At 54.6% G+C, this 57,671-nt stretch carries 50 protein-coding genes and 1 riboswitch (2 of these 51 cut by a window edge); of the genes, 19 read left to right on the top strand and 31 right to left on the bottom strand.

Going from position 1 to position 57,671, the window contains the following annotated elements; translation table 11 throughout:
- From lpdA to pdhR, 4 genes are all read right to left on the bottom strand, one after another.
- Window positions 1–485 carry the 5' portion of a dihydrolipoyl dehydrogenase gene (gene lpdA, locus AC6I8L_RS03575; protein ID WP_034829692.1) on the bottom strand. It extends 940 nt beyond the left edge of the window, so only the first 485 of its 1,425 coding nucleotides appear in the window; the start codon lies at window positions 483–485; the stop codon falls past the left edge of the window.
- Window positions 486–660: 175 nt separating this feature from the next.
- Window positions 661–2,550, bottom strand: coding sequence for a pyruvate dehydrogenase complex dihydrolipoyllysine-residue acetyltransferase (aceF, locus tag AC6I8L_RS03570; protein ID WP_058960884.1), 1,890 nt, complete (start codon window positions 2,548–2,550; stop codon window positions 661–663).
- Window positions 2,551–2,564: 14 nt separating this feature from the next.
- Entirely contained in the window at window positions 2,565–5,231 is a 2,667-nt protein-coding gene (gene aceE / locus AC6I8L_RS03565; protein ID WP_034829620.1) for a pyruvate dehydrogenase (acetyl-transferring), homodimeric type, read from the bottom strand.
- Between the two features lie 128 nt (window positions 5,232–5,359).
- Entirely contained in the window at window positions 5,360–6,124 is a 765-nt protein-coding gene (gene pdhR / locus AC6I8L_RS03560; RefSeq protein WP_058960885.1) for a pyruvate dehydrogenase complex transcriptional repressor PdhR, read from the bottom strand.
- Between the two features lie 513 nt (window positions 6,125–6,637).
- On the opposite strand from pdhR, the gene aroP reads away from it, so the two are divergent.
- From aroP to AC6I8L_RS03545, 3 genes are all read left to right on the top strand, one after another.
- The gene (gene aroP / locus AC6I8L_RS03555; RefSeq protein WP_034829625.1) at window positions 6,638–7,993 is read left to right on the top strand and encodes an aromatic amino acid transporter AroP; all 1,356 of its coding nucleotides are present in this window, start codon (window positions 6,638–6,640) and stop codon (window positions 7,991–7,993) included.
- A 162-nt stretch (window positions 7,994–8,155) separates the two neighbouring features.
- Window positions 8,156–9,562 (top strand): glycoside-pentoside-hexuronide (GPH):cation symporter, encoded by a 1,407-nt coding sequence (locus AC6I8L_RS03550; protein ID WP_058960886.1) that lies wholly within the window; start codon window positions 8,156–8,158, stop codon window positions 9,560–9,562.
- Window positions 9,559–10,512 carry a glycoside hydrolase family 43 protein gene (locus tag AC6I8L_RS03545; RefSeq protein ID WP_058960887.1) on the top strand — a complete coding sequence of 318 codons (954 nt, stop codon included), beginning with the start codon at window positions 9,559–9,561 and terminating at the stop codon, window positions 10,510–10,512. The genes AC6I8L_RS03550 and AC6I8L_RS03545 overlap by 4 nt, the downstream gene beginning before the upstream one ends.
- Here the strand turns inward: AC6I8L_RS03545 and ampE are convergent.
- Window positions 10,494–11,348, bottom strand: a complete 855-nt coding sequence (gene ampE, locus AC6I8L_RS03540; protein ID WP_058960888.1) for a beta-lactamase regulator AmpE — start codon at window positions 11,346–11,348, stop codon at window positions 10,494–10,496. The two genes, AC6I8L_RS03545 and ampE, sit on opposite strands and share 19 nt — an antisense overlap.
- Before the next feature lie 16 nt (window positions 11,349–11,364).
- The gene (ampD, locus tag AC6I8L_RS03535; RefSeq protein ID WP_058960889.1) at window positions 11,365–11,916 is read right to left on the bottom strand and encodes a 1,6-anhydro-N-acetylmuramyl-L-alanine amidase AmpD; all 552 of its coding nucleotides are present in this window, start codon (window positions 11,914–11,916) and stop codon (window positions 11,365–11,367) included.
- Between the two features lie 181 nt (window positions 11,917–12,097).
- Between ampD and nadC the strand changes: the two genes are divergently transcribed.
- The 4 genes from nadC (at window position 12,098) to hofC (ending at window position 16,196) form a co-directional block, all read left to right on the top strand.
- The gene (nadC, locus tag AC6I8L_RS03530) at window positions 12,098–12,994 is read left to right on the top strand and encodes a carboxylating nicotinate-nucleotide diphosphorylase (protein WP_058960890.1); all 897 of its coding nucleotides are present in this window, start codon (window positions 12,098–12,100) and stop codon (window positions 12,992–12,994) included.
- A 178-nt stretch (window positions 12,995–13,172) separates the two neighbouring features.
- Window positions 13,173–13,616: a prepilin peptidase-dependent pilin gene (gene ppdD, locus AC6I8L_RS03525; RefSeq protein ID WP_058960891.1), complete on the top strand. Its 444-nt coding sequence runs from the start codon at window positions 13,173–13,175 to the stop codon at window positions 13,614–13,616.
- Window positions 13,616–15,004: a type II secretion system protein GspE gene (gene gspE, locus AC6I8L_RS03520; protein WP_058960892.1), complete on the top strand. Its 1,389-nt coding sequence runs from the start codon at window positions 13,616–13,618 to the stop codon at window positions 15,002–15,004. Before ppdD ends, gspE begins: the two co-directional genes overlap by 1 nt.
- Complete coding sequence (gene hofC / locus AC6I8L_RS03515; protein WP_058960893.1) at window positions 14,997–16,196, top strand: protein transport protein HofC; 1,200 nt, start codon at window positions 14,997–14,999, stop codon at window positions 16,194–16,196. The genes gspE and hofC overlap by 8 nt, the downstream gene beginning before the upstream one ends.
- A gap of 131 nt (window positions 16,197–16,327) precedes the next feature.
- Here hofC and AC6I8L_RS03510 read toward each other — a convergent pair whose 3' ends face one another.
- Window positions 16,328–17,368, bottom strand: coding sequence for a GMP reductase (locus AC6I8L_RS03510; RefSeq protein WP_058960894.1), 1,041 nt, complete (start codon window positions 17,366–17,368; stop codon window positions 16,328–16,330).
- Between the two features lie 219 nt (window positions 17,369–17,587).
- Between AC6I8L_RS03510 and coaE the strand changes: the two genes are divergently transcribed.
- The 3 genes from coaE to yacG are packed head-to-tail and all read left to right on the top strand — an operon-like array spanning window position 17,588 to window position 19,149.
- Complete coding sequence (coaE, locus tag AC6I8L_RS03505; RefSeq protein WP_058960895.1) at window positions 17,588–18,196, top strand: dephospho-CoA kinase; 609 nt, start codon at window positions 17,588–17,590, stop codon at window positions 18,194–18,196.
- A 4-nt stretch (window positions 18,197–18,200) separates the two neighbouring features.
- The gene (gene zapD, locus AC6I8L_RS03500; RefSeq protein WP_034829657.1) at window positions 18,201–18,944 is read left to right on the top strand and encodes a cell division protein ZapD; all 744 of its coding nucleotides are present in this window, start codon (window positions 18,201–18,203) and stop codon (window positions 18,942–18,944) included.
- A gap of 7 nt (window positions 18,945–18,951) precedes the next feature.
- A complete protein-coding gene (gene yacG / locus AC6I8L_RS03495) occupies window positions 18,952–19,149 on the top strand; it encodes a DNA gyrase inhibitor YacG (RefSeq protein ID WP_034829659.1) in 198 nt (65 codons plus the stop codon).
- Between the two features lie 29 nt (window positions 19,150–19,178).
- Here the strand turns inward: yacG and mutT are convergent, their stop codons facing one another.
- The 22 genes from mutT to ilvI all read right to left on the bottom strand — a co-directional run bounded on the left by mutT (window position 19,179) and on the right by ilvI (window position 44,954).
- Window positions 19,179–19,574 (bottom strand): 8-oxo-dGTP diphosphatase MutT, encoded by a 396-nt coding sequence (gene mutT, locus AC6I8L_RS03490; protein ID WP_058960896.1) that lies wholly within the window; start codon window positions 19,572–19,574, stop codon window positions 19,179–19,181.
- Between the two features lie 111 nt (window positions 19,575–19,685).
- The gene (gene secA / locus AC6I8L_RS03485; protein ID WP_058960897.1) at window positions 19,686–22,391 is read right to left on the bottom strand and encodes a preprotein translocase subunit SecA; all 2,706 of its coding nucleotides are present in this window, start codon (window positions 22,389–22,391) and stop codon (window positions 19,686–19,688) included.
- A gap of 74 nt (window positions 22,392–22,465) precedes the next feature.
- Entirely contained in the window at window positions 22,466–22,966 is a 501-nt protein-coding gene (gene secM / locus AC6I8L_RS03480) for a secA translation cis-regulator SecM (protein ID WP_058960898.1), read from the bottom strand.
- Window positions 22,967–23,233: 267 nt separating this feature from the next.
- A complete protein-coding gene (lpxC, locus tag AC6I8L_RS03475; RefSeq protein WP_058960899.1) occupies window positions 23,234–24,151 on the bottom strand; it encodes a UDP-3-O-acyl-N-acetylglucosamine deacetylase in 918 nt (305 codons plus the stop codon).
- 101 nt (window positions 24,152–24,252) lie between these two features.
- The gene (ftsZ, locus tag AC6I8L_RS03470; protein ID WP_034829667.1) at window positions 24,253–25,407 is read right to left on the bottom strand and encodes a cell division protein FtsZ; all 1,155 of its coding nucleotides are present in this window, start codon (window positions 25,405–25,407) and stop codon (window positions 24,253–24,255) included.
- 71 nt (window positions 25,408–25,478) lie between these two features.
- Window positions 25,479–26,735: a cell division protein FtsA gene (gene ftsA, locus AC6I8L_RS03465; protein ID WP_013507861.1), complete on the bottom strand. Its 1,257-nt coding sequence runs from the start codon at window positions 26,733–26,735 to the stop codon at window positions 25,479–25,481.
- Window positions 26,732–27,571 (bottom strand): cell division protein FtsQ, encoded by an 840-nt coding sequence (gene ftsQ / locus AC6I8L_RS03460; protein ID WP_045816937.1) that lies wholly within the window; start codon window positions 27,569–27,571, stop codon window positions 26,732–26,734. Before ftsQ ends, ftsA begins: the two co-directional genes overlap by 4 nt.
- 1 nt (window position 27,572) lies before the next feature.
- Window positions 27,573–28,493: a D-alanine--D-alanine ligase gene (locus tag AC6I8L_RS03455; RefSeq protein WP_058960900.1), complete on the bottom strand. Its 921-nt coding sequence runs from the start codon at window positions 28,491–28,493 to the stop codon at window positions 27,573–27,575.
- A complete protein-coding gene (gene murC, locus AC6I8L_RS03450) occupies window positions 28,486–29,961 on the bottom strand; it encodes a UDP-N-acetylmuramate--L-alanine ligase (protein ID WP_058960901.1) in 1,476 nt (491 codons plus the stop codon). The genes AC6I8L_RS03455 and murC overlap by 8 nt, the downstream gene beginning before the upstream one ends.
- 69 nt (window positions 29,962–30,030) lie before the next feature.
- Complete coding sequence (gene murG, locus AC6I8L_RS03445) at window positions 30,031–31,089, bottom strand: undecaprenyldiphospho-muramoylpentapeptide beta-N-acetylglucosaminyltransferase (protein WP_058960902.1); 1,059 nt, start codon at window positions 31,087–31,089, stop codon at window positions 30,031–30,033.
- Window positions 31,086–32,300 (bottom strand): cell division protein FtsW, encoded by a 1,215-nt coding sequence (gene ftsW / locus AC6I8L_RS03440; protein WP_034829677.1) that lies wholly within the window; start codon window positions 32,298–32,300, stop codon window positions 31,086–31,088. The genes murG and ftsW overlap by 4 nt, the downstream gene beginning before the upstream one ends.
- Complete coding sequence (gene murD / locus AC6I8L_RS03435) at window positions 32,300–33,616, bottom strand: UDP-N-acetylmuramoyl-L-alanine--D-glutamate ligase (protein WP_058960903.1); 1,317 nt, start codon at window positions 33,614–33,616, stop codon at window positions 32,300–32,302. The genes ftsW and murD overlap by 1 nt, the downstream gene beginning before the upstream one ends.
- A 2-nt stretch (window positions 33,617–33,618) precedes the next feature.
- Complete coding sequence (gene mraY / locus AC6I8L_RS03430; protein ID WP_034829683.1) at window positions 33,619–34,701, bottom strand: phospho-N-acetylmuramoyl-pentapeptide-transferase; 1,083 nt, start codon at window positions 34,699–34,701, stop codon at window positions 33,619–33,621.
- Window positions 34,695–36,056: a UDP-N-acetylmuramoyl-tripeptide--D-alanyl-D-alanine ligase gene (murF, locus tag AC6I8L_RS03425; RefSeq protein WP_058960904.1), complete on the bottom strand. Its 1,362-nt coding sequence runs from the start codon at window positions 36,054–36,056 to the stop codon at window positions 34,695–34,697. The genes mraY and murF overlap by 7 nt, the downstream gene beginning before the upstream one ends.
- On the bottom strand, window positions 36,053–37,540 hold the full coding sequence (gene murE, locus AC6I8L_RS03420; RefSeq protein WP_058960905.1) for a UDP-N-acetylmuramoyl-L-alanyl-D-glutamate--2,6-diaminopimelate ligase: 1,488 nt from the start codon (window positions 37,538–37,540) through the stop codon (window positions 36,053–36,055). The genes murF and murE overlap by 4 nt, the downstream gene beginning before the upstream one ends.
- Complete coding sequence (locus AC6I8L_RS03415) at window positions 37,527–39,293, bottom strand: peptidoglycan glycosyltransferase FtsI (protein ID WP_058960906.1); 1,767 nt, start codon at window positions 39,291–39,293, stop codon at window positions 37,527–37,529. Before AC6I8L_RS03415 ends, murE begins: the two co-directional genes overlap by 14 nt.
- A 20-nt stretch (window positions 39,294–39,313) precedes the next feature.
- Entirely contained in the window at window positions 39,314–39,634 is a 321-nt protein-coding gene (gene ftsL / locus AC6I8L_RS03410) for a cell division protein FtsL (protein WP_034825986.1), read from the bottom strand.
- Window positions 39,631–40,572 carry a 16S rRNA (cytosine(1402)-N(4))-methyltransferase RsmH gene (rsmH, locus tag AC6I8L_RS03405; protein WP_034825988.1) on the bottom strand — a complete coding sequence of 314 codons (942 nt, stop codon included), beginning with the start codon at window positions 40,570–40,572 and terminating at the stop codon, window positions 39,631–39,633. The genes ftsL and rsmH overlap by 4 nt, the downstream gene beginning before the upstream one ends.
- A 2-nt stretch (window positions 40,573–40,574) precedes the next feature.
- Window positions 40,575–41,033 (bottom strand): division/cell wall cluster transcriptional repressor MraZ, encoded by a 459-nt coding sequence (mraZ, locus tag AC6I8L_RS03400; RefSeq protein ID WP_038649082.1) that lies wholly within the window; start codon window positions 41,031–41,033, stop codon window positions 40,575–40,577.
- Between the two features lie 493 nt (window positions 41,034–41,526).
- A complete protein-coding gene (cra, locus tag AC6I8L_RS03395) occupies window positions 41,527–42,537 on the bottom strand; it encodes a catabolite repressor/activator (RefSeq protein WP_058960907.1) in 1,011 nt (336 codons plus the stop codon).
- A 198-nt stretch (window positions 42,538–42,735) separates the two neighbouring features.
- Window positions 42,736–43,227 carry an acetolactate synthase small subunit gene (gene ilvN / locus AC6I8L_RS03390; protein ID WP_034825997.1) on the bottom strand — a complete coding sequence of 164 codons (492 nt, stop codon included), beginning with the start codon at window positions 43,225–43,227 and terminating at the stop codon, window positions 42,736–42,738.
- A 2-nt stretch (window positions 43,228–43,229) separates the two neighbouring features.
- On the bottom strand, window positions 43,230–44,954 hold the full coding sequence (gene ilvI / locus AC6I8L_RS03385; protein WP_034825999.1) for an acetolactate synthase 3 large subunit: 1,725 nt from the start codon (window positions 44,952–44,954) through the stop codon (window positions 43,230–43,232).
- A gap of 733 nt (window positions 44,955–45,687) precedes the next feature.
- Between ilvI and leuL the strand changes: the two genes are divergently transcribed.
- From leuL to leuD, 5 genes are all read left to right on the top strand, one after another.
- Window positions 45,688–45,771 carry a leu operon leader peptide gene (gene leuL, locus AC6I8L_RS03380; protein ID WP_101749442.1) on the top strand — a complete coding sequence of 28 codons (84 nt, stop codon included), beginning with the start codon at window positions 45,688–45,690 and terminating at the stop codon, window positions 45,769–45,771.
- A gap of 98 nt (window positions 45,772–45,869) precedes the next feature.
- Complete coding sequence (gene leuA, locus AC6I8L_RS03375; protein ID WP_034826001.1) at window positions 45,870–47,432, top strand: 2-isopropylmalate synthase; 1,563 nt, start codon at window positions 45,870–45,872, stop codon at window positions 47,430–47,432.
- Between the two features lie 2 nt (window positions 47,433–47,434).
- Window positions 47,435–48,526: a 3-isopropylmalate dehydrogenase gene (gene leuB / locus AC6I8L_RS03370; RefSeq protein WP_058960908.1), complete on the top strand. Its 1,092-nt coding sequence runs from the start codon at window positions 47,435–47,437 to the stop codon at window positions 48,524–48,526.
- Window positions 48,527–48,530: 4 nt separating this feature from the next.
- The gene (gene leuC / locus AC6I8L_RS03365) at window positions 48,531–49,937 is read left to right on the top strand and encodes a 3-isopropylmalate dehydratase large subunit (RefSeq protein ID WP_058960909.1); all 1,407 of its coding nucleotides are present in this window, start codon (window positions 48,531–48,533) and stop codon (window positions 49,935–49,937) included.
- A 3-nt stretch (window positions 49,938–49,940) separates the two neighbouring features.
- The gene (gene leuD, locus AC6I8L_RS03360; protein WP_058960910.1) at window positions 49,941–50,546 is read left to right on the top strand and encodes a 3-isopropylmalate dehydratase small subunit; all 606 of its coding nucleotides are present in this window, start codon (window positions 49,941–49,943) and stop codon (window positions 50,544–50,546) included.
- Window positions 50,547–50,629: 83 nt separating this feature from the next.
- Here the strand turns inward: leuD and AC6I8L_RS03355 are convergent, their stop codons facing one another.
- Window positions 50,630–51,811, bottom strand: coding sequence for an MFS transporter (locus AC6I8L_RS03355; RefSeq protein ID WP_058960911.1), 1,182 nt, complete (start codon window positions 51,809–51,811; stop codon window positions 50,630–50,632).
- Window positions 51,812–52,064: 253 nt separating this feature from the next.
- On the opposite strand from AC6I8L_RS03355, the gene sgrR reads away from it, so the two are divergent.
- The 4 genes from sgrR to thiQ all read left to right on the top strand — a co-directional run bounded on the left by sgrR (window position 52,065) and on the right by thiQ (window position 57,161).
- The gene (sgrR, locus tag AC6I8L_RS03350) at window positions 52,065–53,726 is read left to right on the top strand and encodes an HTH-type transcriptional regulator SgrR (RefSeq protein WP_058960912.1); all 1,662 of its coding nucleotides are present in this window, start codon (window positions 52,065–52,067) and stop codon (window positions 53,724–53,726) included.
- Between the two features lie 35 nt (window positions 53,727–53,761).
- Window positions 53,762–53,856: riboswitch (TPP riboswitch) on the top strand.
- A gap of 47 nt (window positions 53,857–53,903) precedes the next feature.
- Window positions 53,904–54,890: a thiamine ABC transporter substrate binding subunit gene (gene thiB / locus AC6I8L_RS03345; RefSeq protein WP_058960913.1), complete on the top strand. Its 987-nt coding sequence runs from the start codon at window positions 53,904–53,906 to the stop codon at window positions 54,888–54,890.
- Window positions 54,890–56,476: a thiamine/thiamine pyrophosphate ABC transporter permease ThiP gene (gene thiP / locus AC6I8L_RS03340; RefSeq protein WP_479398014.1), complete on the top strand. Its 1,587-nt coding sequence runs from the start codon at window positions 54,890–54,892 to the stop codon at window positions 56,474–56,476. Before thiB ends, thiP begins: the two co-directional genes overlap by 1 nt.
- Complete coding sequence (thiQ, locus tag AC6I8L_RS03335; protein ID WP_058959348.1) at window positions 56,460–57,161, top strand: thiamine ABC transporter ATP-binding protein ThiQ; 702 nt, start codon at window positions 56,460–56,462, stop codon at window positions 57,159–57,161. Before thiP ends, thiQ begins: the two co-directional genes overlap by 17 nt.
- On the opposite strand, the gene AC6I8L_RS03330 is transcribed toward thiQ, so the two are convergent.
- A protein-coding gene (locus tag AC6I8L_RS03330; protein ID WP_058959349.1) for a DedA family protein crosses the window boundary here: on the bottom strand, window positions 57,158–57,671 show its 3' portion. 251 nt of this gene lie beyond the right edge of the window; the window shows 514 of its 765 coding nt (coding positions 252–765); its start codon lies beyond the right edge, outside the window; the stop codon is at window positions 57,158–57,160. The two genes, thiQ and AC6I8L_RS03330, sit on opposite strands and share 4 nt — an antisense overlap.

The raw sequence follows: 57,671 nt of genomic DNA, 5'->3' as shown, positions 1-57,671 counted from the left end.
ACGCGTGGATCGTTGTGTGGGATGAATGGCAGCTCAATCGGGCGCGAGCCTGCAGCGATAATCGCGTTGTCGAAGTTGATGGTGGTTGCGCCGCCCTCACCTTCCACCACCAGGGTGTTAGCACCGGTGAATTTACCCAGACCGGTTACCACTTTCACTTTACGGCCTTTCGCCATGCCGGCCAGACCGCCAGTCAGTTGGGTGATAACTTTTTCTTTCCAGGTACGGATCTTGTTGATGTCAGTTTGCGGCTGGCCAAACACGATACCGTGCTCTTCCAGTGCTTTGGCTTCTTCGATCACTTTCGCAACATGAAGCAGCGCTTTTGACGGGATACAGCCTACGTTCAGACAAACACCACCGAGGGTGCTGTAACGCTCAACGATTACGGTTTCCAGACCTAAATCAGCGCAACGGAAGGCTGCAGAGTAACCTGCAGGACCTGCCCCAAGTACCACGACTTGAGTTTTAATCTCTGTACTCATCATGACCTCTTATTAGATTGCCGGCGGCCAGACGTAGAGCCTATCCCAGGCTCTGCATGCCCTAAATCCACCGGGACATTTCACCGCAAGAGTTTACAGAATTGTTAATAAACTGCCAACCGCGGCAACTCCGAATGCTTACAACAAGGCCGGCATTTGCCGGCCTTGATTAACTTCACATCACCAGACGGCGAATGTCGGACAGTGTGTTGTTGATGATGGTGATAAAGCGCGCACCATCAGCACCGTCGATCACGCGGTGGTCGAAGGAGAGAGAGATTGGCATCATCAGACGCGGTTCAAACTCTTTACCGTTCCACACCGGTTCCATCGCAGACTTAGACACACCGAGGATCGCCACTTCTGGCGCATTCACGATAGGTGCGAAGTGCGTGGTGCCCAGGCCACCAAGGCTGGAGATGGTGAAACAACCGCCCTGCATATCGCCAGCGGTCAGCTTGCCATCACGCGCTTTCTTAGAAATTGCCATCAGCTCACGCGACAGTTCAGTGATGCCTTTCTTGTTCACATCTTTGAACACCGGAACCACCAGACCGTTTGGCGTATCAACCGCCACACCGATGTTGATGTATTTCTTCAGCGTCAGGCGTTGTGCATCTTCAGACAGTGAACTGTTGAAACGCGGCATCTGCTCCAGCGCAGCGGCAACGGCTTTCATGATGAACACCACAGGGGTGAACTTCACATCCAGCTTACGTTTTTCCGCTTCGGCGTTCTGCTGTTTACGGAACGCTTCCAGATCGGTGATATCAGTCTTGTCAAAGTGCGTAACGTGCGGGATAACCACCCAGTTACGGCTCAGGTTCGCACCCGAGATCTTCTGGATACGACCCAGTTCCACTTCTTCCACTTCACCGAACTTGCTGAAGTCCACTTTCGGCCAAGGCAGCAGACCCGGCAGGCTTCCGCCACTTGCCGCGGCAGCCGGAGCCGCTTCTGCGCGTTTCACTGCATCTTTCACGTAAGACTGTACGTCTTCTTTCAGGATGCGACCTTTACGGCCGGTGCCTTTGACTTTCGCCAGATTGACACCGAACTCGCGCGCCAGGCGACGAATCACCGGGGTAGCGTGGACGTAAGCGTCGTTTTCAGCAAACTCACCTTTCGCGTCAGCTTTCGCCGCAGGTGCTGCAGCAGGTTTCGCTGCCGCTGGAGCCGGAGCCGCTTCCTGTTTCGCCGCAGGTGCCGCAGCAGCAGGCGCAGCGCCTTCTACTTCGAACACCATGATCAGTGAACCGGTGCTGACTTTATCGCCAGTAGAGACTTTCAGCTCTTTGACGATACCTGCGAATGGCGCAGGCACTTCCATCGAAGCTTTATCGCCTTCAACCACGATCAGTGACTGCTCAGCGGTGACTTTGTCGCCCACTTTCACCAGCACTTCAGTGACTTCAACTTCATCGCCGCCGATGTCAGGCACGTTGACGTCTTTCGCGCCACCCGCAGCAGCAGGGGCTGCAGCCGGAGCCGCTTCCTGCTTCGCCGCTGGGGCCTCAGCCGGTGCAGCACCTTCTGCTTCGAAGATCATGATCAGCGAGCCGGTATTCACTTTATCGCCGGTGGCGATTTTGATCTCTTTCACCACGCCCGCGAACGGTGCTGGCACTTCCATTGAAGCCTTGTCGCCTTCAACGGTAAGCAGAGATTGTTCAGCTTCAACTTTGTCGCCGACTTTCACCAGAATCTCAGTAACTTCAACTTCATCACCGCCGATATCTGGAACGTTGACCTCTTTGCTGACGGCCGCAGCCGCCGGAGCAGGAGCCGCTTCCGCTTTTTTCTCTTCTGCCGCTGGTGCAGCAGCCGCTGCGCCTTCGGCTTCAAAGATCATGATCAGCGAACCGGTATTCACTTTGTCACCGGTAGAGATTTTAATCTCTTTCACTACGCCAGCCTGTGGCGAAGGTACTTCCATTGAGGCTTTATCGCCTTCCACGGTGATCAGCGACTGTTCAACTTCAACTTTGTCGCCCACCTTCACCAGGATTTCGGTGACTTCAACTTCGTCTGACCCGATATCCGGTACGTTAATTTCGATAGCCATTACTCTCTTACCTCTTAAGCCAGACGCGGGTTAACTTTATCGGCATCGATGCTGAATTTGGTGATTGCTTCTGCCACCACTTTCTTATCGATTTCGCCGCGTTTAGCCAGCTCACCCAGCGCAGCAACCACAACATACGATGCATCCACTTCGAAGTGGTGACGCAGGTTTTCACGGCTGTCTGAACGACCGAAGCCATCGGTACCCAGTACGCGATAATCGCTTGAAGGAACGTAGCTGCGAACCTGTTCTGCGAACAGCTTCATGTAGTCGGTTGAGGCAACAGCTGGCGCTTCATTCATCACCTGAGCGATGTACGGGACGCGTGGGGCTTCGGTTGGATGCAGCATGTTCCAGCGCTCACAATCCTGGCCATCACGAGCCAGTTCGGTGAACGAGGTGACGCTGTAAACATCAGAACCGATGCCATAGTCTTTCGCCAGGATCTGTGCCGCTTCACGCACGTGACGCAGGATAGAACCTGAACCCAGCAACTGCACTTTGCCTTTGCTACCGTCTACGGTTTCCAGCTTGTAGATACCCTTACGGATACCCTCTTCCGCACCCTGCGGCATCGCAGGCATGTGGTAGTTTTCGTTCAGCGTGGTGATGTAGTAGTAGATGTTTTCCTGCGCTTCGCCGTACATACGTACCAGACCATCTTGCATGATGACCGCCACTTCGTACGCGTAAGACGGATCGTAAGAGATACAGTTCGGGATAGTCAGCGACTGAATGTGGCTATGACCATCTTCGTGCTGCAGGCCTTCGCCGTTCAGCGTCGTACGACCTGAGGTGCCGCCGACCAGGAAGCCTCGCGCCTGTTGGTCGCCCGCCAGCCACATCAGATCGCCGATACGCTGGAAACCGAACATCGAGTAATAGATGTAGAACGGAATCATCGGCAGGTTGTTGGTGCTGTAAGAGGTCGCCGCCGCCAGCCAGGATGAACCTGCGCCCAGCTCGTTGATCCCTTCCTGCAGAATCTGGCCTTTCTCGTCTTCTTTATAGTAAGCAACCTGCTCACGGTCCTGCGGGGTGTACTGCTGGCCGTTCGGGCTGTAAATACCGATCTGACGGAACAGACCTTCCATACCGAAGGTACGCGCTTCATCCGCAAGGATTGGCACCAGACGATCTTTGATCGACTTGTTCTTCAGCATCACGTTAAGGGCACGTACAAACGCGATGGTGGTCGAGATCTCTTTGTTCTGCTCTTCCAGCAACGGTTTGAACTCTTCCAGCGTTGGCATCTCCAGCTTCTCGCTGAACTCTGCCTGACGGGTTGGCAGGTAGCCACCCAGCTTCTCACGCTGACCGTGCAGGTAGTTATACTCGTCAGAACCTTTCTCGAAGGTCACGTACGGCAGGCTTTCGATCTGATCGTCAGCCACTGGCACGTTGAAGCGATCACGGATGTAGCGAACGCCATCCATGTTCATCTTCTTCACCTGGTGCGCGATGTTTTTACCTTCCGCTGTGTCACCCATACCATAACCTTTGATGGTATGTGCCAGGATCAGGGTCGGCTGACCTTTGGTGTCCTGCGCTTTTTTCAGTGCCGCGTAGATTTTCTTCGGATCGTGGCCACCACGGTTCAGGGCGAAGATCTCTTCGTCTGACCAGTCTTTCACCAGTGCAGCGGTCTCCGGGTATTTACCGAAGAAGTGCTCACGCACGTAGGCGCCATCACGGGATTTGAAGGTCTGGTAGTCACCATCAACGGTTTCGTTCATCAGCTGGATCAGTTTGCCGCTGGTGTCCTGCTTCAGCAGTTCATCCCAACGTGCGCCCCAGATCACTTTAATCACGTTCCAGCCAGCACCGGCAAAGATGCCTTCCAGCTCGTTGATGATTTTGCCATTACCGGTAACCGGGCCATCGAGGCGCTGCAGGTTACAGTTAATGATGAACACCAGGTTGTCCAGCTTCTCACGGGTGGCGATGGTGATCGCACCTTTAGATTCTGGCTCATCCATCTCGCCATCGCCGAGGAAGGCGTAAACGGTCTGGTTAGACGTGTCTTTCAGGCCACGGTGTTCCAGATATTTCAGGAACTTCGCCTGATAGATCGCGTTCAATGGACCGAGGCCCATAGAAACGGTTGGGAACTGCCAGAAATCAGGCATCAGTTTCGGGTGCGGGTAAGAAGACAGACCTTTACCGTGCACTTCCTGACGGAAGTTGTTCATCTGCTCTTCAGTCAGACGGCCTTCAAGGAAAGCACGTGAGTAGATGCCTGGAGAAATATGACCCTGGAAGTAAACCAGATCGCCGCCGTCTTTATCACTGCGCGCACGGAAGAAGTGGTTGAAGCACACTTCATAAATGGTGGCAGAAGACTGGAAAGATGAGAGGTGACCACCCAGCTCCAGATCTTTCTTCGATGCACGCAGGACCGACATAATGGCGTTCCAGCGAATTGCGGAACGGATACGACGTTCAAGAGAGGTGTTGCCCGGATAATCCGGTTCATCTTCAACAGCAATAGAGTTGATGTAGTTACTGATAGCCGATGCACCGCCAGCCACTTTCACGCCACCTTTGCGTGCTGCGTTCAATACCTGATCAAGCAGATACTGCGCGCGCTCAACACCTTCTTCACGGATGACCGATTCGATCGCCTGTAGCCAGTCACGAGTTTCGATCGGATCCACGTCATTCTGTAAACGTTCTGACATGGGGTGTGTTCCTTATCTGTGTCTAATACGTTGAATTATCAGGAGCCTGTCTGCTTGTGCTTTGCTTCTGGTTCACAGCACAAGTAAGACAGGCCCGTCGTTTATGTCCGCACGTTCGTTGCCGTGCGTTATTCCTTACGTTGCTGTAAACGACGCAGGGAGCGTTCACGACGGCTCTGCGCCCGACTTCTATCCAGCAAGATTTCCTCAATAAACGCCAGGTGACGATGGGATGCCTCGCGTGCTTGTTCTGGCTCACGAGCCACAATCGCCTCAAAAATACTGGCGCGGTGACCGCTCACTTTCGCCAGCATTTCCCGGCGAGCGTAAAGCAATTCGAAATTCTGACGGACGTTTTGTTCCAGCATAGGGCCCATGGAACGCAGCAAATGTAAAAGCACCACATTATGGGCGGCTTCTGTGACAGCGATCTGATACTTCATCACTGCATCTGCTTCAGCATCCAGATCGCCGCTGTCCTGCGCCTGTTGGATGTGAACATGGCAGTCGCGAATACGCTGCAAGTCTTCATCCGTGCCACGTAGCGCCGCATAATAGGCAGCAACACCTTCCAGCGCGTGACGGGTTTCCAGCAGGTCAAACTGGGATTCTGGATGTTCGGCAAGCAGGCTGACTAAGGGATCGCTCATGCTTTGCCAGAGATTTGTTTGCACGAAGGTACCACCGCCCTGACGGCGTAGCAGCAGGCCTTTGGCTTCCAGGCTCTGAATCGCTTCGCGCAGGGATGGACGTGAGACATCAAACTGTTTCGCCAGTTCGCGCTCGGGGAGAAGCTTTTCACCTGGCTGGAGCGTCCCTTCCATAATGAGAGACTCCAACTGTTGCTCGATCGCATCGGAGAGCTTGGGTTGGCGAATTTTACTGTAAGCCATCTTCCCTTCTTATTGTGAAAACGTCCGGAGTAAATTGGTAATACCAATTGAAAAATGGTGCCCGTAAAGTAACAAAGTATTCACCTTGTGTCTATATGGCAGGCATCACACTTCCGGGGTATATCGCTGTTACAGCGCGCTAACTTACCGTGATAAAGGCATATATTTGCTCCGTAAGTGAATTGTTAACAGATTTCACTTTTACCAAACCTTACACTGAGTTAGCCCTAAGCCTTACAGGCAACCATAAGGGAAAGCTATTCGTGTTTATTGATTTTTCATGTCAGAAATAGCGCGAGCGACACCCAGTGGATAGTGCTGCTTTTTCAGCCATCTCTCAGCACAAAAAGCAAAAGCAGGTGCAAAGCGGCGCGCTTATCACTATTCTGGTCGCCATGGTAGTTTCAGCATGCACACAGCACGCCAAATACCGTAAAGAAAAGAATACATTGCGTAAAACAGCCTTACAGTGCGCGCACTGCAGGTGCACAATAACAACATCACGAGGTTTGTATGGAACAACAGCATGGCGAATCGCTGCACCGCGGCCTGAAAAATCGCCATATTCAGCTGATTGCGCTGGGCGGTGCCGTGGGTACTGGCCTGTTTCTGGGTAGCGCATCAGTGATTAAATCGGCCGGTCCGGCCGTGATTCTCGGTTATGCGATTGCAGGATTTATTGCCTTTCTGATTATGCGCCAGTTAGGTGAAATGGTCGTGGAAGAGCCGGTTGCCGGCAGCTTCAGCCACTTCGCCTATAAGTACTGGGGCAACTTTGCCGGTTTCGCCTCTGGCTGGAACTACTGGGTGCTGTATGTCCTGGTTGCGATGGCTGAACTGAGTGCCGTCGGTAAATACATCCAATTCTGGTATCCCGAATTCCCGACCTGGGCCAGTGCGGCGATCTTCTTCGTCGTCATCAACGCCATTAACCTGACCAACGTAAAAGTGTTTGGGGAAATGGAATTCTGGTTCGCGATCATCAAAGTGGTCGCGGTTATCGGCATGATCCTGTTCGGCGGCTGGCTGCTGTTCAGCGGCAACGCCGGTCCGCAGGCCAGCGTCACTAACCTGTGGAGCCAGGGTGGATTCCTGCCACACGGTATGACCGGTCTGGTGATGATGATGGCGATCATTATGTTCTCGTTTGGTGGTCTTGAGCTGGTGGGTATCACGGCGGCTGAGGCTGACAATCCGCAAGAGAGCATCCCGAAAGCCACTAACCAGGTACTGTGGCGTATCCTGATTTTCTATATTGGTTCACTGGCAGTGTTACTGTCATTGCTGCCATGGACGCGCGTCACCGAAGAGACCAGCCCGTTTGTGTTGATCTTCCACGAATTGGGTGATGCCTTCGTCGCCAACGCGTTGAATGTGGTGATCCTGACGGCGGCGCTGTCGGTCTACAACAGCTGCGTGTATTGCAACAGCCGTATGCTGTTCGGCTTAGCGCAGCAGGGCAATGCACCTAAAGCGCTGCTCAATGTTGATAAACGCGGCGTGCCAGTGGCAACCATTTTGGTCTCTGCTGTAGCCACAGCGCTGTGCGTCCTGATCAACTACCTGATGCCGGGCGAAGCCTTTGGCCTGCTGATGTCACTGGTGGTCTCTGCGCTGGTGATCAACTGGGCGATGATCAGCCTCGCGCACATGAAATTCCGTAAGAAGAAAGACCAGCAGGGTGTGACCACGCGCTTTAAAGCCGTGCTCTATCCGTTTGGTAACTGGCTCTGCCTCGCGTTCATGGCGGCCGTACTGGTCATCATGGCGATGACGCCGGGTATGGCGATTTCTGTGTGGCTGATTCCTGTCTGGATCATTATCCTGGCAGTGGGTTACACCATCAAAAATAAAGTGCAAAAAGCCTAATGTATGCCCTTGCCCGGCGCGTCAGCGTCGGGCAACATTCCTGATCTGCCTCACACTTTTCTGCGCCCACCTGTTTTGTCCATCTACGTGACCAATTGTTCCCCAGCAGGTTACTGATTTAACGCTGATAATTTCGTCTCACCTTTTCGCGGGAGACGAACAATGAAAGGCGCAGCGCTCTCATTCAGAGAGAAACTGGGATATGGCATGGGCGATGCCGGATGTAATATGATCGGCGGTGCGATCATGCTTTTCCTTAACTATTTCTACACCGATGTGTTTGGTCTCGCACCCGCGCTGGTCGGTACACTGCTACTTTCTGTTCGCGTGCTGGATGCCGTCACCGATCCCATTATGGGCGCCATCGCCGATCGTACCCAAAGCCGCTGGGGACGTTTTCGCCCGTGGCTACTGTGGGTTTCCGTCCCCTATGTGCTGTTCAGCGTGCTGATGTTCACCACGCCAGACTGGAGCTATGACAACAAAGTTATCTGGGCCTTTGTCACCTACTTCCTGATGTCGCTCACCTACACCGCCATCAATATTCCTTACTGCTCGTTGGGCGGTGTGATCACCAACGATCCCGGTGAACGCGTCTCCTGCCAATCTTACCGCTTTGTGATGGTGGGCGTGGCGACACTGATCCTGTCGCTCTCTCTGCTGCCGATGGCCGAGTGGTTTGGCGGTGACAACAAAGCACGCGGATACCAAATGGCGATGAGCGTGCTGGCACTGATTGGCCTGGCGATGTTCCTGTTCTGTTTTGCCACGGTTCGCGAACGTATCCGTCCAGCCGCGCCCAGTAATGATGATTTGAAGAAAGACCTGCGCGACGTCTGGAAAAACGATCAATGGGTGCGCATTCTCCTGCTCACCTTCTGCAATGTTTGTCCTGGCTTTATCCGCATGGCCGCCACCATGTATTACGTTACCTGGGTAATGGGACAATCCACGCATTTTGCCACGCTGTTTATTAGCCTGGGTGTGATTGGCATGATGTTCGGCAGTACGCTGGCAAAAATCCTCACCGACCGCTGGTGCAAGCTGAAGGTGTTTTTCTGGACCAATATCGCGCTGGCACTCTTCTCGTGCGGTTTCTATTGGATTGATCCTCATGCGACTGTGGCGGTTGTCGTCGCCTACTTCCTGCTGAATATCCTGCATCAAATCCCGTCACCGCTGCATTGGTCGCTGATGGCGGATGTCGATGATTATGGTGAATGGAAAACGGGGAAACGCATCACCGGCATGAGCTTCTCCGGTAACCTGTTCTTCCTCAAAGTGGGTCTGGCGGTGGCCGGTGCGATGGTTGGTTTCCTGCTGTCTATTTATGGCTATGACGCGGGTGCAAGGCAGCAGGCTCCCAACGCCATCAACGGCATCATGCTGCTGTTTACCGTGATTCCCGGGGTCGGCTATCTGATCACCGCCGGTGTAGTGCGCTTGCTGAAGGTGGATCGCAAACTCATGCGCATCATTCAGGATGATCTTGCGCTACGCCGTGCCAACGCACGTGAATTATCCCCTGCCTCCCTGACTGTCACCCCGCAACCTGGAGAGATCAAATGAGCTGGCCAAATCCCTTTATTACCCAACGCGCCGATCCATTTATCCTGCGTCATGGCGAAGGCTACTACTTCGTGGCATCGGTGCCGGAATATGATCGACTCGAAATCCGCTACGCTGACACACTGAATGGACTGATTGAGACGGAGGCGATTACGGTGTGGCGCAAGCCTGATACCGGGCCGTATAGTGCGTTAATTTGGGCGCCGGAACTGCATCACATCAATGGACAATGGGTGATTTACTTTGCTGCTGCCCCAACGCGCGACATCAAAGATGGCCTGTTTCAGCATCGCATGTATGCGCTGGTGTGTGATGACAGCGATCCGCTTTCCGGCCACTGGCAACCTGTTCGCCGAGTGTTTACCCCAATCGACTCTTTCTCGCTTGATGCGACGCATTTCGTGCATCAGGGCAAAAACTGGTATCTGTGGGCACAGAAGGATCCCGCTATTCCGGGTAATTCCAATCTCTATCTCGCGGAATTGCTTAATCCCTGGACGCTGAAAAGCGCACCGGTGATGCTCAGCCGGCCGGAGTATGAGTGGGAGTGTGCAGGCTTTAGCGTTAATGAGGGCCCAGCAGTTATTCATCACGGCGATCGGCTGTTTGTCACCTATTCCGCCAGCGCAACTGATGAGAATTACTGCCTGGGAATGCTCAGCATCGACATGATGGCCGATCCGCTCGACAGCACTGCCTGGCAGAAATCTGCGCGTCCAGTCTTCACCACCAGCTGGGAAAATCAGCAGTATGGGCCGGGGCATAACAGCTTTATGCGGGACGAAAACGGCAGGGACGTGCTGGTGTATCACGCGCGGAATTACACGGAAATTGAAGGCGACCCGTTATGGGATCCTAACCGCCATACACGACTGAAGTACATTGAATGGCGCGAAGACGGCACACCAGATTTCGGTGTACCGCCAGCCGATCACACCAGCGTGCCGTAAATGGTCAGCAACGCGACCACAACCACCAGCACTAACGATATCCGCTTCGCCAGCGCCACGGCCACCCGTGGCGTTTCCACTTTATCCATGTGTGGATCACGTGCTAACGAGAACTGTGCCAGGCTGGTCAGCACCTGATATTGCGAACGATGGCGATCGCTCAATGAGGCAAACCACGCAGGCAATGCCCGCTCTCCGTGGCCTAACAGCGCATAAGCCACACCTGCCAGTCGCACCGGGATCCAGTCCAGCACGTGCAGTATGCTGTCTACACCTGACTGCGCGCGCTCCAGTGGAGAATGGTATTTTGCCAGCCAACTTTGCCAGGCACGCAGGAAGGCATAACCCACCAGCAGCACCGGTCCGTAAGGGCCACCGACCACAAACCAGAACAGTGGCGCGAGGTAAAAGCGGAAGTTAATCCAAATCAGCGCATTTTGTAGCTCACGTAAAAACTCACGCTCACTGCACTCAACGGGTACACCATGAATCAGTGTCAGTTCCGCTGCCATGGCCTGATGCGCCGCTTCATCATCGTGGCTGGCGGCTTTCAGGTAGCGATGATAGTGCAGACGCACAGAACCTGCGCCGATACACAGCAAGCCCACCACAATCCAGAATGCCAGTTGTGCCACGCCAAACAGAATGCCTTTCAGACTCCACACCAACAGCCAGACGATCAGCATCGCGATGAGGGTCATCACCAACGTGCGCAGCAGTGAAAATCGCTGGCGTCCGCGAAACAGCGGCTCCAGACGATGATCCAGTTGCCAATGCTCACCCAATTTAAACAGGCGTTCCCAACCTAACACTAATAACAAGCTAAACAACGTCATACCTGCTCCTGCTGTTTCAGGGATTCTCCTGCCTGATAGACTCTTTATAGCGTATCCAGTCAAATGCGGGGCCTGGATCGGTTTTGCGCTGTGGCGCGATATCGCTGTGTCCGGTGATGCGTTCCAGCGTCAGCGGATAGTGCTTAAGCAACAAGGCCGTGACCTTTTTTAAGGTCTTATACTGCGCGTCGGTATACGGCAACGTATCCGTGCCTTCCAGCTCAATGCCCATCGAGAAATCATTACAGTTTTCTCGCCCGGCAAATTGCGACACACCGGCATGCCATGCACGCTGATCAAACGAAACATACTGCACCAACTCACCATCACGACGAATCAGGCAGTGCGCCGCCACGCGCAGCTGCGCGATATCGGCAAAATAGGGGTGAGCATCCGGCGGCAAGGTCCCGGTAAACAGTTGATCAATCCACGGGCCACCAAATTCACCCGGCGGCAAACTGATATTATGGATAATCAGCAACGAGGGAATTTCATTTTCCGGTCGTTGGTTAAAGTGCGGCGAGGGCACTTTGCGCGCGCTGGAAATCCAGCCATCTTCCAGTTTCATGTTCTAAATCCCAGGCTAAATCAGGCTGAGAATAACATGTTTCCCCTTTTCGGCTTGTGACTTAATGCGAATGGCGAACAGTGTTAAGGATACTAAACATTTCGGCTATCACGACTGGCAACAGGCTATAAATCAGGCTAAGGTGAGCGCAGTTAAATCCGATTAATGGAGTGGCATAAGCATGGCATCGCGTCGTTACGATCCCGATCATCGTCGTCAGGAACTGATTAAGCGTATTGAGCAGGACATCCCCGAAGCCGTTGCGCGCGCACTTCGGGAGGATTTGGGTGGTGAGGTGGATGCTGACCGTGACATCACCGCCCTGCTCTTACCGGAAGATAAACAGGCCGAAGCACAGATCATCACGCGTGAAGCCGGTGTTTTTTGTGGTAAACGCTGGGTGCAGGAAGTGTTTATCCAGCTTGGCAATAAAGTCACGATTGTCTGGCATGTCGAAGATGGCCAAAACGTCGCAGCTGACCAGCTGCTATTCGAGTTAAAAGGTCCGGCCCGGCTGCTGTTAACCGCTGAACGAACTGCATTAAATTTCGTCCAAACCCTTTCCGGCGTGGCCACGGAAGTGAGTCGTTATGTCGACTTGCTCGACGGCAGCGAAACGCAATTGCTGGATACGCGCAAAACCTTGCCTGGCCTACGCACAGCGCTGAAATATGCCGTATTGTGTGGCGGCGGCAGTAACCATCGGCTGGGTCTTTCCGATGCCTTCCTGATCAAAGAAAACCATATTATTGCCAGCGGTTCGGTACGCAAAGCCGTTGAGAAAGCGCTGTGGCTGGCTCCCGATGTGCCGGTTGAAGTAGAGGTAGAGAGCCTGCAGGAACTGCAGGATGCGATTGATGCCGGTGCCGACATTATCATGCTAGATAACTTTAGCTTCGAGATGATGCATGAAGCCGTCCTTCTCACCGACAAACGTGCCCTGCTGGAAGTCTCTGGTAACGTCACGGAAGCAACACTGCCGCAGATAGCTAAAACGGGCGTCGACTTCGTTTCGGTGGGCGCTTTGACCAAGCATGTGCGCGCCATGGATCTCTCCATGCGTTTTCGCGAACACTAATTTCTCTCCTCTTACCGCCGCATCTCCGCGGCGGTTTGTGAGTTATCTTCCTGTTTACTGATACTTCTTCTGCAAACGCGGCGATTCATTACATCCTGCCTTCCAGCATTAAACCGTCTCACTATCGCTTTCAGACGCCGTTTTCTACCTTAGCCGCTCCACAACAAGGAGCTGAATAATGGATAGACAACAAGGTTTTACCCTCATCGAATTGATGATAGTGATTGGCATTGTGGCCATTCTTAGTGCTATTGGCCTGCCCAGCTACCAAAATTATCTACAACGCGCCGCGCTGACTGACATGCTGCAAACCATGGTGCCTTATAAAACCGCCGTGGAACTCTGCGCGATTGAACGTGGCGGCCCCACTCAATGCCAGGCGGGTGCAGGCGGCATTCCTGCTGCCAAAGGTTCACGCTATGTGGCCTCGCTCAGTGTCGTGAATGGCGCCATCACCATAACGGGTCAGGAGAGTCTTACCGGGTTGAGTGTAGAAATGACACCTATCTGGAACACCACGGAAGGCACGCTGGACTGGCAACGCAGTTGCACCAGCACCAATGCCAGTCTGCGCGACAGCTGTCTTGAACAGTTCCGCTTCACCGATAAGGACACTCACTGATGGCACAGCCCAATACCCCGATCCAGACCTTATGCGCACGTTACCAGGCGGTGATGCTTCAGCATGACGCCACATCACTGCGCGTCGCAGTAGCCGAGACGCCCGATCCGCTGCTGCTGGAAGCCCTGCAATTCGCCAGTCAGTGCAAAGTGGAAGTCGAGTGCTGGCCAGCGGCACGACTGGAGCAACTCCTGCACAACCCTGATGACTCGGCGACGTTGCACGAACCGGCCGCTACCGAAACAGCGATTAATGCCGTTGAACAGATTTTGCGCCAGGCGATCCAACGCCGTGCTTCTGACGTACATTTTGAACCTCAGCAGCAGGGGTTACGCGTCCGATTACGTATTGATGGCGTCTTGCACAAACTGTCACATTTGCCAGATGCACCTACGGCTGCGGTGCTTGCCAGACTGAAAATCCTCGGCGGGCTGGATATCGCCGAGCGTCGCTTGCCACAAGATGGGCAATTCACACTGAACCTTGACGATCAACAGGCCGCATTTCGCCTTTCTACTTTACCCATTAGTCACGGTGAGAAAGCCGTGGTGAGACTGCTGCAAAGTGAAAACAGCGCGATCGCACTGGATAAACTCGGCATGCCGGTTACCCAACTCCGGTTACTGAAGCACGCGCTGGCTAAACCTCAGGGACTGATACTGGTCACCGGGCCTACCGGCAGCGGTAAAACCTTCACTCTCTACAGCGGATTAAGCGCTCTGAATGTGCCGGATAAAAATGTCTGCAGTGTAGAGGATCCCGTTGAAATTCCATTAGAGGGCATTAACCAGACGCAAATCCAACCGCGTAGCGGGCTCGATTTTAACCGTGTACTGCGGGCTCTGCTGCGACAGGATCCGGATGTGATTATGGTGGGCGAAATCCGCGATGCCGAAACGGCCAGTATTGCCGTTAAAGCGGCGCAGACCGGACATCTGGTGCTATCAACATTGCACACCAATTCGACGGCGGAAACGCTCACGCGTCTGCGACAGATGGATATTCCCGGTTACCTGCTCGGCCCGGCATTACAGTTAGTCATCGCGCAGCGTCTGGTACGACGGCTCTGCGAGCACTGCCGCCAGCCAGCGCAGGCCATTGCACATCTGCCACATGGCATTTGGCCTGGCACCTTACAAACATGGCGCGCCCCAGGCTGTGACCACTGCTTCTCGGGCTATTACGGACGCCTGGCGTTATTTGAGGTGCTGCCGATGAGTAACAAGCTACAGAACGCGATTTCTGCCGATATGCCGCTGGAGCACATCATCTCACTGGCCAATGAAGGCGGGATGAAAACCCTGCTCGCCGCCGGGTTGGAGGCTGTGAGTCGCGGTGAAACCTCCTTTGAAGAAGTTCAGCGGGTTGTGGGATTGGAGGATGGCTAATCTCTACCATTATCGCTGGCAAGCGCTGGACACGCTGGGCGCGTTACGGCAAGGAACCTCATTAGTTGCCAGTCAGGAAGTGCTCCTGCAGCAACTCTCAGATCGCGGTATGCTGCCGGTTAGCTGGCAGCGTGGGCAATGCTGGCGCACGCGTGACTGGAAGTGGCAGCACAAAATTGACCTTGTTCGCCAGTTGGCGACCTTGCTCAAGGCAGGATTGCCGCTGGCGGAGAGTCTGACGTTGCTGGCTGAGGGGCACCCGCATGCTGGCTGGCGCGAACTGCTTAATGAATTGCAACGTCGGGTAATGGCCGGAGAGGCATTTTCATCTGCACTTCGCGCCTGGCCGCAGATCTTCCCCGCGCTGTTTCCGGCATTAATGGAAGTGGGTGAACTCACCGGTCAGCTTGATGAATGCTGCCGCCAGCTGGCGTTACAGCAAAGCAAGCAACAGCACTTGAGACAGAAAGTGGTTAAAGCTCTACGCTATCCATTGTTTATCTTGCTGGTGGCGCTGGCGGTGAGTGCGGGCATGTTGCTGTTTGTGCTGCCCGAATTTGTCTCCGTGTATGCCAGTTTTGATGCCCCCCTTCCCCCCTTCACCGCCGCCGTGATGAGTCTGTCAGCATTTTTACAACAGGCAGCGCTCCCCCTGGCGATAACGATAATGTGCTTATTGTTCGGCGCAAGGTGGGTTTACCGTGGTTCTGTGCACTGGCAAATACGTGTTCATCGCTGGCTATTGCGTCTGCCGTTGCTTTCAACACTCTGGCGCGGTGGTCAGCTCAGCCAGATTTACGCCATCCTGCAATTAACGCAGCAGGCTGGACTCACGTTATTACAAAGTCTGCAAGCCGTTGAGGTCACGCTGGGATCGCCACTGTGGCGTGAAGCGATTATCGCGTTACAGCGGCATATCGCTGGCGGCTTACCACTGCATCAGGCTATGCAGCATCATCTGCTTTTCACCGCGCTCTGTGCACAACTGATCCGTGTCGGTGAGGAAGCGGGGGAGCTGGATGTCATGCTGGCACGATTAGCGGAGTGGCATGAAGCACAAACGCTGATGCGGGCTGATGCACTGGCGGCTTCGCTCGAACCCTTGATGATGATCGTGATCGGTGGAATTGTCGGGACGTTAGTGATTGCCATGTATCTGCCGGTATTTGGCTTAGGGGATGCGATTCGTTGACAGATGCGCACGGTGCGCATCTGTCTGCAACCTTCAACCTTCAACCTTCAACCTTCAACCTTCAACCTTCAACCACCGATAATCGACTTTCAGCCATCAGCCATCAGCCATCAGCCATCAGCCATCAGCCATCAGCGCGTGAATACCCGATTTTCCTGTTCCGCCACACGAATAAACGTGGTGCGCTTTGTCAGTTCTTTAAGGCGTGCTGCACCTACGTAAGTGCAGGCCGAACGCAGGCCGCCGAGGATATCCTTCACGGTGTCCTCCACCGGGCCGCGCAGTGGCAGACGAACGGTTTTTCCTTCCGCAGCACGATACTGGGCAACACCGCCGACATGGCGTTTCATGGCGGATTCTGAGCTCATGCCATAAAACAACATAAACTGCTCGCCCTGCTCTTCGACGATGTTTCCTTCGCACTCATCGTGCGCCGCCAGCATGCCGCCGAGCATGACAAAATCTGCACCGCCGCCGAAAGCTTTCGCGATATCCCCCGGCACTGAACAACCGCCATCGCTGACAATCTGGCCGCCAAGGCCGTGCGCCGCATCGGCACACTCAATCACCGCAGACAGTTGCGGGTAACCGACGCCGGTTTTTACACGCGTGGTGCAGACAGAACCGGGGCCAATGCCGACTTTGACGATATCCGCGCCAGAGAGAATCAACTCCTCGACCATCTCACCGGTGACCACATTACCCGCACAGATGGTTTTGCCTGGGAAACTTTCACGCACTCGCTGCAGGAATTCAACAAAGTGCTCGGAGTAACCGTTGGCAACATCAATGCAGATGAAATTGAGCTGAGGCGATAAAGCGAGAACAGCGGCGAGCTTAACGAAATCGGCTTCGGAGGTACCGGATGACACCATCACATGCCCAAGCACTGCAGCCGGCACGCGCTGGATAAATGCCTGCCAGGCTTCCACGCTGTAATGTTTATGCACTGCCGTCAGGACATTGAAGCCCGCCAGTGCTTCGGCCATGGTGAATGTGCCCACGGTGTCCATATTGGCGGCAATCACCGGAACGCCGGTCCAGTTCAGACCTGAATGCTTGAAAGTGTAGGTGCGTTCGAGTTCAACCTCAGAACGGCTTTTCAGGGTGGAGCGTTTGGGGCGGATCAAAACATCTTTAAAGCCCAGTTTTAAATCTTCTTCAATACGCATAGCTGAGTGTCCTGGTTAGTGACGACGAACCGCAGTTCGGGTAGCGCTCACGGCTCCAGTGTCGTTATCATACGCGCCATTCGTTCCGCGACAAGACTGCGAATTTCACTTTATTTAAGCTACAATCCCTTAAATTTAGCTGAGAAAATTGATTGTGATCATGCTCTCATCTTATTGCGGCTGATGGTCGCCCAATGAAGACAATTTTGAGAGAACGCTATGCCTTTTACCGTTGCGCTCACCGGAGGAATTGGCAGTGGTAAAAGCACCATTGCCAACGCTTTCACCGCGCTAGGCGTTGATATTATTGATGCTGATGTGATTGCGCGAGAAGTGGTTGAACCTGGTTCACCCGCCCTGCAGGCGATCGTTAAACGCCATGGTGAGTCAATATTGACCGCCGAAGGAGCGTTGTATCGGGCACGACTGCGCGAGATTATTTTTCAGCAGCCGAAAGAAAAAAACTGGCTAAATCAGCTGCTTCATCCTCTTATTAATGCCCGTACGCAGCAGCTAAAATTATTGGCAACGTCACCCTATGTGTTATGGGTGGTGCCGCTATTGGTTGAAAACGGGTTACAGCATCAGGCTGACCGGGTTCTGGTGGTTGATGTGGATGAAGCTACGCAGTTGCGGCGTACTCAGCAGCGTGATGGCATCACACTTAGCCAGGCAAAAAATATTCTTGCCGCACAGGCCAGCCGCGAGCAGCGTCTGGCCTGTGCGGATGACATCATCGATAACAGTGGTACGCCCGAACAGGCGTTGCCGCGCGTTGCTGAACTTCACCAGCGTTATTTACGCCTGGCAGCAACCGGACAGGATTAACATCATGAGTACAGTCGTTCTGTTTGAACACCCGCTGAATGAGAAGATGCGCACCTGGCTGCGCGTGGAGTCATTACTTAACCAACTGCATGAAACGGTGCCCGTGGTGAATTCCGTCTCTGCATTAGGGGTATTTCGCATCATTGGTGATCTGTTAGATATCTTTGAGCGCGGTGATATGCGTACCGAGTTATTGAAAGAGCTGGAGCGCCAGCAGCAGAAACTTCGCGCCTGGCTTGATGTGCCAGGTGTTGACGAGCACACCGTCAGTAGCCTGCGTGACCGATTGAAACAGCAATCCAGCGAGCTGAATGCGGCACCGCGTATGGGCCAGCAATTGCGCGAAGATCGGTTGATTGGATTGGTACGCCAGCGATTGAGCATTCCTGGTGGCTGCTGCAGTTTTGATTTGCCGAGCCTGCATATCTGGCTGCACCAGCAGCAGTCACAGCGTGATTCGCAGGTTAACGGCTGGCTGGCGTCACTGGTTCCTCTGCGCAATAGTCTGACCATGATCCTTGATCTGGTGCGTCAGTCAGGCGTATTTCGCCATCAAACCAGCCTGAACGGTTTTTATCAGGATAATGCCGAAGGTTCGGATTTGTTGCGCCTCCAGCTCACCCTCGAAGATGCGCTGTACCCGCAGGTTTCAGGCCATAAAAGCCGTTATGCCATTCGATTCCTGCCACTGGACAGCGAGCGTGGTGAAGTGCCAGCCCGATTGAATTTTGAATTAGCGTGTTGTTGAGGTTGTTATGCAGGAAGAGATGATTACCGTACCTTGTCCCAACTGCGGTAAAGATGTGATGTGGGATGAGCTGAGTCCTTGGCGCCCGTTTTGCAGCAAGCGCTGCCAGCTGATTGATTTGGGCGAATGGGCCGCCGAAGAGAAGCGCATTCCCAGCGATAGCGATCTGACCGACAGCGATGACTGGAGCGAAGAACAGCATTAATAAGAGATAAGGGGCTTACGCCCCTTTGCTTAAATTTCGTCAGTCACCAGGCGAGCGATAAGTTCGTGGTTGGCAGGAGGAAACTCTTCCGCGACTAAATCACGCTGTTCCACCCAACGCTGTGGCTGCCCTTCACGGCCGTACGGCTCACCGTTCCAACCTTCCACCAGGAAGAAGTGCAATGTGACGCGCAGATCGTCATAGCTATGATCGGCCAAACCAATCGCCTTCGCGGCTGTCACCTCAATGCCGGTCTCTTCCATCAATTCGCGTTTTAACGCTTGTTCAGCGGTTTCATCCTGTTCAATTTTTCCGCCAGGAAACTCCCATTTATTCGCCATGTAGGAGCTCGCCGCACGCTGGGCAAGGAAGATCTGACGGCTGGCATTGCGAATGATGCCCACTGCGACTTGCAGGTGTTTCATAAGCTGAATTCCGCTTTTAATTAATGAGCGCTGATAGTAATGCAGTCGCCAGGTAATGTTAACTCTGTGGCGACGGCCAAAAGAAAAAGGAGCCCGAAGGCTCCTCGTTTATCAGGCCAGGCGGCCATGACACTGTTTGTATTTCTTACCGGAACCGCATGGGCACAAATCGTTGCGTCCTACTTTGCGCTCCCCACCCTGCGCAGCCAGCGCGGCGGCCGCAGCGGTTTCGTCATCAACGTGGCTCAGCTGTTGCTGCTGTGCCAGACGCTCAGCCTCTTCACGGCGTTGCTGTTCCATCGCTTCGACCTCCTCCGGCATGCGCACCTGTACTTTGCTCAGGGTGCTGATCACCTCATACTTCAGTGACTCCAGCATCGCCGCGAACATTGAGAAGGACTCGCGCTTGTATTCCTGCTTCGGATCTTTCTGCGCATAACCGCGCAGATGGATGCCCTGACGCAGATAATCCATCGCCGCCAGATGCTCTTTCCACAGTGAATCCAGGGTTTGCAGCATCACGCCTTTTTCGAAGTTACGCATCATTTCAGCGCCAACCACTTCTTCTTTCGACGCATAGTTTTCATGCGCGCGGCTCATGATACGTTCACGCAGCGTTTCTTCGTGCAGGTCCGGCTCTTTATCCAGCCATTCTGCAATCGGCAGATCCAGATCAAAATCGTTACGCAGGCGTTCTTCCAGACCAGGAACATCCCACATTTCTTCCAGCGACTGCGGCGGAATGTAGGTGTCGATGGTGGCTTTGAACACATCTTCACGGATGCTGTTGATGGTTTCAGACACATCAGACACGTCCAGCAGTTCATTACGCTGGCTGTAGATGGCGCGGCGCTGATCGTTGGCCACATCATCGTATTCCAGCAGCTGCTTACGGATGTCGAAGTTACGGCTTTCCACTTTACGCTGTGCATTGGCAATCGCTTTGGTGACCCATGGATGCTCAATCGCTTCGCCTGGTTTCATGCCCAGTTTACGCATCATGTTAGACACACGATCCGAGGCGAAGATACGCATCAACGCATCTTCCATCGACAGATAGAAGCGGGATGAACCGGCATCACCCTGACGACCCGCACGGCCGCGCAACTGGTTATCGATACGGCGAGATTCGTGACGCTCAGTACCGATAATGTGCAGACCGCCCGATGCCAGAACTGCATCATGGCGCAGTTTCCAGGCTTCTTTGATGGCCTGAATCTGCGCTTCTGAAGGTTCATCCAGCGCTGCCACTTCGGCCTGCCAGCTGCCACCCAACACGATATCGGTACCACGACCTGCCATGTTGGTTGCGATGGTGACTGCAGCTGGTTGACCCGCCTGTGCCACGATATCCGCTTCGCTGGCGTGGAACTTGGCGTTCAGTACACTGTGTTTGATACCCGCGCGCGTCAGTTCGTTAGAAACCACCTCTGATTTCTCAATCGAAATGGTACCGACCAGCACCGGCTGGCCTTTCGCAGTGCAAGTACGTATGTCTTCGATGATCGCGTCGATCTTCTCTTTCTCGGTCATATAGACCAGGTCAGCCATATCTTTACGCACCATCGGACGGTTGGTTGGCACCACGATGGTATCGAGTTTATAGATCGAGCTGAATTCAAACGCTTCGGTATCAGCAGTACCGGTCATACCGGCCAGTTTTTCGTAAATACGGAAGTAGTTCTGGAAGGTGATGGAAGCCAGTGTCTGGTTCTCGTTCTGGATTTCCACGCCTTCTTTGGCTTCAACAGCCTGATGCAAACCATCAGACCAGCGACGGCCCTGCATGGTACGGCCGGTGTGTTCATCGACGATGATCACTTCGCCATCTTTCACGATGTAATCGACATCGCGAGTAAACAACGCATGCGCACGCAACGCCGCCGTTACGTGGTGCATCAGCATGATGTTGGTTGGCGAGTAAAGTGACTCACCTTCTTCCATAATGCCCTGGCTCACCAGCAGCTCTTCGACTTTCACCAGACCGCGCTCGCTCATGTGAGCCTGACGCGCTTTCTCATCGACCCAGAAGTCGCCTTCACCCTGGAAGGTTTCTGAGTCTTCCTTCTCCTGGCGCACCAGGTGAGGAATGATTTTATTCACTTTGGTGTACAGCTCGGAGCTATCTTCGGCAGGACCGGAGATAATTAACGGCGTACGCGCTTCATCGATCAGGATGGAGTCCACCTCATCCACCAACGCGTAGTGCAGTTTACGCTGGACGCGCTCTTCCGGGCTGAACGCCATGTTATCGCGCAGGTAGTCGAAGCCGTATTCGTTGTTAGTACCGTAGGTGATATCCGCAGCATAGGCGGCACGTTTCGCCACCGCTGGCATGTTTGGCAGGTTGATACCGATGGACAGCCCCAGGAACTCGAACAGTGCACGGTTGTTTTCGGCATCACGCTGAGCCAGGTAATCGTTCACCGTGACCACGTGCACGCCTTTACCGCTCAGTGCGTTCAGATAAGCAGGCAACGTTGCGGTTAAGGTTTTACCTTCACCGGTACGCATCTCCGCGATGCAACGCTCATTCAGCACCATGCCACCAATCAGCTGTACATCGAAGTGGCGCATACCAAACACACGTTTACTGGCTTCACGCACCGTGGCAAAGGCTTCAGGAATCAGGCTTTCAAGGCTTTCACCTTTCTTCAGGCGTTCACGGAACAGGTCGGTCTTGGCTTTCAGTTCGTCATCCGAGAGCTTGACGAAATCCGGCTCCATCTTATTGATGACATCGACGATTTTGCGCATACGACGCAGGGTACGATCGTTACTGCTGCCAAAGACTTTGGTTAACAATTTGATTAACATGGTAAATTTTTCTCAATTCAGCCGCATTCATGCGGACTGGAAAATCTAAAACAGGATGTGGAAAATCGTTACTGTTAAGCAATGGCAGGCCCGGCGCGGATGCCATGAATAGCAGCCTGCCAGTCAGCAGAAGTGTGAATTTGAAGTTCGCGATGACGCAGCGTTTCCTGCGGCTCTAATGCAATAGCGGGTTGAGCTGGCGATGTGAGTAGCGCCTGCAGCGAATCGATTAACGCCAGCTTTTGTGCCGCCAGCGGGACTGTATGACTTTCTTCCGCTTCTGCTGGTGGCGTCATGCTAAATGAGAGGTGGCGAATGACCGTGCGAATGGCATGCTGATGCCAGTAATCGACATTGAAATTTGGTCGACGCGCACTTTCCTGCAGACGGATTAAATGATCGAAATGAACAACATTGCCGACAAACAGGCTGCTGATGGGCGAGTCTGTCGCCGTGGACTCCGCACTTTGCGCACAGGCAGGCAAGCCCAAACTGGCCGCCACCATCCCTAACAAGAGATGAGGCCAGAAGTAGCGTCTGCCTAATTGTCGCCAGCGTGAGAAAATCCCGATCACAACCTATCCACAGTTAAATAAAGTAATGAAGCCGTTGCGGTTATCCGCGAACCTGCTCATATGAGCGCCAGATAATAGCACTTATGTGGGGCCAGGACACCAGTGATTAAAGGGCTTAAGGGGGATTTCACGTTTATTTGTACAGGCTTTCGCCAGTGATAGCAGAGAATTGAGAGCGGTCTTGCAGGAATAAAAAACAGGCAATAAAAAACGGCAGCTTCCACTGACCGGAGAGGGTGTCAGGGAAACTGCCGTTTTATGACTGACTTACGCCAGAACTAAATTTGGAGCTTTGAATGCCAGTGGCAGTTCAGCTTCGTCTTCGAAGGTTGCCCATTCCCAGGCTTCCTGCTTAGCCAGTACCGCTTGCAGCAATTTATTGTTTAACGCATGGCCTGATTTAAACGCAGAGAAAGCGCCAATCACGTTGTGGCCACACATAAACAGATCGCCGATCGCGTCCAGCATTTTGTGACGAACGAATTCATCTTCAAAGCGCAGACCGTCTTCGTTGAGTACGCGGAAATCATCAAGACCAATCGCACAATCTAAGCTACCGCCCAGGCACAGGCCTTTAGACTGCAGATATTCGATTTCACGCATAAAACCAAAGGTGCGCGCACGACTGATTTGGCGAACAAACGCATCAGCCGAGAAGTTTAACTGGTAACGCTGCGAGCTTGAGTCAATTGCCGGATGTTTGAAGTCGATAGTAAAGTCGAGTGAGAAACCGTTGTAAGGTTTGATCTCGGCCCACTTATCGCCATCTTCAACACGCACCGTCTGCTTAACGCGTACAAATTTCTTCGCACTGTTCAGCTCTTCGACGCCTGCATCCATCAGCAAGTAGACAAAAGGCGCGGCACTGCCATCCATAATTGGGATTTCGGGCGCATCGACTTCAACAATAATGTTGTCGATACCCAAGCCTGCCAATGCAGCATTCAGGTGTTCAACCGTCGATATACGCACGCCTTCATCATTCACCAGGCAGGTACTCAGCATGGTGTCGCGCACGTATTTTGCATCAGCCGGGAAATCAACCGGTGGATTCAAGTCAGTGCGACGATAGATGACCCCGGTATTAGCCGACGCAGGGCGTAAGGTCAGCGTGACTTTCTTGCCGGTATGTAAACCGACACCTGTCGCCTGAACAATACGTTTTAATGTCCTTTGTTTGATCATCGCATTATCTCGCAATATTACCCATCCGACCGCCAGTATAAATTACCAGCGGGCGAATACTTTAGCACAAAGAGCGGAGAATCCCAATTCTCAGGATATTCTTAGTCTGCCTGCTTACGCAGGAAGGCTGGAATATCAAGATAATCTGGCTCTTTATTGGACGATGCTGGCTGGTCGTTGACCACTTTCGCTGCCGGCTTCTGCTCCTGCGGCAACGGCGCCATGCCGTGCTGCTGGTAGCGATGATCCATCACTGGCTGCGAAGCCGGTTTGTTGGTCACCAGCGTGATTTCTGGACGCTTGTCCATGCCAATACCCGTCGCAACCACGGTCACGCGCAGTTCGTCGTTCATCTCTGGATCCAGAGACGTACCGATAACCACGGTCGCGTTGTCAGAGGCGAAGGCGCGGATAGTGTTACCCACGGTTTCGAACTCATCCAGACGCAGGTCAAAGCCCGCCGTGATGTTGACCAGCACGCCGCGCGCACCAGACAGATCGATATCTTCCAGCAGTGGGCTGGAGATCGCCATTTCGGCTGCTTCTTCGGCACGGTCTTCACCGCACGCTACGCCGGAGCCCATCATGGCGTAACCCATTTCTGACATCACGGTACGCACGTCCGCGAAGTCAACGTTCATCAAGCCTGGGCGAGTAATCAGCTCGGCGATACCCTGCACCGCACCTTTCAGTACGTCGTTGGCTGCACCAAAGGCATCCAGCAGAGAGATACCGCGACCCAGCACTTTTAACAGCTTGTCGTTCGGGATGGTGATCAGCGAATCAACATGCTTAGACAGCTCAGCGATACCCTGTTCAGCAAAAGCCATACGCTTTTTGCCTTCGAAGTTGAAGGGCTTGGTCACCACCGCAACAGTCAGGATACCCAAATCTTTTGCTACTTCTGCCACGACTGGCGCTGCACCGGTACCGGTACCGCCGCCCATGCCTGCAGCAATAAACACCATGTCTGCCCCTTCCAGCGCAGAACGCAGTGCTTCACGATCTTCCTCAGCTGAGGTACGACCCACTTCCGGGTTTGCACCCGCACCGAGACCCTTGGTGATACCGGTCCCGATCTGGATCGTCTGGCCAACCGCTGTCTTACGCAACGCTTGCGCGTCGGTGTTTACAGCGAAGAATTCTACACCTTCGATACGCTCGCGTACCATGTGCTCTACGGCGTTGCCACCGCCGCCGCCGACGCCGATGACTTTAATCACCGCGTCATTGGTTAATTCCATAGGTTCAAACATGATTTCTCTCCGTTATGTGCCTGTCGCCTGGAGATCATAAACATTGCCTGCATGATCTCCTTTTTCAAAAATTAAAACTCTTTCTTCAGCCAGCTATTGATACGTTTAAACCAGTTGCCCACTGAAGCACGTTTTTCCGTTTCTGCATCACCGTTCATGTGTGACTCTTTGCCGTAATGCAGCAGACCGACTGCAGTTGAGTAATACGGCTCCTGCGCATAATCCGTCAGGCCGGTGATGTTAAGTGGCTGACCAATACGCACCTGCGTATGAAATACACGCTGGGCGCAAGCGGCCAAACCTTCAATCTGTGCTGCGCCACCGGTCAGCACGATGCCTGCTGCCAGGTGGTGTTTCACGCCCTGCTGACGCAGTTGCTCCTGCAGTTGCAGAATCTCGTCATTCACCAGATTCAGCAATTCGGTGTAACGCGGCTCAATCACTTCTGCCAGCGTTTGGCGTTGCAGACTGCGCGGTGGGCGTCCACCGACGCTCGGCACTTCGACGTTTTCATCTTTGCCAACAATCGAACCCAACGCACAACCATGGCGTACTTTGATCGCTTCCGCATCGGTTGGCGGTGTGCCGAAGGCATAGGCGATATCACTGGTCACCACATTCCCTGCATAAGGGATCACTTTGGTGTGACGCAGTGCGCCGCCGGTGTAAACCGCGATATCCATTGTACCGCCACCGATGTCAACAACACAGACGCCCAGCTCACGTTCATCTTCAGTCAGAACCGAGAAACTGGATGCCAGTCCGGCAAAAATCAGTTGGTCAACTTTCAGGCCGCAACGTTCAACGGCTTTAACAATATTTTTCGCCATATCATTGTGGCAGGTGATCAAGTGCACTTTCGCCTGCATACGCACGCCGGAAAGTCCCACCGGATTCTTGATGCCTTCCTGATAATCAATGGCATATTCCTGAGGAATCACATGCAGGATACGATGTTCATCGCGTACGCGTACGGATTTCGCCGTATGTACCACGTTCTCTACATCATCCTGAGTCACTTCCTCTTCCGAAATCGGAACCATCCCGATTTCGTTCTGACAACTGATATGTTTGCCCGATAAAGCAAGGTAAACCGACGAAATCTGGCAATCAGCCATCAGTTCAGCCTGGTCGATGGCGCGTTGAACGCATTTCACCACCGACTCAAGGTCATTTACGCCGCCTTTATCCATACCGCGAGACGGGCAGCTGCCCACCCCAATAATGTTGACCATACCATCAGGCAGAATTTCCCCAACCAGGGCGGCAACCTTTGCGGTGCCGATTTCAAGTCCTACTACCAGTTTTCTGTCCGTTGCCTTGATCATTGTGGTTTAGCCTGTGCCTGGTTTTGTTGCTGATTACTGTCCTGTGGCTCCAGCGGGGCCGCTGCCCAGCCTACTGCGGCACCGGAGTCGTAGCGCAAATCGACATAGGTAATGCGCTTGTTCTGACTCTGGCCCTGCTGCAGCAGCTCCGGATAGAGCTCAATAAAACGGTTCAGACGCTTCATGGTGTCGCTGCGTCCCAGTTCGATGCGCACATCGTCGCTGGTCACTAACTGCCACGAGCGCCGCGCCGTCATCGACGCGACCTTCAGGGTAAACTTGCCGGCTTTGAGCACATCACTCATGGTGTGATAGCCCGCCAACACCTCTGTTTCACTGCCTTCCGGGCCATATAACATCGGCAATGTTTCTTTACCGATATGACTGGCCGGGACGCTGAAGGAGACGCCATCGGCGTCTACCATGTGTGAGTCATTCCAGCGTGCCACCGGAACATACTCCACCAGGTTAATCTTCAGCTCATCAGGCCACTGCTTACGCACACTGACCTGTTTAATCCAGGGTAAACGCTCAATCTGTTGCTGGATGATGTCCACGTTTTGCGACATAAACGTGCCAGGTGCACCTAGCGACAAAATGGCCTGGCGAATGTCATCATGCGTGGTGTAATGCGTTTCCCCGGTCACCACCAGCTTCGACAGCGGTAAACGCGACGCATCATTCATCCACTTCAGCACCACCAGCCCACCGGCAGCCATGATGCCCAACACAATCAGCAGGAATACGACGCCAAACAGTCGGGCACCGTTGCTACGCCCGGTGCGCGCACGCTCCTGGGGTTCGCGATTTCGTACACGTATCGCCGCCTGAGACATATCAGTCAGCCAGTTCCAGAATACGCGCCACCAGCTGCGGGAAACTGTATCCTGCCTGCTTCGCGGCCATCGGCACCAGACTGTGGCTGGTCATGCCCGGAGAGGTATTCACTTCCAGCAACTGGAATTTCCCCTCGCCATCTGTCATTACATCGACGCGTCCCCAGCCGCTGCAACCCAGTGCACGCCAGGCTGCCCATACCAGCGTCTTCAATTCTGCTTCCTGAACTGCACTCAAACCACTTGGACAGAAGTATTCAGTATCGTCAGAAATGTATTTAGCTTCATAGTCATAGAACTCGCTGGCGGTTTTAATTCTGATTGAAGGCAGAATTTCATTACCCAGGATGCCAACGGTATATTCCGCACCACTCAGGAATGCCTCAACTAGCACGTCATTATCGTGGCGAAACGCTTCATCCAGCGCTGCAGGCAAGGCTTCTAACGTGTTCACACGGCTGATGCCGACACTAGAACCTTCACAGCTTGGCTTCACAAACAGCGGCAGCCCGAGCGCATCAATGGCAGCCTGCGTTTGTGCGTCTAAACCCTGCTCCTGCTGCTGACGCGTTAACCAGACGAATTTGCCTGAAGGCAGTCCCCTGCCCTGCCACAGCAATTTGCTGCGCAGTTTATCCATGGTGATCGCAGAAGCCATCACGCCGCTGCCGGTATAGGGCAACTGGAGGAACTCCAGCACCGCCTGCAGCGTGCCATCTTCACCGCCGCGACCGTGCAGAGCGATAAAGGTTTTATCAAAGCCCTGCGCTTTGAGGTCCAGCACTGACACATCACGGGTATCCACGCCGTGTGCATCAATGCCCATCTCACGCAGACCAGCTAACACCGCATTGCCCGACATCAGCGACACTTCACGCTCTGCCGAGGTTCCGCCCATCAGGACGGCGACTTTCTCAGCCATGACGCGCCTCCGTTTTCGCAGCTGGCTGCAACGCAAGCTCAGCCAGTTTGCGGGCGATCTTGCCGATATTGCCGGCGCCCTGCACGATGACCAGATCGTCACCTGACAACAACGGGGCTAGCGCTTCCGGCAACGCATCGTGCTCAGAGACCAGAATCGGGTCAACCTTGCCACGATTGCGAATCGCGCGGCACAGTGAACGGCTATCTGCGCCTGGAATCGGCGCTTCACCGGCCGGATAAACATCCAGCATCAGCAATACATCAACCTGTGACAGCACGTTAGCGAAGTCATCGAACAGATCTCGAGTTCGCGTGTAACGATGCGGCTGGAATACCATCACCAGTTTTTTCTCTGGCCAGCCGGCACGCGCGGCTTTGATGGTGACATCCACTTCCGTTGGGTGATGACCGTAATCATCCACCAGCATTGCGCTGCCTGGATTGCCATTGACCGCTGCGGTATCAAATTCGCCCAGCACATCAAAGCGGCGCCCGGTGCCCTGGAAGCTCTCCAGTGCCGCCAGAATCGCGTTATCTTCAATGCCTTCTTCCGTCGCCACTGCAACCGCAGCAGCAGCATTTAAGGCATTGTGACGACCCGGCGCATTCAGGGTCACTTTTAGCACCGGCTTGTCCTGACGAATCAGGGTAAAGTGCCCCTGCGCGCCACGTTGTTCATAGTTTTCGATACGCACATCGGCGTCATCACTGAAACCGTAAGTGGTGACCTGACGGCCTACGCGTGGGATCAAATCGCGGATCACCACATCATCTACGCACATCACCGCACGTCCGTAGAACGGCAGGTTATGCAGGAAGTTGATGAACGTCTGCTTCAGGTTCTCGAAATCGCCCTGATAGGTATCCATATGATCCGCTTCGATATTGGTGACAATCGCCACCATCGGCTGCAGATGCAGGAACGACGCGTCACTCTCATCGGCTTCCGCAATCAGGTAACGGCTGGTGCCCAAACGCGCATGGGTGCCCGCTGCTTTCACCAGGCCGCCATTGACGAAAGTTGGGTCTAAGCCACCTTCGGCATAAATACTGGTAACCATCGCTGTGGTGGTGGTTTTGCCGTGCGTACCGGCAATCGCGATGCCATGACGGAAGCGCATCAGCTCAGCCAGCATCTCTGCACGGCGAATCACCGGGATACGCTGCTCGCGTGCCGCTACCAGCTCCGGATTGTCCTGAGCCACCGCAGTCGACACCACCACCACGCTCGCATCCGTCACGTTTTCCGGGCGATGGTTGAAATAAATGGTCGCACCCAATGAGGCCAGATGCTGGGTCACCGGGTTAGGCGCCAGATCCGACCCGCTGATGTGATAACCTTCGTTCGCCAACACCTCGGCAATACCGCCCATGCCAGCACCACCGATGCCGACAAAGTGAATGTGCCGGACGCGACGCATCTCGGGCACAATGGAACGCAGTTTTGCCAATTGCTGTGTATTCATCTGTCTCAATTACCTGTTGATCTCATTCGTACCTGCATTCAGGTACAGCCGGTCAAACCGACCTATTAATTACTTCGCGACGCGTGCCACTTCCTGCGCAACCCGATCGGTTGCATCAGGAATCGCTACCTGACGGGCTTTCTCAGCCATCGCCAGCAGCGTGGCGCGATCCCAATGGCGCAACGTGTCCGCTACTGCAGTCGCGGTAAATTGCGGCTGCTCGAAAATTTTGGCTGCGCCCGCTTGCTCCAGCGGCAACGCATTCCAGTACTGCTGACGGTCTTTGTGCTGAAACGGCACGAAGATCGCCGGTAAACCTGCGGCGGCAACTTCGCTCACCGTCAATGCGCCCGAACGACACACCACTACATCCGCCCAGGCATAGGCTTCCGCCATATCATCGATAAACTCGGTGACCTTGTGCTGCGGCTGTCCGGCATCGAGATAGGCCTGTTGCACCGTCTCCAGCGCGCCTTTGCCGCTTTGATGCCAAATCGTGATGGCATCACCCAGTTCTGCGGCCACCTGCGGCACTGTCTGATTCAGGATACGTGCGCCCTGGCTTCCGCCGACCACCAGCACACGAATCGCACCACTGCGTCCACTCAGGCGATCAGCAGGCAGCGGCAGGGCCAACACATCGGTACGCACGGGATTGCCAACCACATCGGCTTTCGGGAATGCACCCGGAAACGCCTGCATCACTTTGGTGGCAATTTTCGCCAGCCACTTGTTGGTCAGCCCGGCAATGCCGTTCTGCTCATGCAGCACCACAGGAATACCGCAACTCCACGCGGCTAATCCACCTGGACCGGAAACGTATCCGCCCATGCCGAGCACCACGTCCGGCTGCCAGCGCTTCATGATGCGACGCGCCTGGCGCCATGCATTGAAGATGCGTACCGGTGCCAGTAACTGCGCTTTAACGCCTTTGCCGCGCAAACCGCTAATACGGATAAATTCAATTTCGATGCCATGTTTCGGCACCAAATCCGCTTCCATTCGGTCAGCGGTTCCGAGCCAGCGCACCTGCCAGCCCTGTTCGATCAGATGGTGTGCCACAGCCAGCCCAGGGAACACATGTCCGCCGGTTCCGCCGGCCATCACCATCAGCCGCTTGCTACTCATCGAGCACCTCGGGTAAACGCCTGCGCTTTTGCCAGACGCGTTTCATAATCAATGCGCAATAAAAACACGATGGCGGTCGACATGATGATCAGACTTGAGCCACCGTAACTGATCAGCGGCAGTGTCAGACCTTTGGTCGGCAGCATACCTGCGGCCGCACCGACGTTAACCAGCGCCTGGAAGCTAAACCACACGCCAATTGAGCAAGCGAGGAAGCCAGAAAAGCGCTGATCTATCTCCAGAGCACGGCGACCAATCGACATCGCGCGAAAAGCGACGAAGAATACCATTAACAGCGCCAAAACCACACCGACATAACCCAACTCTTCACCAATGATGGAGAAGATAAAGTCGGTGTGTGCCTCCGGCAGATACTCGAGTTTTTGCACCGAGTTGCCGAGGCCCTGGCCCCAGAATTCACCACGACCGAAGGCCATCAGCGACTGGGTCAGCTGGTAGCCGCTGCCAAACGGATCTTCCCATGGGTTCCAGAAAGAGGTCACACGGCGCATACGATAGGGTTCAGCGATAATCAGCAGCACCACGGCAAAAATACCGGAGCCGATGATCGCCAGGAACTGCCACATTTTGGCACCCGCGAGGAACAGCATCGCTAGCGTCGTCACAAACAGCACAACTACAGTTCCGAGATCCGGTTGCGCCAGCAGTAACACGGCCAACACCACCATCACGCCCATCGGCTTACAAAAGCCCCAGAAGTTGTTGCGTACCTCTTCCACTTTGCGCACCAGATAGCTGGCGAGATAGCAAAACAGGGAAAGCTTGGACAATTCGGCCGGCTGAATACGCAGTGGGCCGAGGGCAATCCAGCGCGATGCACCGTTAACCGAACTACCCACCACCAGGACGATCAGCAGCATTGCCACAGACGCCATCAGCATCACGTTGCTGTAGCGCTGCCAGAAATCCATTGGGACGCGCAATGTCACCAGTGCCATGCCTACCGCCAGGGCAATATAGAAAGCGTCGCGTTTAGCGAAGTAGAACGGGTCTTCGTTGAGACGCTGGCCGACCGGCATCGACGCTGAAGTCACCATCACAAAGCCGATAATCGCCAAACCAAAGGTCAGCCACAGCAGCGTACGATCATACAGCACCACTGGCGCATCATCATTTTCACGGCCGCCCATCACCCAATCGCGTAAACGCACGGAGAGGAAGCTGGCAATACCGGCACCTGGAATGCGCATCAGCTCAACTCCTTCGCCAGCTGCGCGAAAATATCACCGCGCTGTTCAAAATTACGGAACTGATCGAGGCTGGCGCAGGCCGGTGACAGCAGCACCATATCGCCCGCCTTCGCCTGAGAGGCAATCTGCTCCATGGCCTGCTGCATCGTCTCTGTGCGCGTGGCGATCTCCGGGCGCAACGCCGCGAGCGCATCGCCGTCACGACCAAAGCAATAGATGCGCACGTTGTCGCCCTGCAAAAAGCGCGTCAGTGCACTGAAGTCAGCGGATTTGCCATCACCGCCCATCAACAGCCACAAGGTGCCTTTCACCTGCAAACCATTGAGTGCCGCCTCAGTACTGCCGACGTTAGTGGCTTTGGAGTCATTAATCCAGCGCACGCCATTGGCTTCATGCACCAGCTGGAAACGGTGCGCCAGGCCAGTGAAAGTCGTTAACGCTTTCAGACTGGAAGCGCGCGGGATATTCACCGCATCTGCCAGTGCCAGGGCCGCCAGGGCATTGGTGTAGTTATGCTGCCCCACCAACGTCATTTCGTCGGTGTTTAATACCCTTTCACCCTGCGCCCGCAGCCAGGTGCTGCCCTGCTGCTGAGTCAGATGGTAATCACCAAGGTTGATGCCAAAGCTCACGCAGCGTGCATCAACGCCGCGAACCGGCATGGTCATACCATCATCGGCATTGACCACACAGACGCGGGCGTTTTCATAAATGCGCAATTTCGCCGCACGATACTGCTGCATGCCCAACGGATAGCGATCCATATGATCTTCCGTTACGTTGAGAATGGTGGCGGCCGCCGCTTGCAGGCTGTAGGTGGTTTCTAACTGGAAGCTGGAAAGTTCCAGCACATACAACTGTGCCGGAGATTTCAGCAGGGTTAGCGCCGGTAAACCGATGTTGCCACCCACGCCAACCTGCCAACCTGCTGCACGGGCCATTTCACCCACCAGCGTGGTGACAGTGCTTTTACCGTTCGAGCCGGTGATCGCGACAATCGGCGCCTGAGCTTCACGGCAGAACAGTTCGATATCACCGACGATTTCGATACCGGCATCCGCGGCTTCACTTAATGCAGGATGAGCAAGCGCGATGCCTGGGCTGGCAACGATCAAGTCCGACGCCAGCAACCAGTCACTGTTGATACCGCCTACATAGCGTTCAACCGCCTCAGGCAACTTGTCGAGGCCAGGCGGAGACACACGGGTATCCATCACGCGAGGCGTCACGCCCTGCGCGAGGAAGAAATCAACACAGGACAGGCCAGTGATGCCGAGTCCAATGATGACGACTTTTCTGCCCCGATAGTCAGCCATGATTAACGTACCTTCAGCGTTGCCAGGCCAATCAGCACCAGCATCAGTGAAATAATCCAGAAGCGCACAATGACGCGCGGCTCCGGCCAGCCCTTCAATTCATAGTGGTGGTGAATCGGCGCCATGCGGAAAATGCGTTGGCCGCGCAGCTTGAACGATCCCACCTGCAGAATCACCGACAGTGTTTCAACCACAAACACGCCGCCCATGATCACCAGCAAAAACTCCTGACGCAGCAGCACGGCGATGGTGCCTAACGCGCCACCCAGTGCCAGCGAACCCACATCGCCCATAAAGACCTGAGCCGGGTAGGTGTTGAACCACAGGAAGCCAAGACCGGCACCGACAATCGCGGTACAGACAATCACCAACTCACCCGCATGGCGCAGATACGGAATATGCAGATACTCAGCAAACTTCACGTTACCGGTCGCCCATGCCACCAGAGCAAAGCCTGCTGCCACGAAGACGGTTGGCATAATCGCCAGGCCATCCAGACCATCCGTCAGGTTGACCGCATTACCGGTGCCGACAATCACAAAGTAAGCCAGCAGCACATAAAACAATCCCAGCTGCGGCATGATGTCTTTAAAGAACGGCACCACCAACTGAGTGGCCGGTGTGCCTTTGCCCGCAGCGTAAAGCGCAAAAGCCACGCCAAGGGAAATCACCGACATCCAGAAGTATTTCCAGCGGGCAATCAGGCCTTTGGTGTCTTTGCGTACCACTTTGCGATAGTCATCGACGAAACCGATAATGCCGAAACCAATCAGCACCGCCAGCACGCACCACACATAAGGGTTGGATGGATACGCCCACATCAACACCGAGACGGTGATGGAGGTGAGGATCATGATGCCTCCCATGGTTGGCGTACCGCGCTTACTGAAGTGCGATTCCGGACCGTCGTTACGCACCACCTGGCCAATCTGCAGTTTCTGCAGCCAGGCGATCAGGCGCGGGCCCATCCAGAGTGATAGGAACAGAGCGGTCAGCAGGCTGACAATGGCGCGAAACGTCAAATACGAGAAGACGTTAAAGCCGGAATAAAGTGCGACCAAATGTTCGGCCAGCCAGACTAGCATGTTCCTTTCTCCTGTAAGCTCTCGACGACCTGCTCCATGGCGGCGCTACGTGAGCCTTTAACCAAAATAGTGATGTCCTGATGTTGGGACAGCAATGCGCGTAAACGTACAGTCAGCTCGGCTTTGGTGGCGAAATGCTCGCCTTTACCGCTGCTTTCACCGATCAACCGACTCAAAGTGCCGGTACTCAGAACACAATCAATACCTGCTGCCCTGGCGGCTTCACCCACCTGCTGATGGCAAGCTTCCGCTTCATCGCCCAGTTCGGCCATATCACCGACGACCATCACTCGGAACCCTGGCATATCGCCCAGTACCTGTGCGGCCGCCGTCATCGAACCGACGTTGGCGTTATAGCTGTCATCCAGCAGCAGTTGATTGTCTGCCAGACGAATCGGGAACAGACGCCCCGGTACGGGCTGCAGTGTTTTCAAACCGGTTTGGATCGCGCTTAGCGGGGCATCAACGGACAGTGCCAGCGCAGCAGCAGCAAGCGCGTTCGCGATGTTGTGGCGACCAGGCAGCGGAAGCGCAACAGCAATGTCTCCGCGCGGCGTATGCAAGGTAAACAGCGTGGCGTCGGCGCGTAGCACGATCTCGCTGGCGCGGAATTCTGCATCTGCCATCGGCTGTGGCGAGAAGCGCCACAGGGTCCTATCGACAAACTGCGACTGCCAGTTAGCGAGGTCGTTGCTGTCAGCATTGACGATGGCGGTGCCGTGTACTGGCAATCCCCCAAAAATTTCGCCTTTGGCTTTCGCTACACCGGCCAGTGAACCAAAGCCTTCCAGATGCGCTGCAGCGAGATTATTCACCAGCGCCGTTTCAGGACGCACTAAATCGGTGGTGTAAGCAATCTCGCCCTGATGATTGGCACCCAGCTCAATCACCGCGAACTCGTGTTCTGGGGTCAGACGCAGCAACGTCATCGGCACGCCGAAGTCGTTGTTCAGGTTGCCAGCGGTATAGAGGGTTTCACCACACTGACGCAAAATGGCAGCGGTCATCTCTTTGACGGAGGTTTTACCGGATGAACCGGTCAGGGCTACCACGCGCGCCTTCGATTGCTGACGCACCCAGGCGCCGAGCTGACCAAAGGCAATGCGGGTATCTGCCACCACCACTTGCGGCACATCTAAAGGCAAGTGCTTACTCACCAGCAGCGCTTTGGCACCGTTAGCAATAGCATCGCTGGCAAAGTCGTGTGCATCGAAACGCTCACCGACCAGTGCGACAAACAGGCTGCCATCAGCCACTTTACGCGTGTCGCTGGTCACATCATTCAGCGTCAAATCAGCGCCGTGCAGTTGACCACCACTGATTTCAGCCAGTGTTTTCAAAGAAACCGGGATCATGCCATCACCCCCAGTAAACGGGCGACGGTGTCGCGATCGGAGTAATCCAAACGACGGTTACCAATGATTTGATAATCTTCATGGCCTTTACCAGCCACCAACACGATGTCATCGACATTGGCCTGCATCACGGCGTTCGTGACCGCTTGCGCACGTCCCGCGACCACGCGGGCGCGACCGGGATCAAGCAAGCCAGTCAGAATGTCATTCACAATCGCGGCAGGTTCTTCGCTGCGCGGATTGTCATCGGTGATGACCACGATGTCAGAGAACTGTTCGGCAATCGCGCCCATCAACGGACGTTTGCCTTTGTCACGATCGCCGCCGCAGCCAAACACGCACCACAGCTTGCCTTTACAGTGCAGACGGGCAGCTTCCAACGCTTTTTCCAGCGCATCGGGGGTGTGAGCATAATCCACCACCACTGTGGGTTTTTCTGGTGCCGTGAACACTTCCATACGGCCACATACCGGTTGCAGCTGTGCAGCGCTTGATACCAGCGCCTCCAGCGGATAATCGAGCGTCAGCAAGGTGGCCAGTGCCAGCAGCAGATTGCTGACATTGAATGCGCCCATCAGACGGCTATCAAATTCCCCGTCGCCCCAGCTGGAGCTGAACTGGATATGCGCACCGCCATCGTGATAATTCACCGCTGTGGCTTTCAGCCAGCGCCCACGACAGCCAGGCTGCAAGTTGTCAGCCAGGGTGACGGCAACGGCATCCGGCAGTTTCTCCAGCCAGCGGCGCCCGACCTCGTCATCAGCGTTGATAATGGCTTCGCCAACCTGATGCTCAGAGAACAGCAGCCATTTGGCGGCTTCGTAACCCTGCATATCACCGTGATAATCCAGATGATCGCGGCTTAGATTCGTGAACACAGCAGCCGCGAAGGGCAATGCCGCCACGCGATGCTGCACCAGGCCGTGAGAAGACACTTCCATCGCAGCCAGCGTGGCACCCTGCTCCACCAGATCATTCAATACATGTTGAACATCTACCGCGGAACCGGTGGTGTTTTCGGTGGCCACCAATTGGCCATATAAGCCATTACCCACCGTACCCATTACGGCACCGGTTTCACCCAGCAGATTGGCCCACTGCGCCATCAACTGCGTGGTGGTGGTTTTTCCGTTGGTGCCGGTGACACCGATTAATTTAAGTTTTTCAGCAGGCTGCTGATAAAAGCGCCCGGCCAGTGCAGAGAGACGCTGCTGCAACTGCGCCAGGTAGATAACCGGGACGCCGTGCATCTCGCGGATATCTCCATCGCTGGCTTCGCCCTCGGCTTCGGCAATCACTGCCGCCACGCCTTGAGCAATAGCCTGCGGAATAAAACGACGTCCATCAGCATGATGGCCCGCCACGGCGATAAACAGATCGCCAGCAGCCGCTGAGCGGCTGTCTAGTGTCATGTCACGGAGTGGACGCGCCGGCGCACCCGGCACCCACGGGGCCAGTAAATCGCGCAGGTTACGATCGGTCACTTGATTCCTCACTTCTGTTCTTCACCAACTCGTCTTTATCAATTGTCGGCAGCGCATCCGGTTCAATGTTCATGGTGCGTAATACACCGCCCATGATGGCGCCAAACACCGGTGCAGAAACCGCACCACCATAATATTTACCGGCCTGGGGATCGTTGATCACCACCACCAGCGCAAAACGAGGGCGACTGGCAGGTGCAACACCTGCCGTGTAAGCAATGTATTTATTGACGTAGCGTCCATCCGGTCCCACTTTTTTCGCAGTACCGGTTTTAATCGCGATGCGATAACCCTTGATGGCGGCTTTAACCCCACCGCCGCCAGGCAGCGCAACGCTTTCCATCATGTGCATCACCGTTTTCACCAGGTCTTCCTGGAAAACGCGTTCACCCGCCACTGGCGGGTCAACTTTGGTGATCGACAGCGGGCGGTTGATGCCGTAGCTGCCAATGGTTGCGTAGACTCGCGCTAACTGTAACGGTGTTACCATTAGCCCGTAGCCGAAAGAGAAGGTGGCCCTCTCTATGTCAGACCACCGTTGTTTTTGAGGGTATAAGCCACTGCTTTCCCCGACCAGCCCCAAATTGGTCGGTTTACCCAGTCCAAAGCGCGCGTAAGTATCTACGAGTGCTGAGGAGGGCATCGCTAACGCCAAACGTGAAACCCCGACGTTACTCGACTTCTGTAAAACCCCGGTAAGGGTCAATTCGTTGTAGCGCGCCACGTCCTTGATCTCATGACCATTGACGCGGTACGGCACGGTATTCAGTACGCTGTTCTCTTTCACCACGCCACGCTGCAGCGCGGTCATCACCACCATCGGTTTGACGGTGGAGCCTGGCTCGAAGATGTCGGTAATGGCGCGGTTGCGCATCACATCTTTCGGCGTGTTGGAGAGATTGTTTGGGTTGTAAGCCGGGCTGTTGGCCATTGCCAGCACTTCACCGGTGTTCACATCCACCAAAACGGCAGTGCCCGACTCCGCTTTGTTGAACGCCACGGCATTGTTCAGCTCGCGGTACACCAGCGCCTGCAAACGCTCGTCGATGCTGAGCGTCAGGTTGTGCGCCGCGCGGCTGTCCACAGAGGAGATATCTTCAATCACGCGACCGTAGCGGTCTTTACGCACCGTACGCTCGCCTGGCGCGCCGGTCAGCCACTTGTCGAAGCTCTTTTCGATGCCCTCAATGCCCTGACCGTCAATATTGGTAAAGCCGATCAGATGTGCAGTGACCTGACCAGCTGGATAGTAACGACGCGACTCTTCACGCAGGTAAATGCCGGGCAGCTTGAGTTTTTTGACGTATTCGCCGATCGCTGGATTCACCTGACGCGCCAGATAGATAAAGCGCCCTTTGGGATTGGCATTCACGCGCGCGGCGAGTTGATCGAGTGGGATGGACAACGCATCTGAAAGGGCTTTCCAGCGGCTGTCGAGTGACACGCCGCCGTGTTCCATCAGCTCTTTAGGATCGGCCCAGATGGCATTCACCGGCACGCTGACGGCTAACGGACGGCCAGCACGATCGCTGATCATGCCACGTGCAGTGGGAACAGATTGAACACGCAGCGAACGCAAATCCCCTTCTTTGACCAGCTTATCCGGGCTAATGACCTGTAACCACGCCACGCGTGACAGCAATCCGCCCAAAGCCAGTAAAATACAGCCGCACAGCAACGCAAAACGCCAGCTTATAAAGCTGGCCTTATCTTCCTGTTTTTTTAACTTCAGCGTTTTGCCTGCGCCGCTCATTGAGGTCTGCGATTCCTTATTTATCTCTGCACCACGATATTTTCCTGTGAAGGATCAACATGCTGCATTTGCAGCTTATCGGTTGCTATTCGCTCAACCCGGCTATGATCGCCGAGCGCATTCTCTTCCAAAATCAGGTTACGCCACTCGATATCGAGCGCATCACGTTCTAACACCAACTGTTCGCGCTGCGCCGTTAACAGGCGCGTTTTGTGTGTGGTGGTCACCACCAACACCGAGGACACAAGTACTGCAATCAGCAGCAACACCGGGATCTTGCCGAATCGCAGCAGGTCACCGCCGATGACGCCGGGCAGGCTGTGTCGCTCGTTGCCAATCATGTCGCGGTCCTCTCAGCAATACGCAGTACCGAACTGCGCGCGCGTGGGTTCTCGTTGACTTCCGCTTCACCCGGAATCAGCTTGCCTAAGGTTTTCAATTCACGTCCACCTAGCGCTTTAAGCTGGCTTTCGGTCATTGGGATACCCGCTGGAACTTGCGGGCCTCGGCTCTGATCGCGCATAAAACGCTTAACTAAACGGTCTTCCAGCGAGTGGAAGCTGATAACCGATAACCGACCGCCTGGCGCCAGCACCGACATCGCCCCTTTCAGCGCGGTATCGATCTCTTCCAGCTCGCTGTTGATCCAGATACGAATCGCCTGGAAGGTGCGCGTGGCCGGATGTTTAAACTTGTCCTTCACCGGCATCGCAGCAGCGATCACGGTGGCTAACTCTTTGGTGCGCGTCATTGGCTGCTCGCGATTACGCTCGACGATGGCGCGTGCGATACGTTTGCCAAATTTCTCTTCACCGTAGGTCTTGATGACGAAGGCGATATCGGCTTCCTCGGCGTTCATCAGCCACTCTGCTGCAGACTGGCCCCGTGTCGGGTCCATACGCATATCCAGTGGCCCATCACGCATAAACGAGAAACCGCGCTCTGCGTCATCCAACTGCGGTGATGACACGCCAAGATCGAGCAATACGCCATCGATCTTGCCGGTGAGACCACGCGCTTCGACATACTCTGCCAGCGCCGAAAAAGGTCCGTGCACGATCGAAAAACGTGGATCCTGAATTTCAGCTGCAGCGGCTATGGCTTGCGGATCGCGATCGATCGCCAGTAACTGCCCCTTCTCGCCCAGTTGCGAAAGGATCAGACGTGAGTGACCGCCGCGCCCAAAAGTGCCGTCAATGTAAATGCCGTCTTCCCTGATATTGAGGCCGTTAACCGCCTCATCCAGTAGCACTGTGGTGTGTTTAAAATTATCCTGCATAGCTATAGCGACAAGTCCTGCAACCGCTCAGATAAAGGCTCCTGAGCCGACTGTTCTGCGTCAATATCGTCCTTAACTTGTTGATACCAGGTCTGTTCATCCCACAGCTCAAACTTATTGAACTGTCCAACCAGCATCACTTCTTTGGTCAGGCTCGCATGTTGCCGTAGCGTATTCGCCAGCAACAAACGACCTGCATTATCCATCTGGCATTCGCTGGCATGTCCTAACAGCAGTCGCTGCACGCGACGTTCGTTCGGATTCATGCTGGATAACCGCGCCAGTTTTTTCTCGATGATTTCCCATTCGGGCAGGGTATAAAGCAACAGACATGGCTGGTGGAGGTCAATGGTGCACACCATTTGCCCCTGAGACTCCGCGACAAGCAATTCACGATAGCGCGTTGGTACCGCCAATCGGCCTTTGCCGTCGAGATTGACTAACGTTGCTCCTCGGAACATGTCAGTCCTACCCCCCAATCACCCGTTTTCACCACTTTATCCCACTTTTTACCACGAAACGAGTTTACGGAGCCTATGAAATCCTTGTCAAGCCGCAACGACAAGTGAATATCACTCTTTACAAGGGTGAGAATTATTTAGTGGAGGGGAATTTAGGGGAATGAATGGCAAAATAAAAAATTAACCTGATGAATAATGGAATAAAAATTTTCACGATTTGAAAAATGGCGAAAAATAAAGCGTTTTAATCGCAAAAGATAATTATCCCGGGATATGCGACAGCGGCTGCATTTTAGGGGATTTCTGAAAGGAAGCCCAGCACCATCGCGCCAGCTCTGCTACGCGTCACTGCTGAAGATGTAAACAAATAAGAAAATTCAGCGCAGTTAATTCGTTAGGGAAAGTGGTGACTATTTACGCTTTTTTACCCCAGTCCTATGGCAGAAAAATATCTGAATGATAAATAAGTGCGGGCAGCCATCTGCCCGCGATTTCATTTCGTACGTCGGCTTAATTGACCACGGCGGAATAAATTGCGGCGAATACGGGTTAATCCCGGCTTCGGTTTGCGCGGTTCATCCAGCGAGGCCAAAACTAATTCCAGCACACGTTCGGCGACATCGCGATGACGCTGCCCCACCGCCAGTACCGGGCACTCTAAAAAGTCCAGTAATTCGTGGTCGCCAAAGGTGGCGATAGCCAGGTCAGTGGGCAGGCGGCCATCCCGCTTAAGGGTAATATCCATCACGCCCTGAAGCAGACCGAATGAGGTGGTAAACAACGCATCCGGCATCGGATGATCTTCGAGGTATTTCTCGAACAGTGTGGCAGCCGCAGTGCGATCAAAGCTGTTGCAGTAGAGGTAATCCACCATGCGTTCATCGTCTTTCCACGCATCGCGGAAGCCCATTTCACGCAGGAAACTGACTGAAAGCTCAGGCAAGGCCCCAAGGAACAGCACGTTTTTCACCGGAAGCTGACGCAATTCAGCCGCCAGAGCATGCGCATCGTCCTGATCGGCACCGACCACACTGGTGAAGTGTTCACGATCCAGCGCACGGTCCAGCGCGATAATCGGCAGCGGATCGTTGATCCAGCGCTGATAAAACGGGTGTTCTGGCGGCAACGAGGTCGAAACGATGATCGCATCCACCTGGCGCTGCAGCAGATGTTCAATACAGCGCATTTCATTGTCAGGCTGATCTTCCGAGCAGGCAATCAGCAGCTGATAGCCACGTTGACGTGCCTGGCGCTCCAGATAATTGGCAATGCGCGTGTAACTGGTGTTCTCAAGATCCGGGATCACCAGACCAATTGAACGCGTACGTCCGGCGCGCAGGCCTGCCGCAACAGCATTGGGGTGATAATTATGTTCACGCACCACCGCCATCACTTTTTCGACGGTTTTGTCGCTGACACGATACTGCCGCGCTTTGCCATTGATAACGTAGCTGGCCGTGGTGCGCGACACGCCCGCCAGGCGCGCAATTTCATCCAGTTTCACGATGACACCTTAATTCTGATAAGCCAGGGCTGGGCAAATGTCCGCAGAGTAGCTATGGGTAAAACATTTGTAACATCTAACCGCAGAACACTACGCTGAGCAACCGCTTTTATCGGGCAGCACTCACAAGCGCATTAAATAAAAAAAACCCGGCATTACGCCGGGTTAGCTTGGAAGCAGGATGATAACTCTGCGGAATTAACGCATCACACGATCGCCACGTGACACGCCCACAATCCCTGATCGCGCCACTTCAACGATCTCAGCAACATCGCGCACCGTGTTGAGGAAGGCGTCGAGTTTATCGCTGGTGCCTGCCAGCTGAACCGTGTACAGCGTTGGCGTCACATCGATAATCTGGCCACGGAAAATTTCCGCGCTGCGCTTCACTTCTTCACGGCCATACCCGCTTGCCTGAATCTTCACCAGCATGATTTCACGTTCAACGTAAGCACCCTGCCCTAGCTCGCTGACACGTAACACGTCCACCAGCTTGTGCAGTTGCTTCTCAATCTGCTCCAGCACTTTTTCATCGCCGACCGTCTGAATGGTCATGCGCGACAGTGTTGGATCATCGGTCGGCGCAACGGTCAGGCTTTCGATGTTGTAGCCGCGCTGTGAGAACAAACCCACCACGCGAGACAATGCGCCGGATTCATTTTCCAGCAGTACCGATAACACACGACGCATAATTAAGTCCTCTCCGTTTTGCTCAGCCACATCTCATCCATCGAACCGCCGCGAATCTGCATCGGGTAAACGTGCTCGCTGCCGTCGATATTCACATCAACAAACACCAGACGCCCTTTCGCCAGGGTATCCAATGCCAGCTGCAGCTTCTCTTCCAGCTCAGCGGGGTGCGCGATGGAAATACCCACGTGTCCGTAGGCTTCGGCTAAACGCACAAAGTCAGGCAGAGATTGCATGTAGGATTGCGAGTGGCGGCCGGAATAAATCATATCCTGCCACTGTTTCACCATACCGAGGAAACCGTTATTGAGGTTCAGCACCAGCACCGGTAAATCGTACTGCAGCGCCGTCGACAGTTCCTGGATGTTCATCTGAATACTGCCATCACCGGTCACGCAGATGACGGTTTCATCCGGCAGCGCCATTTTCACCCCCAGCGCAGCCGGTAAGCCGAAGCCCATGGTGCCAAGACCACCTGAGTTAATCCAGCGACGAGGCTTATCAAACTGATAATAGAGCGCGGCGAACATCTGATGCTGACCGACGTCAGAGGTGACATAGGCATCGCCTTTGGTCAGACGCCAGATGGTTTCGATCACCGCCTGCGGTTTGATCTTGTCGCTGGTGCGATCGAACTCGAGGCACTTACGGCTACGCCAGCCATCAATGGTCTGCCACCAGTCGCGCAGGCTATCCAGCTCTTGCTTCGCATCGCTTTGCGCCAGCAATTCCAGCATCTGCGACAACGTCTGCTTCGCATCACCGACAATCGGGATATCAGCGCTGACGGTTTTGGAAATCGAGGTCGGATCGACGTCGATATGCATGATGGTGGCGTTCGGGCAATATTTCGCCAGGTTGTTGGTAGTACGGTCATCGAAGCGCACACCAATGCCGAAAATCAAATCGGCATTGTGCATCGTCATATTGGCTTCGTAAGTCCCGTGCATACCCAGCATGCCTACACTCTGGCGATGCGTGCCCGGGAATACGCCCAAGCCCATCAGTGACATGGTGACCGGAATATTCAGCTGTTCAGCTAACTGCAGCAGTTCCGCTTCACAGCCTGACATAATCGCACCGCCACCGGCATAAATTACCGGCTTATGTGCGGCCAGTAGCGTTTGCAGTGCACGCTTGATCTGCCCTTTATGGCCCTGAATCGTTGGGTTATAAGAACGCATGCTGACCGACTCAGGATAGACGTACGGCAGTTTATTCGCTGGGTTGAGAATATCTTTTGGCAGGTCGATCACCACCGGGCCTGGGCGGCCGCTTGCTGCCAGCCAGAAGGCTTTTTTCAGCACGGTTGGGATCTCTTCCGCATTTTTCACCAGGAAGCTGTGTTTGACCACCGGACGGGAAATCCCGACCATGTCGCACTCCTGGAACGCATCGTAGCCGATCAGTGAAGACGGCACCTGACCCGACAGAATCACCATCGGAATCGAATCCATATAGGCCGTCGCAATACCGGTAATGGCATTGGTGGCGCCTGGACCTGAGGTGACCAGCACCACGCCGACTTCGCCGGTCGCGCGTGCCAGACCATCTGCCATATGCACAGCGCCTTGCTCGTGACGCACTAATACGTGGTCAATTCCACCGACCGTTTGCAGCGCATCGTAAATGTCGAGCACTGCTCCGCCCGGATAGCCGAATACCTGCTTAACGCCCTGATCGATTAACGAACGGACGACCATTTCGGCTCCTGACAACATCTCCATTTTCTGCCTCCAGGCTTGAGGAACCAGATCCCGTGACGCGCATTGCCCCTGCGTCACTGACACCCAGCCCCGTATTCGCCAGTTAAGATCAAAACCTTATGTTTATGCTCAGATGACAGAATTCATTTCTGCCTTCCAGGTACAGGGAATCTACTTGAGTTGATTCTTTTAAGAGTAGGTCGATTACCATAACCGCAGAAAACCCGGCCTGCAAACGACAGGAGGCTGCGACAGGCTTATTTCGGCACAAAAGGCACTGACACGTGATAATCGCTCGCGAGGATTAAACTAATGCCATCCCACAACCACAGATGAAAATGCTGGTTTCATGATTATTTGCAGCGTGTTCTAAGAAATATGATTTTCATATTGCCTGGCCGGTTAGCCCACAATTTTTCCTGAATATTACTTTCTGGCGTGATTAACTTCAAAATCCGCTTCTTGCATGACATTGTGCTAAGCAACCCGCCAAATCTTGTTTTTATGATTGTACCAAAACCCCTATTAAACATATTAAATTCAATAACTTAAAATTAATTCGTTTTTATAAAAAATTTTTTAGGCTGTTTAAGCCATTATGCATGCAGCTAATTAATGCCAAAGCTCTGTGTAGCGGGATATTCGCAGCAGATCGCCCTTAACCGACAAAAGAAATACCCTTTCACTTAGGGTTGACTTCCCACAGCAATCCCAGTATCAATATGTGCAGCACAAAATTTACGAGGTTTGATTCATGTTCCATTCTTTCCGCCTACTCGGTCTACTACTAAACGCATTCAGTTTGCGCGGTAGACTTGTGGGTGGAATCAATCACTGATTCGAACCTGAAGAAGTTTAAAGAACCCGCGCCGATGCGCGGGTTTTTTTATGCTCGTTACACCGGCGAAGTTGAGTTAAAGCAAAAGGAAGATGACCATGAGCCAGCAAGTTATTATTTTCGATACCACTCTGCGCGACGGCGAGCAGGCATTACAGGCCAGCCTGAGTGTTAAAGAAAAACTGCAGATCGCCCTGGCGCTGGAGCGTATGGGCGTGGATGTAATGGAAGTCGGTTTCCCTATCTCTTCGCCAGGCGATTTCGAATCGGTGCAGACCATCGCGCGCTCGGTGAAAAACAGCCGCGTTGCCGCTCTGGCTCGCTGCGTGGATAAGGATATTGATGCCGCCTACGAGGCTTTGCGTGTGGCTGAAGCATTCCGCATTCATACTTTCCTCGCCACTTCGCCAATGCATATCGCCACCAAATTGCGCAGTACCTTGCCAGATGTGATTGACCGCGCAGTAGCCTCTATTAAACGTGCCCGCAACTATACCGATGACGTTGAGTTTTCTTGCGAAGACGGTGGCCGTACGCCTATCGACGATCTGTGCCGCGTAGTGGAAGCCGCGATCAACGCCGGCGCGACCACCATCAACATCCCGGATACGGTTGGTTACACCTTGCCGCACGAGTACGCCAACATCTTCAGCCAGTTGCGCGAACGCGTACCGAACATCGATAAAGCTATCTTGTCTGTTCACACCCATGATGATTTGGGCATGGCAACCGGCAATGCCGTAGCAGCGGTGTTAGCCGGTGCGCGTCAGGTTGAAGGCACCATCAATGGCCTGGGCGAACGTGCCGGTAACTGTGCGTTGGAAGAAGTGATTATGGCGATTAAAACCCGTCAGCAGATCATGAACCTGCACACCAATATCCATCATCAGGAAATCTACCGCACCAGCCAGTTGATCAGCCAAATCTGCAACATGCCGATTCCAGCCAACAAAGCGATTGTGGGTACGGGTGCGTTTGCTCACTCCTCTGGTATTCACCAGGATGGCGTGTTGAAGAACCGCGAAAACTACGAAATCCTGACGCCAGAATCGATCGGCTTACACAAAATTCAGTTGAACCTGACTTCACGTTCAGGCCGTGCTGCGGTGAAACATCGCATGGAAGAGATGGGCTACAAAGATTCCGACTACAACGTCGATGCTCTGTACGATGCCTTCCTGAAGCTGGCCGACAAGAAAGGCCAGGTATTTGATTACGATTTGGAAGCGCTGGCGTTCATCAACAAACAGAACGAAGAGCCAGAATATTTCCAGCTGAACGAATTTAATGTACAGACCGGTTCCAGCGTTACTGCCACCGCGTCGGTGCAGTTGGGCTGTGGCGAAGAGACCAAAGCCGATGCCGCGACCGGTAACGGCCCGGTGGACGCCGTATATCAGGCCATCAACCGCATCACCGGCTTTGAAGCAGAATTGGTGAACTACAAGTTGACCGCGAAAGGCCACGGCGAGAACGCGCTGGGCCAGGTTGATATCGTGGTGAACTACAACGGTCGTAAATTCCATGGCGTTGGCCTGGCGACTGATATCGTCGAATCTTCTGCTAAAGCGATGGTGAACGCCCTGAACAACATCTGGCGCGCCAAACAGGTAGAAAAAGAATTGCAGCGTAAATTTAAAGATCAGAAGGAAACGGTGTAACTATGACTCAGTCTTATCATATTGCGGTAATGCCAGGCGACGGAATCGGCCCGGAAGTGATGGCGCAGGCTATCAAGGTTCTCGACGCAATTCGCGCGCGCTTCGACATGCGTATCACCACCAGCGAATATGATGTTGGCGGTATCGCCATCGATCGTCACGGTGAACCGCTGCCGCCTGCCACCGTTGCCGGTGCAGAGCAAGCGAATGCGATTCTGTTCGGCTCTGTCGGTGGTCCAAAATGGGAACACCTGCCGCCAGCGGGCCAGCCTGAGCGTGGTGCACTGTTGCCACTGCGTAAGCACTTCAAGTTGTTCAGCAACCTGCGCCCCGCTTCCTTATATAAAGGCCTGGAAGCGTTTTGCCCACTGCGCAGCGACATCGCCGCACGCGGTTTCGACATCCTGTGCGTGCGTGAATTAACCGGCGGCATCTACTTTGGTCAGCCGAAAGGGCGCGAAGGTAGCGGTCCACATGAGCGTGCATTTGATACCGAGGTGTATCACCGTTTCGAGATCGAGCGTATCGCACGTAACGCCTTTGAAGCCGCACGCAAGCGTCGTAACAAAGTGACGTCAGTGGATAAAGCCAACGTGCTGCAGACTTCAGTGATGTGGCGTGAAATCGTTAATGAAGTGGCAAAAGATTACCCGGATGTGCAGTTGAGCCACATGTACATCGATAACGCCACCATGCAGTTGATTAAAGATCCATCACAGTTTGACGTGCTGCTCTGTTCTAACCTGTTCGGTGACATCCTGTCAGACGAATGCGCGATGATCACCGGTTCAATGGGCATGCTGCCTTCTGCCAGCATGAACGAAGAAGGTTTCGGTCTGTATGAGCCTGCAGGCGGTTCCGCACCCGATATCGCCGGTCAGAACATTGCCAACCCAATTGCTCAGATTCTCTCGTTGTCTCTGCTGTTGCGCTTCAGCCTGAATGCCGCTGAAGCTGCAGACAGTATCGAGCGTGCGGTCAGCCGTGCGCTGGAAGCGGGCCATCGTACCCGCGATTTAGCCGGTAACGGCCCAGCTGTGAGCACAGATGAAATGGGCAGCATCATTGCCGGTTTCATCGCTGAGGAAAAATAATAAAATGAAAAGCTTATACCAGAAGTTATTTGATGCACATGTCGTCCACGAAGCACCAAACGAAACCCCGTTACTGTACATCGATCGCCATCTGATCCATGAAGTGACGTCACCGCAGGCCTTCGATGGCCTGCGCGCTCACGGCCGCAAAGTGCGCCAGCCGTCGAAGACGTTCGCCACCATGGACCACAACGTTTCTACCCAGACCAAAGACATTAACGCGTCGGGTGAGATGGCGCGTATTCAGATGCAAGAGCTGATCAAGAACTGTGCTGAGTTCGGCATTCAGCTGTATGACCTGAATCACCCGTTCCAGGGTATCGTGCACGTGATCGGGCCTGAACAAGGGATGACGCTGCCAGGCATGACCATCGTCTGCGGCGATTCCCACACCGCGACCCACGGCGCATTCGGTTCGCTGGCATTCGGTATCGGTACCTCCGAAGTTGAGCATGTGTTTGCCACGCAGACCCTGAAACAGGGCCGTGCCAAAACCATGAAGATTGAAGTGCTGGGCGAAGCGGCGCCGGGCATTACGGCGAAAGATATCGTGTTGGCGATTATTGGTAAAACCGGCAGCGCCGGCGGTACTGGTCACGTGGTGGAATTCTGTGGCCCGGCGATTGAAGCGTTGAGCATGGAAGGCCGCATGACGTTGTGCAACATGGCGATTGAGATGGGTGCCAAAGCGGGCCTGGTCGCGCCGGATGAAACCACTTTCGCTTACCTGAAAGACAAGCAGTTCGCACCGAAGGGCGAGCAGTGGGATGAAGCCGTCGCTTACTGGCGTACGATGAAGTCCGACAGCGATGCCAAATTCGACACCATTGTCACCCTGAACGCGGCCGATATCGCGCCGCAGGTGACCTGGGGCACCAACCCAGGCCAGGTGATGGCGGTGGATCAGGCGATCCCAAATCCTCAGTCCTTTGCCGATCCGGTTGAGCGTGCTTCTGCCGAGAAAGCGTTGGCTTACATGGATTTGCAGCCGGGTATTAAACTGACTGAAGTCGCTATCGACAAAGTCTTTATCGGCTCCTGCACCAACTCACGTATTGAAGATTTGCGCGCGGCGGCAGCCATCGCTAAAGGCCGCAAAGTCGCACCAGGCGTTGTTGCCATGGTCGTCCCTGGCTCAGGCCCAGTGAAGGCACAAGCCGAAGCCGAAGGTCTGGACAAAATCTTCCTGGAAGCGGGTTTTGAATGGCGTCTGCCGGGTTGCTCCATGTGTCTGGCGATGAACAATGACCGTCTGAACCCAGGCGAGCGTTGTGCCTCCACCAGTAACCGTAACTTTGAAGGTCGTCAGGGCCGTGGCGGTCGCACTCACTTAGTGAGCCCGGCGATGGCTGCAGCGGCGGCAGTAACCGGTCGTTTTGCCGACATTCGTGAATTGACTCAGGGAGCTTAAGCCATGGCGAACAAATTTACCCAACACACCGGAATTGTGGCGCCACTGGATGCGGCGAACGTCGATACCGATGCCATCATTCCAAAACAGTTCCTGCAGAAAGTGACGCGCACCGGTTTTGGCGCGCACCTGTTCCACGACTGGCGCTTCGAAGATGATGCGGGCACCGTGCCAACCCCAGGTTTCGTGCTGAACAAGCCGGAATTTAAAGGCACCAGCATCTTGCTGGCGCGTGAAAACTTTGGCTGCGGCTCATCACGTGAGCACGCCCCATGGGCACTGACCGATTTCGGTTTTCACGTGGTGATTGCGCCAAGCTTCGCGGATATTTTCTATGGCAACAGCTTTAACAACCAGCTGCTGCCAGTGAAGTTGAGCGATGAAGAAGTGGATGAGATGTTCAAACTGGTGGCCGCGCAGCCAGGCGTGACCTTTACCGTGGATCTGGAAGCCCAGACCGTCACGGCGGGTGATAAGTCTTACAGCTTTGAAATCGACAGCTTCCGCCGTCACTGCATGATTAACGGTCTCGACAGCATTGGTTTGACGCTGCAACACGAAGCGTCCATCTCCAACTACGAGTCCACTCAGCCAGCGTTCCTGCGTTAATGCCTTATTCGGTGCGTTTGAATGCGCACCGAATAGAGACGCACTGGATGTTTATAAAGTCGCCTTTGCGGGCGACTTTATATTTATTGGGCATCACGCACGCGCGACGCCAGCCCCAACGCCACAAGTGCCATCGCTAATGCCAGCCAATACACCGACTCATGGCCAAAGCGCTCGCTCAGCGTGCCCTGTATCAATCCTGCAATAATCAAACCGGTCGATATCGAGGTGGTAAACATCGTGGTCGCCGCGCCTGCTCGTCCCGGCATCAAATCCTGGAACCACAGCATGCCAATCCCTGCGACGATGCCAATAAACGCCGCGTTAAACAGCTGCAGCACCATTAACGCCGTGCGTGCCTGGAACAACACCAGCCCAAGATAGAACAGAATCGCTGCCACCAGCGCTAACAGCACCAATTTACGTTTACCGAAGCGCTTCGCGTAGTGCCCAGCCAGCAGCATGATAGGAATCTCCAGTCCTGCCGCCGTTCCCATTAATAAGCCCGCCAGTTTTTCCGGCAACCCCAATGTGAAGCTGATATACAGCGGCATGTCGATGATATACATGGTGTTGCACGCCCACATCACCACCGAGGCGATAAACAGCATTCGCACCTGGCTATCTTTCCACGGGCTCAGTTGGGTCAGTACCTGCTCTGGCGTCGCGGCCACGCGCGGCACCGACGGCAGAGTGCGCCAAATCAGCAGCATGCTGAGCAGGAAAATCGCCGCCGCCACGCAGAACAGTGTGACGAAGCCATAGTTAAGCGCTAAGGCGAACGACAGCGGCGGGCCAATCACCCATGCCAGCGACAGCTGCGCACGCATCACCGAGCTGAACATCACCACTTCACGCGCCGACTGATCGGCATACTCGCGTGCCAGCGCAAAGATCTGCGGTATCGCCACGCTGGCCAGCGCTGACAGCAACACGCCCACACTGATCAACGTCAGATAATGACGATTAAAGGCAAACAGCAGCGCATTCAGTACCGCCATAAGGCAACAAAACAGGATCAGATTGCGACGATCGCCGCGATTGTCCGAACGTTTCGCCATCAGCAGGCTAATCACAATCCCGGCAATCGCGTTGATGGTAAAAAATAGCCCGACCCAAAACGGTCGCACCTGCACTTCGCGCGTCAAAAACAAACTCAGCGTGGGTGCCTGCAACGCACCGGCGACACCGGTCATAAACGACACCGCCATAAAAGAGAGATAAACCGGATTGATACGACGCTGGCGCGTTAACAGCGATTTCATGCAGAAATCCCTTTGCGGAGAAATGAGGCTAAGACAAAGAGGGTAGAAGATTTCACAGCAAAACGAAAAAAGCCAGCAGAGAAAACGCTGCTGGCGGTGAAATGCACCCTACTCAGAAAAGGCTCCACGTCGGCGGAACCGCTGGCAGAGCGCCATTCATTGCTGAATGCCTCCCGCTCTTCCATTGCCTGGCAGTATGCCTCTAATATGGGGCAGGAAAAACTGAGCGATTCTGAGAAGGAGTTCCCCTTTTATGTCCTCTGCGCGACTGCAACAGCAGTTCATCCGTCTGTGGCAAAGCTGCCAGGGGCTGGATCAGGAAACCACCTTAAGCGATCTGGCTGAACGACTGCACTGCTCGCGCCGCCACATGCGTAACCTGCTGAATGCCATGCAGGATGCGGGCTGGCTGATTTGGCAGGCAGAAGCCGGGCGCGGTAAGCGTTCGACCCTGAGCTTCAATTACACCGGCTTAGCACTGCAGCAGCAGCGCGCCGAGGATCTACTGGAGCAGGATCGCATTGAACAGTTGGTGCAACTGGTGGGCGATAAGAATCAGGTGCGGCAGATGATTGCGGCGCATCTCGGGCGCAGTTTCCGCCAGGGCAAGCACATCCTGCGCGTGCTCTATTACCGTCCGCTGCCCAATCTGCTGCCGGGCTCGCCGCTGCGTCGTTCGGAAACCCATCTGGCGCGACAAATCTTTAACGGCCTGACGCGAATAAATGAGGAAAAGGGGGAAATCGAAGCGGATATCGCCCATCACTGGCAACAAACCTCCCCACTCCATTGGCGTTTCTTTTTACGACCCGCGATTCGCTTCCACCACGGCCGCGAACTGGAGATGGAAGACATCATCGCTTCACTGGAACGTGTACGCAGTCAGCCGCTGTTCTCGCATATCGACAAACTGCACTCTCCCGCGCCCTGGACGCTGGATATTCATCTGTCACAGCCCGATAGCTGGCTGCCGTGGCTATTGGCCAGCGTCAGCGCGATGATCCTGCCGCGCGAATGGCCGACGTTGCGCCATTTCGCCCGTCAACCCATCGGCACTGGTCCGTACAGCGTGGTACGCAACCAGCAGACGCAGCTGAAAATCGCCGCCTTTGATGACTATTTTGGCTATCGCGCTCTGATTGATGACGTGTCGATTTGGGTGCTGCCGGAAATCAGCGACGAGCTGGTGTATGCCGGCGTGAAGCTGCAGGGGGAAACCGCCGATGAGAAATCAGAAGAGAGCCGTCTGGAAGAAGGCTGCTATTTCCTGCTGTTCGACCAGCGCTCAGAGCGTGGTAAGGATGCCCATTTTCGACGCTGGGTGAGCTATCTGCTTAACCCGATTGCCCTGCTCAACCATGCGGGTGTGGGCTATCAGCGCTACTGGTTCCCTGCATACGGTTTCTTACCGCGCTGGCATCATCGCCGCGATCTCACCCCAGCCGAAAAGCCCGATGGACTCACGCAACTGACCATCAGCTGGTACAGCCATCATGTCGAGCATGAAGGCATTGCTAACGCCCTGCGCCCGCTGCTGGCTGAACAGGGCGTTGAGCTGATCACGCGCGAGCTGAGCTACGAAGAGTGGTTCGAAGGTGAAGGAGAGAGTGACATCTGGCTCGGCAGTGTGAACTTCACTCTGCCGCTCGACTACGCACTGTTTGCGCAGCTCTACGAATTGCCGCTCATGCATCACTGCGTTCCGATTGACTGGCACGCAGATGCACAACAGTGGCGACAGAAAGCCTTGCCTCTGGCCGAGTGGAGCAAACAGTTGGTGAACAGCGACTTTGTTCATCCGCTCTTCCATCACTGGTTACTGCTGGAAGGCCAGCGCAGTATGCGCGGTGTGCGGCTCAACACGCTCGGCTGGTTTGACTTTAAATCGGCCTGGTTTGCACCACCGGAGCTGTGACACTTTCGCGCTGTCACAGAAGTGTCTAAAATAAGCCGTTCTCAACGGGGTGCCCTGGTATTGGGCTGAGAGAAACCCGTCGAACCTGATCCGGCTCATACCGGCGTAGGGATTTGAGATGAGCGATAACTCAGATCCTTTGCGACTCAACTTTATCTTCTCCTCAAGGAGCGCAAAGTGTTAAACAAAGTCTTGCCCGTGTTGCTGTTGATCTCTGCCCCGGCGTTGGCTGCCAAGCCTGTTCTTACCGTTTACACCTACGACTCGTTCTCTGCAGATTGGGGCCCCGGCCCTGCCGTTAAAAAAGCCTTTGAAGCCGAGTGCGGCTGCGAACTGAACTATGTGGCGCTGGAAGATGGCGTGTCGCTGCTCAACCGCGTGCGGATGGAAGGCAAAAACAGCAAAGCCGATGTGGTGCTGGGCCTCGATAACAACCTCGTGCAAGCCGCCGAAAAAACCGGCCTGTTCGCAAAAAGCACCGTCGACACCAGTAAATTGCAACTGCCTGATAGCTGGCATAACGACACCTTCGTTCCGTTCGATTACGGCTACTTCGCCTTCGTCTACGATAAAAACAAGCTGAAGAACCCACCGAAAAGCCTGAAAGAACTGGTTGAAAGCCCGGAAAAGTGGCGTGTGATCTATGAAGATCCACGCACCAGCACACCGGGATTAGGCCTGCTGCTGTGGATGCAAAAAGTGTATGGCGATAAAGCACCTGACGCCTGGCAGAAGCTGGCACAGAAAACGGTCACCGTCACTAAGGGCTGGAGCGAAGCCTATGGCCTGTTCCTGAAAGGCGAAGGCGATCTGGTGCTGAGTTACACCACCTCTCCGGCATATCACATCATCGAAGAGAAGAAAGATAACTACGCCGCTGCGCCGTTTAGCGAAGGCCATTATCTGCAAGTGGAAGTCGCTGCACAGCTCGCTAGCAGCAAACAGCCCAAACTGGCGCAGCAGTTTATGCAATTTATGGTGTCGCCAGCTTTCCAGCAGACCATTCCGACTGGCAACTGGATGTATCCGGTGATCAAAAGCGATCTGCCTACCGGTTATCAGTCACTGACCGTGCCGGCGAATGCGCTGCAATACAGCTCAGCCGAAGTGGCCGATCATCGCGCGGACTGGATTCGCACCTGGCAACAAGCCGTTAGCCGTTAATGCCAGCCTGGTTAATTCCTGGAAGTGCCGTTGCGCTGCTATTGTGCGCAGTGGCACTGCTGGCGTTTGGCGCCTTAGTGATGGCGGCGCCGGTCACTGACTGGCGCGCCCTGCTGTCAGACAGTTATCTGCACCACGTCCTGGCCTTCTCGTTTGAGCAGGCGCTTTTATCTGCCCTGCTCTCGGTGCTGCCGTCGATTCTGCTGGCACGCGCGTTGTATCGTCGCCGCTTTCCGGGACGTAATCTGCTGCTGCGCCTGTGTGCCATGACGCTGGTATTGCCGGTTTTAGTGGCCGTATTTGGTTTGCTCAGTGTTTACGGTCGCAGCGGCTGGCTGGCGCACCTCTGCAGCCTGCCTGGCATTGATTACACCTTCTCGCCCTATGGCTTGCAGGGCATTTTACTGGCACATGTGTTCTTCAATCTGCCGCTTGCCACCCGCATGCTGTTGCAGGCATTGGAAAGCATTCCTGGCGAGCAGCGCCAGTTAGCCGCCCAGCTTGGCCTGCGCGGCTGGAATCTGTTTCGTTTGGTCGAGTGGCCATGGTTGCGACGTCAGATCCTGCCCACCGCAGCCCTAATTTTTATGCTGTGCTTCGCCAGCTTTGCCACGGTACTGGCATTGGGCGGTGGACCGCGCGCCACCACGTTAGAGCTAGCGATTTATCAGGCGCTGAGTTTTGATTACGATCCCAGTCGTGCGGCGCTACTGGCACTGTTACAACTCGGATGCTGTTTGCTGCTGGTGCTGCTCAGCCAACGTTTCAGTAAAGCCATCCCTACCGGCAGCCAAAATATTCGTGGCTGGCGTGACCCGCAGGATTGCTGGCATGCCCGGATCGGCGACACGCTACTGATTGTCTGTGCGCTACTGCTGTTGCTGCCGCCGCTCGCTGCGGTGATCGTTGATGGCTTGCGCGGTGGTGTTGCAGGTGCCCTGCAACAGCCCGCGTTATGGCAAGCGACCTTCACCTCACTGCGCATCGCCATCGGCGCCGGATTGCTGTGCGTGGTGCTGACCATCATGTTGCTATGGAGCAGTCGCGAGCTGCGTCAGCGTCAGCGCAAAGTTGCGGCACAGGCAATGGAGCTAAGCGGTATGCTGATCCTGGCGATGCCCGGCATCGTGCTGGCCAGCGGCTTTTTCCTGCTGTTCAACGCCACCATCGGCCTGCCGCAGCGCGCCGATGGCTTAGTGATTTTCACCAATGCGCTGATTGCCATCCCCTATGCGATGAAGGTACTGGAGAACCCGATGCGCGATATCAGCGCTCGCTACACCCCGCTCTGCGCATCACTGGGCATTGCTGGTATTAATCGCCTGAAACTGATTGAACTGCGCGCGCTGAAGCGGCCCATTGCACAAGCGCTGGCGTTTGCCTGCGTGCTGTCGATTGGTGATTTCGGCGTGGTGGCCCTGTTTGGCAGCGCCGATTTCCGCACGCTGCCGTTCTATCTGTTCCAGCAAATTGGTGCCTATCGCGGCGCAGACGGTGCCGTTACCGCACTGCTGCTGTTATCGCTGTGCCTGTTACTCTTTACCCTGATGGAAAAACTGCCGGGTCGTCATGCTGACACTGAATAATCTCACTTACCTTTACCAGCATCTGCCAATGCGCTTCCGTTTTGAAGCCCAGGCGGGTGAACGTCTGGCAATCCTTGGTCCCAGCGGCGCAGGCAAAAGCACCTTGCTCAGTCTGATCGGCGGTTTTTTGCCAGTGAGCCAGGGAACCCTGATAATGAATGGCGTCGATCATACGCGCAGCGTGCCGTCGGCGCGGCCGGTGTCGATGCTGTTTCAGGAAAACAACCTCTTCCCACACCTGACGGTGCAGCAAAATATGGGATTAGGCTTGCATCCAGGCTTGAAACTGACGCGGGAACAGCAGCAACAGCTGGCCACCATCGCTGAGCAGACCGGGTTAGCGGAGATGCTGAACCGCTTGCCCGTCGAGCTTTCCGGCGGTCAACGTCAGCGCGTGGCCTTAGCGCGCTGCCTGTTGCGCGATCGGCCGATCCTGCTGCTCGATGAGCCCTTCTCTGCGCTCGATCCGGCGCTTCGCGGTGAGATGCTGCAACTGGTGCGTACGGTGTGTGAAAGCCGCAATATCACGCTGCTGATGGTGTCGCACAGCCTGGAAGACGCCCAGCAAATTGCGCCGCGCAGTCTGGTGGTGGTCGATGGGCGGATTTACTGGGATGGCAGCACGGCGAGCTTGATCAGTGGAGAGAGTGAAGCGGCTACCATCCTTGGCGTGAAAAAGCCTTAAGCGAAGAACACCTTCCACAATAGCTGGCGGAAGATAGGCATCATCGGGTGATACTGAATGGCGATAAATGCCGCCACGCCGATAGCCGCCGCCAGCGGTGCCAGCCAGCGCAAACGCGCCTGCGGCAGATATTTCGTCGCCCAGTCAGTGGTTTTACCACTGCGCCACCAGCGCCACATCAGCCAGAATCCCATCCACACCAGCAACGCCACCAGCAACAGCAGCCACTTAAAATTACCGCCTTGCGCGGCCTGTGGCACATCAATCGCCACTCCCGCCAGAATGCCCGGCATCAGATAAGCCGGCGGCCAGAGAATACAGCCAATCAGGTTGGGCGGCAGGAACTTGCGCACCGGCAGTTCCAGCATACCCGCCGCCAGTGGAATCAACGGACGCGTCGGGCCGACGAAGCGCCCCACCAGAATGGTAAACATGCTGTGTTCATGCAGCGCGTGCTCAGTTTTATCCAGCAGGCCCTGATACTTTTTCAGATATTTCCAGCGGTGTAAT

The organism is Type-E symbiont of Plautia stali (genome assembly GCF_059731115.1).
The sequence above is the reverse complement of the archived record's forward strand: the minus strand, read 5'-3'. Positions and strand labels throughout refer to the sequence as shown.

Excerpts from the sequence above, each read along its gene's own strand:
- aceF (WP_058960884.1), bottom strand. The coding sequence starts at position 2,550 with ATGGCTATCGAAATTAACGTACCGGATATCGGGTCAGACGAAGTTGAA.
- aceE (WP_034829620.1), bottom strand. The coding sequence starts at position 5,231 with ATGTCAGAACGTTTACAGAATGACGTGGATCCGATCGAAACTCGTGAC.
- pdhR (WP_058960885.1), bottom strand. The coding sequence starts at position 6,124 with ATGGCTTACAGTAAAATTCGCCAACCCAAGCTCTCCGATGCGATCGAG.
- aroP (WP_034829625.1), top strand. The coding sequence starts at position 6,638 with ATGGAACAACAGCATGGCGAATCGCTGCACCGCGGCCTGAAAAATCGC.
- AC6I8L_RS03550 (WP_058960886.1), top strand. The coding sequence starts at position 8,156 with ATGAAAGGCGCAGCGCTCTCATTCAGAGAGAAACTGGGATATGGCATG.
- AC6I8L_RS03545 (WP_058960887.1), top strand. The coding sequence starts at position 9,559 with ATGAGCTGGCCAAATCCCTTTATTACCCAACGCGCCGATCCATTTATC.
- ampE (WP_058960888.1), bottom strand. The coding sequence starts at position 11,348 with ATGACGTTGTTTAGCTTGTTATTAGTGTTAGGTTGGGAACGCCTGTTT.
- ampD (WP_058960889.1), bottom strand. The coding sequence starts at position 11,916 with ATGAAACTGGAAGATGGCTGGATTTCCAGCGCGCGCAAAGTGCCCTCG.
- nadC (WP_058960890.1), top strand. The coding sequence starts at position 12,098 with ATGGCATCGCGTCGTTACGATCCCGATCATCGTCGTCAGGAACTGATT.
- ppdD (WP_058960891.1), top strand. The coding sequence starts at position 13,173 with ATGGATAGACAACAAGGTTTTACCCTCATCGAATTGATGATAGTGATT.
- gspE (WP_058960892.1), top strand. The coding sequence starts at position 13,616 with ATGGCACAGCCCAATACCCCGATCCAGACCTTATGCGCACGTTACCAG.
- hofC (WP_058960893.1), top strand. The coding sequence starts at position 14,997 with ATGGCTAATCTCTACCATTATCGCTGGCAAGCGCTGGACACGCTGGGC.
- AC6I8L_RS03510 (WP_058960894.1), bottom strand. The coding sequence starts at position 17,368 with ATGCGTATTGAAGAAGATTTAAAACTGGGCTTTAAAGATGTTTTGATC.
- coaE (WP_058960895.1), top strand. The coding sequence starts at position 17,588 with ATGCCTTTTACCGTTGCGCTCACCGGAGGAATTGGCAGTGGTAAAAGC.
- zapD (WP_034829657.1), top strand. The coding sequence starts at position 18,201 with ATGAGTACAGTCGTTCTGTTTGAACACCCGCTGAATGAGAAGATGCGC.
- yacG (WP_034829659.1), top strand. The coding sequence starts at position 18,952 with ATGCAGGAAGAGATGATTACCGTACCTTGTCCCAACTGCGGTAAAGAT.
- mutT (WP_058960896.1), bottom strand. The coding sequence starts at position 19,574 with ATGAAACACCTGCAAGTCGCAGTGGGCATCATTCGCAATGCCAGCCGT.
- secA (WP_058960897.1), bottom strand. The coding sequence starts at position 22,391 with ATGTTAATCAAATTGTTAACCAAAGTCTTTGGCAGCAGTAACGATCGT.
- lpxC (WP_058960899.1), bottom strand. The coding sequence starts at position 24,151 with ATGATCAAACAAAGGACATTAAAACGTATTGTTCAGGCGACAGGTGTC.
- ftsZ (WP_034829667.1), bottom strand. The coding sequence starts at position 25,407 with ATGTTTGAACCTATGGAATTAACCAATGACGCGGTGATTAAAGTCATC.
- ftsA (WP_013507861.1), bottom strand. The coding sequence starts at position 26,735 with ATGATCAAGGCAACGGACAGAAAACTGGTAGTAGGACTTGAAATCGGC.
- ftsQ (WP_045816937.1), bottom strand. The coding sequence starts at position 27,571 with ATGTCTCAGGCGGCGATACGTGTACGAAATCGCGAACCCCAGGAGCGT.
- AC6I8L_RS03455 (WP_058960900.1), bottom strand. The coding sequence starts at position 28,493 with ATGGCTGAGAAAGTCGCCGTCCTGATGGGCGGAACCTCGGCAGAGCGT.
- murC (WP_058960901.1), bottom strand. The coding sequence starts at position 29,961 with ATGAATACACAGCAATTGGCAAAACTGCGTTCCATTGTGCCCGAGATG.
- murG (WP_058960902.1), bottom strand. The coding sequence starts at position 31,089 with ATGAGTAGCAAGCGGCTGATGGTGATGGCCGGCGGAACCGGCGGACAT.
- ftsW (WP_034829677.1), bottom strand. The coding sequence starts at position 32,300 with ATGCGCATTCCAGGTGCCGGTATTGCCAGCTTCCTCTCCGTGCGTTTA.
- murD (WP_058960903.1), bottom strand. The coding sequence starts at position 33,616 with ATGGCTGACTATCGGGGCAGAAAAGTCGTCATCATTGGACTCGGCATC.
- mraY (WP_034829683.1), bottom strand. The coding sequence starts at position 34,701 with ATGCTAGTCTGGCTGGCCGAACATTTGGTCGCACTTTATTCCGGCTTT.
- murF (WP_058960904.1), bottom strand. The coding sequence starts at position 36,056 with ATGATCCCGGTTTCTTTGAAAACACTGGCTGAAATCAGTGGTGGTCAA.
- AC6I8L_RS03415 (WP_058960906.1), bottom strand. The coding sequence starts at position 39,293 with ATGAGCGGCGCAGGCAAAACGCTGAAGTTAAAAAAACAGGAAGATAAG.
- ftsL (WP_034825986.1), bottom strand. The coding sequence starts at position 39,634 with ATGATTGGCAACGAGCGACACAGCCTGCCCGGCGTCATCGGCGGTGAC.
- rsmH (WP_034825988.1), bottom strand. The coding sequence starts at position 40,572 with ATGCAGGATAATTTTAAACACACCACAGTGCTACTGGATGAGGCGGTT.
- mraZ (WP_038649082.1), bottom strand. The coding sequence starts at position 41,033 with ATGTTCCGAGGAGCAACGTTAGTCAATCTCGACGGCAAAGGCCGATTG.
- ilvN (WP_034825997.1), bottom strand. The coding sequence starts at position 43,227 with ATGCGTCGTGTGTTATCGGTACTGCTGGAAAATGAATCCGGCGCATTG.
- ilvI (WP_034825999.1), bottom strand. The coding sequence starts at position 44,954 with ATGGAGATGTTGTCAGGAGCCGAAATGGTCGTCCGTTCGTTAATCGAT.
- leuL (WP_101749442.1), top strand. The coding sequence starts at position 45,688 with ATGTTCCATTCTTTCCGCCTACTCGGTCTACTACTAAACGCATTCAGT.
- leuA (WP_034826001.1), top strand. The coding sequence starts at position 45,870 with ATGAGCCAGCAAGTTATTATTTTCGATACCACTCTGCGCGACGGCGAG.
- leuB (WP_058960908.1), top strand. The coding sequence starts at position 47,435 with ATGACTCAGTCTTATCATATTGCGGTAATGCCAGGCGACGGAATCGGC.
- leuC (WP_058960909.1), top strand. The coding sequence starts at position 48,531 with ATGAAAAGCTTATACCAGAAGTTATTTGATGCACATGTCGTCCACGAA.
- leuD (WP_058960910.1), top strand. The coding sequence starts at position 49,941 with ATGGCGAACAAATTTACCCAACACACCGGAATTGTGGCGCCACTGGAT.
- AC6I8L_RS03355 (WP_058960911.1), bottom strand. The coding sequence starts at position 51,811 with ATGAAATCGCTGTTAACGCGCCAGCGTCGTATCAATCCGGTTTATCTC.
- sgrR (WP_058960912.1), top strand. The coding sequence starts at position 52,065 with ATGTCCTCTGCGCGACTGCAACAGCAGTTCATCCGTCTGTGGCAAAGC.
- thiP (WP_479398014.1), top strand. The coding sequence starts at position 54,890 with ATGCCAGCCTGGTTAATTCCTGGAAGTGCCGTTGCGCTGCTATTGTGC.
- thiQ (WP_058959348.1), top strand. The coding sequence starts at position 56,460 with ATGCTGACACTGAATAATCTCACTTACCTTTACCAGCATCTGCCAATG.